The sequence below is a fragment of the Streptomyces sp. MB09-02B genome, assembly GCF_033794485.1.
Taxonomy (GTDB): Bacteria; Actinomycetota; Actinomycetes; order Streptomycetales; family Streptomycetaceae; genus Streptomyces.
In genome coordinates this window covers 1-57,671 of sequence record NZ_JARGEE010000003.1, presented here as the reverse complement: position 1 = coordinate 57,671, position 57,671 = coordinate 1, and the positions used below count along the sequence as shown (strand labels likewise).

At 70.4% G+C, this 57,671-nt stretch carries 48 protein-coding genes and 1 pseudogene; 21 read left to right on the top strand and 28 right to left on the bottom strand.

Annotated elements, in window-relative coordinates:
* Window positions 1–177: 177 nt before the first annotated feature.
* From P1P70_RS01190 to P1P70_RS01170, 5 genes are all read left to right on the top strand, one after another.
* Complete coding sequence (locus P1P70_RS01190) at window positions 178–1,869, top strand: AMP-binding protein (protein WP_319233779.1); 1,692 nt, start codon at window positions 178–180, stop codon at window positions 1,867–1,869.
* 38 nt (window positions 1,870–1,907) lie between these two features.
* Complete coding sequence (locus P1P70_RS01185; protein WP_319233777.1) at window positions 1,908–3,107, top strand: acyl-CoA dehydrogenase family protein; 1,200 nt, start codon at window positions 1,908–1,910, stop codon at window positions 3,105–3,107.
* Entirely contained in the window at window positions 3,104–3,871 is a 768-nt protein-coding gene (locus P1P70_RS01180) for an SDR family NAD(P)-dependent oxidoreductase (protein WP_319233775.1), read from the top strand. The genes P1P70_RS01185 and P1P70_RS01180 overlap by 4 nt, the downstream gene beginning before the upstream one ends.
* Window positions 3,872–4,184: 313 nt before the next feature.
* On the top strand, window positions 4,185–5,729 hold the full coding sequence (locus tag P1P70_RS01175; RefSeq protein ID WP_319233773.1) for a class I adenylate-forming enzyme family protein: 1,545 nt from the start codon (window positions 4,185–4,187) through the stop codon (window positions 5,727–5,729).
* Between the two features lie 33 nt (window positions 5,730–5,762).
* Complete coding sequence (locus tag P1P70_RS01170; protein WP_319233771.1) at window positions 5,763–6,533, top strand: SDR family NAD(P)-dependent oxidoreductase; 771 nt, start codon at window positions 5,763–5,765, stop codon at window positions 6,531–6,533.
* A gap of 160 nt (window positions 6,534–6,693) precedes the next feature.
* Here the strand turns inward: P1P70_RS01170 and P1P70_RS01165 are convergent, their stop codons facing one another.
* On the bottom strand, window positions 6,694–7,617 hold the full coding sequence (locus tag P1P70_RS01165) for an NADP-dependent oxidoreductase (RefSeq protein WP_319233769.1): 924 nt from the start codon (window positions 7,615–7,617) through the stop codon (window positions 6,694–6,696).
* 121 nt (window positions 7,618–7,738) lie between these two features.
* On the opposite strand from P1P70_RS01165, the gene P1P70_RS01160 reads away from it, so the two are divergent.
* The 4 genes from P1P70_RS01160 to P1P70_RS01145 all read left to right on the top strand — a co-directional run bounded on the left by P1P70_RS01160 (window position 7,739) and on the right by P1P70_RS01145 (window position 12,079).
* Window positions 7,739–8,116, top strand: a complete 378-nt coding sequence (locus P1P70_RS01160; protein ID WP_319233767.1) for a MerR family transcriptional regulator — start codon at window positions 7,739–7,741, stop codon at window positions 8,114–8,116.
* 421 nt (window positions 8,117–8,537) lie between these two features.
* The gene (locus P1P70_RS01155; protein WP_319233765.1) at window positions 8,538–9,020 is read left to right on the top strand and encodes a poly-gamma-glutamate biosynthesis protein PgsC/CapC; all 483 of its coding nucleotides are present in this window, start codon (window positions 8,538–8,540) and stop codon (window positions 9,018–9,020) included.
* Between the two features lie 41 nt (window positions 9,021–9,061).
* Window positions 9,062–10,135, top strand: coding sequence for an NlpC/P60 family protein (locus P1P70_RS01150; protein ID WP_319233763.1), 1,074 nt, complete (start codon window positions 9,062–9,064; stop codon window positions 10,133–10,135).
* 39 nt (window positions 10,136–10,174) lie between these two features.
* Window positions 10,175–12,079 carry an ArnT family glycosyltransferase gene (locus P1P70_RS01145; RefSeq protein ID WP_319233761.1) on the top strand — a complete coding sequence of 635 codons (1,905 nt, stop codon included), beginning with the start codon at window positions 10,175–10,177 and terminating at the stop codon, window positions 12,077–12,079.
* A 145-nt stretch (window positions 12,080–12,224) separates the two neighbouring features.
* Here P1P70_RS01145 and pgsB read toward each other — a convergent pair whose 3' ends face one another.
* Both pgsB and P1P70_RS01135 read right to left on the bottom strand, forming a co-directional pair.
* Window positions 12,225–13,526, bottom strand: coding sequence for a poly-gamma-glutamate synthase PgsB (gene pgsB / locus P1P70_RS01140; protein WP_319233759.1), 1,302 nt, complete (start codon window positions 13,524–13,526; stop codon window positions 12,225–12,227).
* A gap of 15 nt (window positions 13,527–13,541) precedes the next feature.
* Window positions 13,542–15,761: a HAMP domain-containing protein gene (locus tag P1P70_RS01135; protein ID WP_319233757.1), complete on the bottom strand. Its 2,220-nt coding sequence runs from the start codon at window positions 15,759–15,761 to the stop codon at window positions 13,542–13,544.
* A gap of 589 nt (window positions 15,762–16,350) precedes the next feature.
* On the opposite strand from P1P70_RS01135, the gene P1P70_RS01130 reads away from it, so the two are divergent.
* On the top strand, window positions 16,351–18,195 hold the full coding sequence (locus P1P70_RS01130) for a thioredoxin family protein (protein ID WP_319233755.1): 1,845 nt from the start codon (window positions 16,351–16,353) through the stop codon (window positions 18,193–18,195).
* 76 nt (window positions 18,196–18,271) lie between these two features.
* Entirely contained in the window at window positions 18,272–18,979 is a 708-nt protein-coding gene (locus tag P1P70_RS01125) for a GntR family transcriptional regulator (protein WP_319233753.1), read from the top strand.
* Between the two features lie 462 nt (window positions 18,980–19,441).
* On the opposite strand, the gene P1P70_RS01120 is transcribed toward P1P70_RS01125, so the two are convergent.
* From P1P70_RS01120 to P1P70_RS01095, 6 genes are all read right to left on the bottom strand, one after another.
* Complete coding sequence (locus tag P1P70_RS01120; RefSeq protein WP_319233751.1) at window positions 19,442–22,744, bottom strand: S8 family serine peptidase; 3,303 nt, start codon at window positions 22,742–22,744, stop codon at window positions 19,442–19,444.
* Between the two features lie 463 nt (window positions 22,745–23,207).
* The gene (locus P1P70_RS01115; protein WP_319233749.1) at window positions 23,208–23,885 is read right to left on the bottom strand and encodes a response regulator transcription factor; all 678 of its coding nucleotides are present in this window, start codon (window positions 23,883–23,885) and stop codon (window positions 23,208–23,210) included.
* Between the two features lie 12 nt (window positions 23,886–23,897).
* Window positions 23,898–25,547, bottom strand: coding sequence for a sensor histidine kinase (locus tag P1P70_RS01110; protein WP_319233748.1), 1,650 nt, complete (start codon window positions 25,545–25,547; stop codon window positions 23,898–23,900).
* Between the two features lie 395 nt (window positions 25,548–25,942).
* Complete coding sequence (gene ptsP / locus P1P70_RS01105) at window positions 25,943–27,613, bottom strand: phosphoenolpyruvate--protein phosphotransferase (RefSeq protein ID WP_319233745.1); 1,671 nt, start codon at window positions 27,611–27,613, stop codon at window positions 25,943–25,945.
* Window positions 27,614–27,697: 84 nt separating this feature from the next.
* The gene (locus P1P70_RS01100) at window positions 27,698–27,907 is read right to left on the bottom strand and encodes a hypothetical protein (protein ID WP_319233744.1); all 210 of its coding nucleotides are present in this window, start codon (window positions 27,905–27,907) and stop codon (window positions 27,698–27,700) included.
* A 129-nt stretch (window positions 27,908–28,036) separates the two neighbouring features.
* Window positions 28,037–28,348 carry a hypothetical protein gene (locus tag P1P70_RS01095; RefSeq protein ID WP_319233742.1) on the bottom strand — a complete coding sequence of 104 codons (312 nt, stop codon included), beginning with the start codon at window positions 28,346–28,348 and terminating at the stop codon, window positions 28,037–28,039.
* 419 nt (window positions 28,349–28,767) lie between these two features.
* Here P1P70_RS01095 and P1P70_RS01090 point away from each other — a divergent pair, with 419 nt between their 5' ends.
* Window positions 28,768–29,715, top strand: coding sequence for a sugar-binding transcriptional regulator (locus P1P70_RS01090; protein WP_319233740.1), 948 nt, complete (start codon window positions 28,768–28,770; stop codon window positions 29,713–29,715).
* Between the two features lie 187 nt (window positions 29,716–29,902).
* On the opposite strand, the gene P1P70_RS01085 is transcribed toward P1P70_RS01090, so the two are convergent.
* The 9 genes from P1P70_RS01085 to P1P70_RS01045 form a co-directional block, all read right to left on the bottom strand.
* Complete coding sequence (locus P1P70_RS01085) at window positions 29,903–31,093, bottom strand: dihydrolipoamide acetyltransferase family protein (protein ID WP_319233738.1); 1,191 nt, start codon at window positions 31,091–31,093, stop codon at window positions 29,903–29,905.
* Window positions 31,093–32,142 carry an alpha-ketoacid dehydrogenase subunit beta gene (locus P1P70_RS01080; RefSeq protein WP_319233736.1) on the bottom strand — a complete coding sequence of 350 codons (1,050 nt, stop codon included), beginning with the start codon at window positions 32,140–32,142 and terminating at the stop codon, window positions 31,093–31,095. Before P1P70_RS01080 ends, P1P70_RS01085 begins: the two co-directional genes overlap by 1 nt.
* A gap of 18 nt (window positions 32,143–32,160) precedes the next feature.
* On the bottom strand, window positions 32,161–33,129 hold the full coding sequence (locus tag P1P70_RS01075) for a thiamine pyrophosphate-dependent dehydrogenase E1 component subunit alpha (protein WP_009337342.1): 969 nt from the start codon (window positions 33,127–33,129) through the stop codon (window positions 32,161–32,163).
* Between the two features lie 13 nt (window positions 33,130–33,142).
* A complete protein-coding gene (locus tag P1P70_RS01070; protein ID WP_319233732.1) occupies window positions 33,143–34,474 on the bottom strand; it encodes an NAD(P)H-dependent oxidoreductase in 1,332 nt (443 codons plus the stop codon).
* A 691-nt stretch (window positions 34,475–35,165) separates the two neighbouring features.
* Window positions 35,166–35,588 (bottom strand): transcriptional regulator GutM, encoded by a 423-nt coding sequence (locus P1P70_RS01065; protein ID WP_319233730.1) that lies wholly within the window; start codon window positions 35,586–35,588, stop codon window positions 35,166–35,168.
* A gap of 11 nt (window positions 35,589–35,599) precedes the next feature.
* Window positions 35,600–35,974 carry a hypothetical protein gene (locus P1P70_RS01060; protein ID WP_319233729.1) on the bottom strand — a complete coding sequence of 125 codons (375 nt, stop codon included), beginning with the start codon at window positions 35,972–35,974 and terminating at the stop codon, window positions 35,600–35,602.
* Between the two features lie 116 nt (window positions 35,975–36,090).
* Window positions 36,091–36,462, bottom strand: coding sequence for a PTS glucitol/sorbitol transporter subunit IIA (locus P1P70_RS01055; RefSeq protein ID WP_319233728.1), 372 nt, complete (start codon window positions 36,460–36,462; stop codon window positions 36,091–36,093).
* Entirely contained in the window at window positions 36,462–37,517 is a 1,056-nt protein-coding gene (locus tag P1P70_RS01050; protein WP_319233727.1) for a PTS glucitol/sorbitol transporter subunit IIB, read from the bottom strand. Before P1P70_RS01050 ends, P1P70_RS01055 begins: the two co-directional genes overlap by 1 nt.
* Entirely contained in the window at window positions 37,514–38,185 is a 672-nt protein-coding gene (locus P1P70_RS01045; RefSeq protein ID WP_319233725.1) for a PTS glucitol/sorbitol transporter subunit IIC, read from the bottom strand. The genes P1P70_RS01050 and P1P70_RS01045 overlap by 4 nt, the downstream gene beginning before the upstream one ends.
* A 466-nt stretch (window positions 38,186–38,651) precedes the next feature.
* Between P1P70_RS01045 and P1P70_RS01040 the strand changes: the two genes are divergently transcribed.
* The gene (locus P1P70_RS01040) at window positions 38,652–38,924 is read left to right on the top strand and encodes an HPr family phosphocarrier protein (RefSeq protein ID WP_319233723.1); all 273 of its coding nucleotides are present in this window, start codon (window positions 38,652–38,654) and stop codon (window positions 38,922–38,924) included.
* A 57-nt stretch (window positions 38,925–38,981) separates the two neighbouring features.
* Window positions 38,982–39,926, top strand: a complete 945-nt coding sequence (locus P1P70_RS01035; protein ID WP_319233722.1) for a sugar-binding transcriptional regulator — start codon at window positions 38,982–38,984, stop codon at window positions 39,924–39,926.
* 434 nt (window positions 39,927–40,360) lie between these two features.
* Here P1P70_RS01035 and P1P70_RS01030 read toward each other — a convergent pair whose 3' ends face one another.
* The gene (locus P1P70_RS01030; RefSeq protein ID WP_319233720.1) at window positions 40,361–40,972 is read right to left on the bottom strand and encodes a TetR/AcrR family transcriptional regulator; all 612 of its coding nucleotides are present in this window, start codon (window positions 40,970–40,972) and stop codon (window positions 40,361–40,363) included.
* A gap of 152 nt (window positions 40,973–41,124) precedes the next feature.
* Here P1P70_RS01030 and P1P70_RS01025 point away from each other — a divergent pair.
* From P1P70_RS01025 to P1P70_RS01010, 3 genes and pseudogenes are all read left to right on the top strand, one after another.
* A pseudogene (locus P1P70_RS01025) lies at window positions 41,125–42,779 on the top strand (amidohydrolase).
* 78 nt (window positions 42,780–42,857) lie between these two features.
* On the top strand, window positions 42,858–44,345 hold the full coding sequence (locus tag P1P70_RS01015) for an APC family permease (protein WP_319233718.1): 1,488 nt from the start codon (window positions 42,858–42,860) through the stop codon (window positions 44,343–44,345).
* Between the two features lie 166 nt (window positions 44,346–44,511).
* On the top strand, window positions 44,512–45,429 hold the full coding sequence (locus P1P70_RS01010; RefSeq protein WP_319233717.1) for a hypothetical protein: 918 nt from the start codon (window positions 44,512–44,514) through the stop codon (window positions 45,427–45,429).
* A gap of 108 nt (window positions 45,430–45,537) precedes the next feature.
* On the opposite strand, the gene P1P70_RS45635 is transcribed toward P1P70_RS01010, so the two are convergent.
* Genes P1P70_RS45635 through P1P70_RS01000 form a run of 3 tightly spaced genes read right to left on the bottom strand, consistent with a single transcriptional unit; the run spans window position 45,538 to window position 46,595 of the window.
* Entirely contained in the window at window positions 45,538–45,759 is a 222-nt protein-coding gene (locus P1P70_RS45635; protein ID WP_413471400.1) for a hypothetical protein, read from the bottom strand.
* A gap of 3 nt (window positions 45,760–45,762) precedes the next feature.
* Window positions 45,763–45,933, bottom strand: coding sequence for a hypothetical protein (locus P1P70_RS01005; RefSeq protein WP_319233715.1), 171 nt, complete (start codon window positions 45,931–45,933; stop codon window positions 45,763–45,765).
* 11 nt (window positions 45,934–45,944) lie between these two features.
* Window positions 45,945–46,595, bottom strand: coding sequence for a TetR/AcrR family transcriptional regulator (locus P1P70_RS01000; protein WP_319233713.1), 651 nt, complete (start codon window positions 46,593–46,595; stop codon window positions 45,945–45,947).
* 59 nt (window positions 46,596–46,654) lie between these two features.
* On the opposite strand from P1P70_RS01000, the gene P1P70_RS00995 reads away from it, so the two are divergent.
* The 3 genes from P1P70_RS00995 to P1P70_RS00985 are packed head-to-tail and all read left to right on the top strand — an operon-like array spanning window position 46,655 to window position 49,514.
* On the top strand, window positions 46,655–47,422 hold the full coding sequence (locus tag P1P70_RS00995) for an FAD-binding oxidoreductase (protein ID WP_319233711.1): 768 nt from the start codon (window positions 46,655–46,657) through the stop codon (window positions 47,420–47,422).
* Between the two features lie 17 nt (window positions 47,423–47,439).
* A complete protein-coding gene (locus P1P70_RS00990; protein WP_319233709.1) occupies window positions 47,440–49,158 on the top strand; it encodes an FAD-linked oxidase C-terminal domain-containing protein in 1,719 nt (572 codons plus the stop codon).
* A gap of 5 nt (window positions 49,159–49,163) precedes the next feature.
* Window positions 49,164–49,514: a cytochrome P450 gene (locus P1P70_RS00985; protein ID WP_319233707.1), complete on the top strand. Its 351-nt coding sequence runs from the start codon at window positions 49,164–49,166 to the stop codon at window positions 49,512–49,514.
* Between the two features lie 93 nt (window positions 49,515–49,607).
* On the opposite strand, the gene P1P70_RS00980 is transcribed toward P1P70_RS00985, so the two are convergent.
* Window positions 49,608–50,600, bottom strand: a complete 993-nt coding sequence (locus tag P1P70_RS00980) for an aldo/keto reductase (RefSeq protein WP_319233705.1) — start codon at window positions 50,598–50,600, stop codon at window positions 49,608–49,610.
* Window positions 50,601–50,719: 119 nt separating this feature from the next.
* Between P1P70_RS00980 and P1P70_RS00975 the strand changes: the two genes are divergently transcribed.
* A complete protein-coding gene (locus tag P1P70_RS00975; RefSeq protein WP_319233703.1) occupies window positions 50,720–51,352 on the top strand; it encodes a TetR family transcriptional regulator in 633 nt (210 codons plus the stop codon).
* A 172-nt stretch (window positions 51,353–51,524) separates the two neighbouring features.
* Here P1P70_RS00975 and P1P70_RS00970 read toward each other — a convergent pair whose 3' ends face one another.
* The 5 genes from P1P70_RS00970 to P1P70_RS00950 form a co-directional block, all read right to left on the bottom strand.
* Window positions 51,525–52,994, bottom strand: coding sequence for a CoA transferase (locus tag P1P70_RS00970; protein WP_319233701.1), 1,470 nt, complete (start codon window positions 52,992–52,994; stop codon window positions 51,525–51,527).
* Window positions 52,991–54,442, bottom strand: coding sequence for an aldehyde dehydrogenase family protein (locus tag P1P70_RS00965; protein WP_319233699.1), 1,452 nt, complete (start codon window positions 54,440–54,442; stop codon window positions 52,991–52,993). The genes P1P70_RS00970 and P1P70_RS00965 overlap by 4 nt, the downstream gene beginning before the upstream one ends.
* A gap of 33 nt (window positions 54,443–54,475) precedes the next feature.
* Window positions 54,476–56,011 (bottom strand): aldehyde dehydrogenase, encoded by a 1,536-nt coding sequence (locus P1P70_RS00960; RefSeq protein WP_319233697.1) that lies wholly within the window; start codon window positions 56,009–56,011, stop codon window positions 54,476–54,478.
* 25 nt (window positions 56,012–56,036) lie between these two features.
* On the bottom strand, window positions 56,037–57,281 hold the full coding sequence (locus tag P1P70_RS00955) for an NAD(P)/FAD-dependent oxidoreductase (protein ID WP_319233695.1): 1,245 nt from the start codon (window positions 57,279–57,281) through the stop codon (window positions 56,037–56,039).
* Window positions 57,282–57,299: 18 nt separating this feature from the next.
* Window positions 57,300–57,671, bottom strand: a 372-nt coding sequence (locus P1P70_RS00950; RefSeq protein WP_319233693.1) for a 2Fe-2S iron-sulfur cluster-binding protein, incomplete at its 5' end; no start/stop codon positions are given.

Genomic DNA, 57,671 nt, shown 5'->3' with positions numbered 1-57,671 from the left:
CTGAGATGCGCGGCATCCTAGGGTCACCGCAGGTCCCCTTGAATTGGTCGAACTACGAATTCACCGCATCGGAACTGTGCGGACCGGGGGTAGTCGGCCATCCGCGTGACCCGGAGCATGTGTCGCCGTAACACCTCCGCAATGAGTCGGCCGACCGTGCCGGGAAAGGGTCTGATCATGAACAGCATCAGTCAATCTGTCGGTGAACAAGGGGTTGACGTTCGCGCCACTGCCTCGGAACGGGTACGAGAACTACTGGCCCGGTTCGGCTCTCCGGAGGCATGTGCTGCGGAGTTGCTGTGCGACCGGCACCCTGCCGACGCCGTTGCTTTCACCGTCGTCGAGGCGGATCTGTCGGCCCGCGATCTCACCTTTGGCGAACTGCGGCGTGACTCGGCGCGATGCGCCGCCGCTCTGAGCGGAATCGGTGTCGATCCTGGCGACGCCGTGGCCGTTCTGATGGGCAAGTCGGCCGACCTGATCGTGGCGCTTCTGGGTATCTGGCGTCGCGGAGCGGTGCACGTCCCGCTGTTCACCGCTTTCGCACCGCCGGCCATCGCCCTGCGCCTGAAGGCGAGCGCGGCGAAGGCCGTCGTCGTCGACGCCGATCAGCGGCACAAGCTCGCCCCCGGCGAAGACATGCCCGCCGACGCCCCGTGGCAGGTCGTGGTCGCGGGCGGTGAACCGGCCGAAGGCGAGTTTTCCTTCGAACGCCTGCTCGGCGCGTATCAGGGGGACGAGCCGGAGGGCAAGGCGATCGCCGTAGGCGGGGACGGGGCGCTGGTCCGGCTGTTCACCTCCGGCACCACCGGGGCACCGAAGGGCGTTTCCGTCCCGGTCAAGGCGCTGGCCTCGTTCCAGGCATACCTGGAGTTCGGCCTGGATGTCCGGCCCGACGACGTGTTCTGGAATGCCGCCGACCCGGGCTGGGCCTACGGCCTCTACTACGCCATCCTCGGCCCGCTGGCCGCGGGCCACCGGAGCCTGCTGCTGCACTCCGGCTTCTCGCCGGCGCTGACCTGGCAGGTCATGCGCGACTTCGGCGTCACGAACTTCGCCGCGGCCCCCACCATCTACCGCAGCCTGCGCAGTGCCCCGGAGCCCGTGCCGGACGGTCTGCGACTGCGCACCGCATGCTCCGCCGGTGAACCCCTGACGCCCGAGGTCATCACGTGGGCCGAGCAAACAGTCGGCGTCCCCGTGCGCGACCACTACGGTCAGACCGAGCACGGCATGGTCATCGTCAACGGCTGGGCCGACGCCGTACGATCCCCGGTCCGGCCGGGATCGATGGGCAGGCCTCTGCCCGGCTGGTCGGCCGAGGTCCTGCACGACGAACGGGACGAACCCGCCCCGGCGGGGACGGCAGGCCGCGTCGCGATCAAGGTGGCCGACAGCCCGCTGATGTGGTTCTCCGGATACGCCGACGCCCCGGAGAAGACGGCCGAACGCTTCACCGCCGACGGCCAGTGGTACCTCACCGGCGACGCCGGAATTCGGGACGAGGACGGCTACCTGTTCTTCTCCTCTCGCGATGACGACGTCATCATCATGGCCGGATACCGCATCGGCCCCTTCGACGTCGAGAGCGTTCTGCTGCTGCACGAGCTGGTGACCGAAGTCGCGGTCGTCGGAGTGCCTGATGCGCTGCGCGGGGAGGTGCTCGAAGCGTTCGTGGTGCTGCGTGCCGGCGCGGTCGGCGACGACGCACTCGTCAAGGAACTGCAAAAGCTGGTCAAGTCACGGTTCGCCGCCCACGCCTACCCGCGCACCGTCCACTTCACCGACCGCCTGCCGAAGACCCCCAGCGGGAAGATCCAGCGCTTCCTGCTGCGGAAGCAGCGCCGCGACGAACTGGACGGGCGCTGACACCTCCTGTCCCGTTCGAGATATCCGGAGCCCCTTTCATGCCTGTCTCACGCCTGCTGCCGACCGAAGAGGCGGCTGACCTCCTCGACCTGACACGCGAGATCGCCGAGCGCCACCTGGCGCCGCGCGCCGCCGAATACGAAGCGGCGGAACGCTTCCCCCGCGAGGTGTTCCAAACACTCGGCCGTTCCGGGCTCCTCGCCCTGCCGTACCCCCTCGAGTACGGCGGCGGTGGACAGCCGTACGAGGTGTACCTGCAGGTCGTCGAGGAGATCGCGGCCCGATGGGCCAGTGTCGCCGTCGGGATGAGCGTGCGCACGCTGGCGTGCTTCCCGCTGGCCACCCACGGCACCGAAGCGCAACGCGAGCGCCTGCTGCCGCAGTTGCTGGCCGGCGACCTGCTCGGGGCCTACTGTCTGTCCGAGGCGCACGCGGGCTCGGATCCGGCCGCCATGACCAGCCGGGCCCGGCACGACGGTGACGCGTACGTGCTGCACGGGGCCAAGGCATGGACGACGCACGGCGGGCACGCGGACTTCTACACGGTCATGGCACGCACCTCTGACGACCGCGCCCGAGGCATCTCCTGCTTCCTCGTGCCGGCTGACGTATCAGGTCTCCAGGCCGATCCGCCGGAACGCAAGATGGGCCTGACCGGGTCGGCCACCGCCACCATGCGCCTCGATGGCGTCCGGGTGCCGGACGACCGGCTCATCGGTGAGGAGGGCCAGGGACTTGCCATCGCGCTCGAGGGCCTGGACGCCGGCCGACTTGGTATCGCCGCGGTGGCCGTAGGGCTGGCCCAGGGCTCGCTGGACGACGCTCTCGCCTACGCGCAGCAGCGGGAGACCTTCGGCCGCAAGATCATCGATCACCAGGCGGTCGCCTTCCTGCTCGCCGACATGGAGGCTGCGGTCGCCTCCGCCCGGGCGACTGTGCTGGCCGCGGCACGCCGCAAGGACGCCGGGCTTCCCCATGGTCGGCAGGCCAGTATCGCCAAACTCGTCGCCACCGACGCCGCGATGCGGGTCACCACCGAGGCGGTCCAGATCTTCGGGGGTGCCGGCTACACCCGTGACTTCCCCGTGGAGCGTTACATGCGGGAAGCCAAGGTCATGCAGATCTTCGAAGGAACCAACCAGATCCAGCGCATGGTCATCAGCCGCGACCTCGCCCGAGGTAATCGCGGCCCCGCCAGCCACGTCGTGCCCGTCGCGCCCACGGAGGTCCACCCATGAACCCCAACGCATCCGTCGCCCTGGTCACCGGCGGCGCCAGCGGCCTCGGCCGCGCCGTCGCCAGGGAACTGCTCACCGCAGGCGCCCACGTGGTCATCGCCGACCTCCCCACGTCCCCAGGGTCGGACGTCGCCACCGAACTGTCCGCTCTGGGCAAGGTGTTGTACGCCCCTTGTGATGTGACGGACCCCGGGTCCGTACAGGCCGCCGTGGACACCGCCGCCCGGCTTGGACCGCTGCGGATCGCTGTGAACTGCGCCGGCGTGGCCACCCCTGGCAAGCTGCTCTCCCGCCGCGGGCCCCTGCCCCTGGAGGAGTTCGAGCGCGTCGTCCGGGTCAACCTCGTAGGCACCTTCAACGTCTTTCGGCTCGCCGCCGAGCGCATCGCCGAGACCGAGCCGGTGGCTGGGGAGCGAGGTGTGCTGATCGCCACGGCGTCGATCGCGGCCTACGACGGACAGGTTGGCCAAGCCGCCTATGCCGCCTCGAAGGGCGGGGTGGTCGGGCTCACGCTCCCGGCCGCACGGGAACTGGCACAGCACCGGATCAGGGTCGTCTCCATCGCACCAGGGCTCTTCGACACTCCGCTCATGGCCGGATTGCCGCTGGAGGCTCGGGAATCCCTGGGTCGACAGGTGCCGCACCCGGCGCGGCTCGGCGACCCGGCCGAGTTCGCGGCGCTGGTTCATCACGTCGTGGCGAACCCGATGCTCAACGGCGAGGTCATCCGGCTCGACGGCGCCGTACGTATGGCCCCGCGCTGACGAGCCGCCTCTCGGCCACCGCCTGTCACTGCCACGATTCAGCTGCTCGACAGACGTGGCAGCGTGATCTCGCATCGCGTGCCGCCGTCATGCTCGCCAGGTCGATGCCGACTGTCGCCCGCGCACAGTGGCTGCACCGAATCCTCGCTGTCGCCCTGCTGAACGCTTCGACTGCTCGACCCCGATCGCTCTGTCTCTCGCGGCGGCTTCGGTCGTCACCCTCATCACCGTCACCACTGCCCGGAAAGACACGCGGGGTCTTGCCGGCAGCCCCCGATCGTCCCATCAGCCCCTGGCAGCCCAAGGAATCTCAATGAACACCGCTACCTTCTCGCGCACTTGGGACTCGGCCGTGGGCCGTCACACCGACTCTCTCTTCCTGGTTTTCCGTGCGGAGTCGGGAGAGGTGTGCGAATGGACCTACGGAGAGTTCGACGCCGTTGTGACCCGTACAGTCGGCGCCTTGCGGGCCGCCGGAGCCGGTCCCGGCTCGCCGGTACACGTCGCGCTGCGCAACTGCCCGGCCTTCGTGGCACTTTGGCTGGCGGCGTCCCGGCTGGGTGCCTGGCTGGTGCCGGTCGATCCGGCCTCCTCCCCGCGCGACATCGCCCGACAGGCACACCGGGTGCGGCCGGCCGTCGGGGTGTGCGCGTCCACCCGCGAAGCTGCGTACCGCGAGGGCGTGGGCGACATGGTCCCGACAGTTCTCGTGCTCGCGGAGGATGCCGGTGACTTGAACGGCGTCGGAACCCCCCTGTCCATGTTGTGCGCGGACGTCGTGGAGACGGGCGAGCAGGCACCGCGGCCGGAAGACCGGCTCGCGGTCATGTTCACCTCCGGTACGACCTCGGAGCCCAAGGGTGTGGTCCTCACACAGGCCAACTACGCCCACGTCGCGACCGTGATGGCCGAGGCGGCCCGGCTACGACCGCACCACCGATGGCACGTCACCCTGCCCCTGTTCCACGCCAACGCCCAGTACTACTGCTTCGCACCCGCCATCGCCGTCGGCGCGAGCGTCGCGCTGAGCGCCGCCTTCAGCGCCTCCGGCTGGGTGCCGCACGCCCGCGAGCTGGGGGTCACCCATGCAAGTCTGTTCGCCGCTCCGATCCGGATGATCCTGGCCCGTACCGCCGGCGAGGAGCCACCGCTTGAACTGGAACACGTGTGGTTCGCGCAGAGCCTGGGCGCCGAGCACTACGAACGGTTCGCGCGACTGGTCGGCACCCGCCCCCGGCAGCTGTACGGCATGACCGAGACGGTCGCCATCGTCAGCGCCGACTCCAGCGCACACCCCGTCCACGACGTGATCGGCACCCCCGTCGCCGGCCGCCGCATCCGCGTGACGGACCCGGCGAGCGGGAACCCTGCGGCACCGGGAACCGCCGGGGAACTCCAGGTGCTCGGCACCCGCGGACGCGACTTGTTCGCCAGCTACCTCGACGACGAGGAGACCACCACAGCGGCCTTCGCCACCGGACCGGAGGGCACCTGGTTCGCCACCGGTGACCTCGTCTCCCGTGACGTCGACGGTGTGCTGCGATTCACCGGCCGTGTCGACGATGTCATCAAGGTGTCGGGCGAGAACGTGAGCCTCACCGAGGTCGAGGCTGCCGTGGCACAAGCACCCGGAGTTCTGGAGGCAGCTGTGGTCGGTGTGCCGGACCCTGTGCGCGACACCATCCCCGTCGCCTACATCGTGGCCCGCGACCCGAACGAGCCACCTCATGCGGAAGACCTCGACCAGTGGGCCGCCCACAATCTTGCACCCTCGGCCCGACCGCGCGCCTGGCACCTCGTCGACGAGCTCCCGCGCACCAGTGTCGGCAAGGTCCGCCGCTTCCGCGTCGGCAGCTGACACCCACCCCTCGAATCCGTACGGAGCATCACTGTGACCGCACCTCTTGCATCGCCGAATCCACGTCGCCGTGTCGCCCTGGTCACCGGGGCCGCGCAGGGCATCGGTGAAGCCATCGCCCAACGGCTCATCGCCGACGGCGACATTGTCGTTCTGTTGGACATCGCGCCAACGGTCAACGACACGGCGGCCCGCGTCGGGGCCGCCGACGCGGTACGCGTCGACATACGCGACATCCCCGCACTACAAGCATCCGTGCACGACGTCGCCACGCGCTTCGGCCGACTCGACATCCTCGTCAACTGCGCGGGTACCTGTGGCCGGGAATCCTTCGAGGACCTCAGCCTTGCCACATGGCAGCGCGACATCGACACCAACCTCACCGCGATGGCATTCGCCTGCCAGGCAGCGGTCTTCCCCCACATGAAGGAACAGGGAAGCGGCCGCCTGATCAACATCGCTTCCGTCTCCGGCAAGGTCGGCGGCATCGGCCCGGTCGATCCGGCCGGCAGCGGCGGCAGATCCGGCGCGGCCTACGCCTCGGCCAAGGCCGGAGCCATCAACCTGACCCGCTGGATCGCCCGACAGGTCGGCGCCTGGGGCATCACCGCGAACGCGGTGGCTCCCGGCCCGATCGCATCCCCCATGGCAGCCGGTGCGGAGTACGACGTTTCCCACACACCCATACCCCGCAGGGGAGAACCCTCGGAAGTGGCAGGAGCCGTCGCCTACTTGATCGGTCCGGACTCCTCGTACACGACCGGCACCTGTTTCCACGTCGATGGCGGGTACGTGCTGGCGTAGGTGCGACGGCGGGCGCCTCGCCCTCCTGGTTGGCGTGTGCCCCAGCCACCGGCCGCGCGTATTGGCAGATGTGCCCACTCGGACCACAACTACAGTGGAGAACTGCGCGTGAAGCCCCCACGACTCATGCACCAACTCTCTTGTCGCGCTGCTCCCCTGGTCAGCCGATATCGAGCACGACCTTGCCGCGGACCCGTCCGGTCCGGCTGAGGCGGAAGGCGTCGGCGGCTTCCGCCAGGGGCAGCACGCGGTCGATGTGGAGGGTGAGCTTGCCGGCGTCTGCGAGGCTCGCAAGGGCGGCGAGGTCCGAGGGATCCGGCTGGGTCCATACCTGGTGTCCGCCGCGCCGCGTCACGTCGGGGTCGACGATCGAGGCCACCCGGGAGGGGTCCTTCAGCAGTTCCTGGGAGACAGCCACGGCATCACCACCCACGCAGTCCACGGCAGCGTCCACACCTTCGGGAGCCAGCTTCCGCACGCGCTCGGCCAGGCCGTCGCCGTAGACGACCGGTTCGGCACCCAGGGAGCGCAGGAACTCGTGGTTGCGTTCACTGGCTGTGCCGATGACCCTGGCTCCCCCGGCCACGGCAATCTGCACGGCCACGGAACCGACACCGCCGGCCGCGGCGTGCACCAGGACCGTCTCCTTCGATCGGACGCCCACCCTGGACAGTGACTGCAGCGCGGTGAGCCCAACGAGCGGGAGGCCGGCCGCCTGCTGCCAACTCAGCGACGGGGGCTTGCGCGCGAGGGTGTGCACGGGTGCGGCGACGAGCTCCGCGTAGGTGCCGTTGCGCACCCGCTCCGTCCGGACGTAGCCGAAGACCTCGTCACCGACGGTGAACTCCGTGACGCCCGGGCCGACGGCCTCGATCACACCCGCGACATCGAAGCCCGGCACCAGCGGAAGGCTGACCTCCAGGATCGAGTTGAGGTGGCCGGCGACGACGTGCCGGTCGACCGGGTTGACCCCCGCGGCCTTCACCCGTATCAGCACCGATCCATTGCCGAGCTCGGGCTCGTCGATCTCCAACAGTTCCAGGGCCTCGGGGCCGCCGTGGCGACGGGCGACAACCGCTCGCATACGTCTCTCACCATTCCTCTTGATCCATGACACCCGGGGCTCGGGCACGACAGATACGCTAGAACCTCACATTGATGTCAGGGGCAAGGCCCGTGGCGAAGGTCACAAGCGGGAGGGCGGCATGCGGATCGGAGAGCTGGCGGCGCGTTCCGGGGTCAGCGTCCGCTCCTTGCGTTACTACGAGGAGCAGGGACTGCTCAGCAGCACTCGCAGCGCCGGCGGGCAGCGGCACTACACGGACACCGACGCGGAGCGGGTCGAGTTCGTCCAGCGGTTGTTCGCCGCCGGGCTGTCCAGCCGCACGATCGCGGCGCTGCTGCCGTGCGTCGATGCCCCCAGTGAGAGCAACTCCGATGCCGCGCTGGAGCGAATGGCGCAGGAGCACGACCGATTGACCCGCCACGTGGATGACCTCGTACGCACCCGGGACGCGCTCGAGGCGCTGATGACCAGTGCCCGCGCCCATCGCGAGATGCTGCGTGCGACAGCAGCCAACTGATCTCCGGAGCCGAGTACGGCGTAAGGCTCACAGGCCCGCGCCGGGAGTGAGCAGCCGCGCCGAGCCCAGGGCACAACGAACCTCGGCGATGTGATCGCGCCTGCCCACGAACGTGGTGAACGAACGCCCATGGCAGGTCCGCGAACGAACGCCTACGGCAGCTCCCCGTGCGCGAACCCAGTGCGGTCATGTCACCCAGCCTCCCACCAGTTCCGTACAGGTCGAGTCCGCCGGCTCAACGGCCGCTGTTACGAAGAGAGTTCACGATTCTCCAGCGGGAGCTGATGCCGACAAGGTACAAGGTTGATATGACCAGTCTTCCACTCTCACCCGATCACCATCAGGCGGCGACCTCACCGAGAACGCGGATGGCGACCCGCACCACTCGGACGCTGCAACGGAGTCGGCAAGGAACCCGTCAGTGACCCCCGCCTCCCTCGACGCACAGACAGCCGCGCTCGGCATCGCGCTCGGGCTGGTCTTCTCGCTCGTCTGCTACCTGACCACCAACCTCTCGCCCGGTGGGATGATCACCCCGGGTTGGATCGCCCTCACGCTCATCACCGACGTACAGCTGACCGGGCTGATGGCCGTCGTCGCGGCGCTCACCTTCTTCACCACGAAGCTGATGCAGCGCAACGTGATCCTCTACGGCAAGAGACTCTTCGCAGCCGTGGTGCTGTGTGCGGTGCTGATGCAGACGACCGTGACGCTCGCCCTGAGCCACGAGTTTCCGCTGCTGGACACGTCACAGACGCTGGGCTTCATCGTCCCGGGCCTGGTCTCCTACCAGCTGGTCCGCCAGCCGCTCGCGGCCACGCTCGTCTCGACCACCGCGGTGACGCTGGCCACGTACGTGGTGCTGGTCGCGGGACTCCTGCTCGGCGCCCTGCCCACCGGCTGACCCGCCGCCCGTTCAACCTTCCTTCACCAGGAGACCCGGCCGTGCACCACGAGCCCGACAGCAAGAAGGACCGACCGGTTCGCCGCACCGTGCTCGGGACGGTCGCCGGGGTGGCCGCCGGGTACGCCCTGGGCCACCTCGGGTCCGACAGCGGCGGCGACGGGAGAGTCGGCGACCGCGGTACAGGCGCCGGCCCCCACACTCGGCCCACGGACGGCTTCGTCTTCGAGCGACTGTCCGACCCCGACCGCACCGTGGCCCGCGCCGCCGACGGCGGCACGCTCGCCACCTTCACCGACGACGCTCGTACCGCCGTACTCGCCGGGCCCACCCGCACGTTCAGTGAGCCGCGGACCACCGCTGCCACGGTGACCACACGCGCCTGGGTGCGGGTGATGCCGTACGAGTGGCAACGGGGCGCGGAGCGGCGCGACTGGTTCGCGCGCTGGTTCTCCAGGGCACTGGGCGACACCAGCCCGGACGTCTTCGCCGTGGCCTTCCAGTACAGCAGCGCCGGAGCGCCCGACAAGTACGACTCCGCCGGCGTGCGTTATCGAGGCACCGCGCACTTCGGCCCGCGCAATCAAGAGGTCGACAACCCCTTGGCCTTCGCTTATCACGACGTACAGTCCGACTTCTACGACTATCTGGGCATCCCCTGGGCCTTCCCGGACGGCACGCGGATGCGACCGGAAAAAGCCCGCTACGGCCATGTCGACTGCTCCGGCTTCCAACGTCTTTTGTGGGGCTACCGGATGGGCATCCCCCTGCTCCACACCAATACCGACTCCGGTGGCACCGGGCTGCCGCGCCGCGCCTTCGCCATCGCCGCCCACGGTCCCGGGCGCCTGCTGATCCCCCACACCGGCGAACGGCTCACCGACCTGAGCACGCTGCAACCGGGCGATCTCGTCTTTTTCGCCATCATCAGGGAACGGCCGAAGCTGATCGACCACGTCGGGATGTACATGGGCCTCGACGATCGCGGCCACCACCGGTTCTACTCCAGCCGCTCCGCCGCCAACGGCCCGACCATGGGCGATCTGGCGGGCCGCGCGCTGCTGGACGGCACCGGCTTCTACGCCCGCGGTCTACGTGCCGCACGCCGTCTGTGAGCCGTCGGCCACCCGACCGCTGATCCGAGAAGGGCCACCATGACCGCCACCTCAGCCGCCCAGTCCACCGGCGCCGGCCGCCACCGCTGCCCTGTGGACGGCCCGTTCCACCGGTCGGATGCCGCACCGCGCTGGGAGCGCCCGGCGCTGGCCGCGGTGCTCGTCGTCGCCTCGGTGCTGTACGCCTGGGGCATCGACCACGCCGCGATCCACCCGTACTACAGCGCGGCCGCGCGATCGATGGCCACCAGTTGGCGACCCCTGTTCTTCGGCGGGCTCGACCCCAGCGGTTCGATCAGCCTGGACAAACTCCCCGGCGCCCTCTGGCCTGAGGCAGCCGCCGTCTGGTTGTTCGGCCCCCACACATGGGCCTTGGCGCTTCCGCAGGTCGTCGAGGGGGTGCTCACCGTCTGGTTGCTCCACCGCGTCGTACGGTCCTGGGCCGGTCCCTTCGCCGCCCTGATCGCCGCGCTGGTGCTCACGCTCACCCCGGTGACCGTGGTCCTCACCAGGGCCACCATCCCGGACACCACCCTCACCCTGCTGCTGGTCGCGGCCGCCGGAGCGCTGGAGAAGGCGGTGCGCACCGGGCGGCTGCTCCCCCTGATCACCTGCGGTGTCTGGGTCGGGCTCGCCTTCCAGGCGAAGATGCTGCAGGCGTGGCTGATACTCCCGGTCCTCGCCACCGTCCACCAACTCGCCGCACCGGGACCGCCGTTACGGAGGGCTCGCCGGTGTCTGCTGAGCGGTGCGGTATCGCTGGTCGTCTCCTGCTCATGGATGCTGTTCGTCCGGGCGACGCCCGCCACGAGCCGCCCCTACCTCGACGGAACTTCCGACAACAGTCCGTTCAGCCTGGTCTTCGGCTACAACGGCCTGAGCCGCTTCGGCAGCGATCCCAGCGCGCTCGGTGCGGCCCCGGCCACCACGGCCAGCCGCACCACGGGAAACACCGGCTGGGGACTATTGATCAACCACACGGTCGGTCCACAGGTCGCCTGGTTCCTGCCGCTGGCCCTGCTCGCCCTCGTACTGGGCGTCGCCTGGCGCGGCCGACGGCCGCGAACCGACCTGCCACGCGCGGGATTTCTGCTCTGGGGCGGCTGGCTCGCCGTGCACGTCGTGGTGTTCAGCGTGTCCAACGGCAACCACGCCTACTACACCTCCGTCATCGCCCCGGCGCTGGCCGCGCTGGCCGGCGGCGGGCTCGCGGCTTTCCGGTGCGCGTACGAGGCGGGTGACCGGCGGCGGGTGGTCCTGCCCTCGGCGATCGTGGGGACGGTGGTGTGGGCGCTGGTGCTCGACGGGCCCACCCGGTTCCTTCCCTGGCTGCTGCCGGTCGCCGTGATGCTCGCGGTGTGCGGCGCGCTCGGTCTGTGTGCCCGGGGGCCGCGCACCCCCCGCCGGGTGGTCAACTGGGCCCTTGCCTCCGGGATCATTGCCACCCTGGTCGTACCGGCCGGCTGGGCCGTGTCCTGCCTCGACCCGCTCTACGCGGGTGCCTCGACGGCACCGGTGTGCGGTCCGGTCGGCACCTTCTACCACGAGGCCGTCCACCACCGCGCCTCTCTGCGCAGGGTCGGGCTCGGCCGGCCCAGTGCCCGCGACACCGCCCTGCTCCGGTATCTGACCGCGCACCGCCACGGGGAGAAGTACCTGTTCGCCGCCCAGGCCGCCTACACCGCGGCACCCCTGCTGCGCGCCGAGTCCCAGCCCGTGCTCGTCATGGGCGGATTCACCGGCAACACCCCCTTCCCCACGATCCAGCGGCTCGACGCCCTCTTCGCCACCCACCAGGTGCGCTACGCGCTGCTCACCTCCCGGCGCCCCGCCTCCCCCGCCACCCTCTGGGTGAGGGCGTACTGCAGGCCTGTTCCCCCCGAGGCGTACGGCCGTCGCGCCCAGGGCAGCCTCACCCTCTACGACTGCCGCCCAGAGGGCTGACGCAGCCGCGCCAGTGGCGGAAGACAGAGCGGCCGCCCACCTGTTCGGCACCCGGTCCACCCCGGTCCCGCGATGAACAGCCGTGCAAGGGCGACCAGGGCGGTGAGGACCCGCACGAAGCGGGTGCGGCGCTCGAACTCTCGGTTCATCCGCTCCAGGGCGGCAGGCCACCGAGCCGGCTCGGTGGCCTGCCAGGCACGGACCGGCGGCTGTCGGTCAATGCGGCGAGCACCTCGTCGAAGTCGTCGCGGTCGTGGTCGTAGGAGTCGTCATGTGGCAGTGCGGCCAGACGGTCCAGGAACAGCTCGCCCTGGCCGTGGATGTTGCCGATCGCCACCAGCGAGGAGGCCCGGCCGAGCCCTGCGAGGATCGCCGTGGTCAGCTCCTCGGGGTCCCGGCGGTCGCCACCGAGATCCACCACTCGCCCGGTGAAACCGGCGGGGATGGCGTCGCGTGCGCTCTTGGTCGGGTGACCGATCAGAAAGACGACCTCGGCGGCGAGGTCGGAGACGATGGCGCCCATCTGGCCGTTGCGCTCGACCCGGTCCGGGCGGCAGTTGACCACCACCTGAAGCGGCCGCCCGATCGCGCCGAGCCGCTCCAGGTGCCTGACGTTCATCAGCGTCGACTCGGGGTCGTTCGCGGCGAAGACGTTGGCGAACCGCAGCCGCTTGCCCTCGGGCGTGACGTAGCGCTCCACCGACAGCACGCCCGGGTCGGGCGGCGCGTCCCACATGCCCTGCAAGGCGATCTTCCGCTCCACGCCAAGCAGTTCGGCGACGGCGAGCGCGATCGCCACGTTCTCCTTGAAGGTGAACCAGCTGAAGCCCCGCATATCGCCGTCGGCCACCGACTCCGGGTCGACCACGACCAGACGGCAGTTCCGTCTGTCCGCCTCCTCCTGGAGGATGTGCAACCGGTCCTTCTCCGCTGTCACACACACCCCGCCCACCGGCATCGAGCGGGAGAGCGAGCGCGCGACATCCTCCAACGTCGGCCCCATCTCCTCCAGATGGTCCTCGCGGACGTTGCACAGCACGCCGATGGCGGAACGGATCAGTCTCTCCTGGTTGATCTCCTGCAGCGCGGGCATCACCGCCATGCACTCGATCACCAGCGCGTCCGGCTGGTAGGCCGCCGCGCGCCGCACGATGCCGATCTGCTCGACGATGTTGGCCAGGCCGAACTTGCGGTGGACCGGCTCCTCGGTGGCGTCCGGATGGATGAACCGTGCCGCGCTGCCGGTGGTCTTGGCAACGGTGACGAGGCCGCCGCCGCGCAGCGCGCCGGCGCAGAGCCGGGTGATCGAACTCTTGCCCCGGATGCCGTTCACCAGTACCCGCGTCGGTATCTGCGCCAGCGAGGCGAAGTGCCGCCTCTGCTCCAGGACTCCGGCGACCAGCAGCGCGGCACAGCACACCAGGAGTACTACATAGAGGAAGAACACGACGCTTCCATCCTTCTAACGCTGGGGGACGTTCTCGGGCCGAGAACGAGAGGAGGAGGGGGTGTCGGCGAGGCTGGACCCGCCACCTCGGTCGCCTTCCACAAGTGCCTGACGGATCAGCTCCAGGCTGCGGGTGAGCGAGCCGACCTCGTCGTGATTGACCGGGTACAGCACCGTGCGCCGGTCCCCTTCGGCGAGCCGCTCGCCGAGCAGGGCGACCGTGCGCAGCGGCCGGATCACCACGGCGTGCAGCCAGCCCAGGCAGACCACGCCCGCCGCGATCCCGAGGATCCCGGCGAGCGCGGTGCGGTGCTCCGCCTGCGCCGCGGGGAGTCGGCGTGCCGCCGCACCGTCCGCCGTCACCACGTGCCAGGGGAGGCCGACCGTGGGGCCGTTCTGCGGCAGCGGCGCCGCTGCGTCGACCGACAGGCCGGCGAACGAGGCGTGCACCGCCGAGGTCGCGGTGCCCGGTGTGCCGCGGCCGGAGCGGATGAGCCGGGTCAGGCCGGGTTCTGGCAGCGCCGGGAAAGCGCGGTGGCCGACGGTCGCCGCCAGCACCTTGTCATCGGCGTCCGTCAGCCAGACGCGACCCAGTTGGGGCCTGGACAGTAGGGAGTTGAGCGACTTCACATCGAACTCGCCCAACAGGACCGATCCGGCGGCCGGTTCACCGCCATTGGTACCCGGAACCTGGGCGTAGACGGTGATCACCGGGATCCGGCCCGAGGTGTCGACGGTATCGATCCCGCTGCCGCCGGGCACGTGGATGCTGCTGCGCAGCGGCCGCGCGCCCACCCGCAGCGTGATGTCGCCGGAGCCGTCGAGCATGTACATCGAGCGGAACTGCTTGTGGTCGGCAAGAGCGCGCCGTAGGACCTCGGTCTGGGCGGCCGGGCTCCTGCCGGACAGGCCCCCGGCCAGCTCGCCGAGGGCGGTGTGCGACTGGTCGAGCACCTGCCAGACCCGGTTCGCCGCGATCTCGGTGCGCGCCTGCTGGTCCGCGACGACCGAAGCCGGAACCGAGGTGGCGGTGTCCACTCGGTTCAACAGGAAGATCATCGGAATCGCCCAGCCGGCCACCAGGACCACGGCGACCAGGGCCAGCGCCCTGCAGCCTGGTCCGCGGCGCGCAGCGGGACCGGGCGGGCCGCTCTCACCGGTCAACTGTTGCCGCAGCGACTCCATGGCACGACCGATCCGGGCCGGCTCCCCGAATCCGGATACGGGAACCGGCCGGGCCGGCTCATCCCACGCGTCCGCCCCTCGTCCGACAGCGCCCCGGGCCATACGGCGGGCGGACACGACAAGTCCCAGCAGCGGCCGTTGCACGCAGAACCACAGCACCAGCCACAGCACCAGCGCGATCCCGGCGAGCGCACCCGCCGCCGTCAGCCCGAACCCCGAGTAGTCGACGGAGGCGGTCGTCGCGGGCACCGCCCGAGAGGTCAGCACGAGCAACCCGAGGTCGTCGGTGTGGCCCGGCCCGGTCGCCGAGGCGACCCGGGCCCAACCGGCGACGGTGCGCCGACCGCCCTCGGTCGCGCCGAGCATGCTTCCGGAGGCGTCACTTCGGTGCCCCTGAGCCTTCGCCGCGTGGGCTGCCGCCACCGGCAGCCCGCTGTCGGCAGCGGCCGACGCCGTGCCCTTCGCGGTGGTGACGAGCACGCCACCGGCGGCGTCGAGCAGGTCGGCGGTGCGCCCGTCACCGTAAGCCGTGAGGCGGGGCAGGTGTTCGGAGAGGACGAGCAACCAAGGCCGCCGGCTCGGGTCCGGGCTCGTGTTCTGGTCCTGGTCGGTGTCCGCGCTCTGCGCGGGCGACGGGACCTTCGCGAAGTACAGCAGGCAGCACCCGTTGCCCGAGGTCATCAGGCGCGGCCGGATCGCGCCTTGCCCGGACGCCATCGCGACGACGTCCGCCCCCGTCAGCGACACCGGCAGGCCGTCGGCTGCCAGTGGTCTGCCGGTGAGCGGGTCGAACAGCGCGCTGCCGAGCACCGCCTTCCTGCCGGAGGTCAGCACCTTGAGCGTGGCGGCGGGTGTCGATGGGGTCGTTGGCGTGTACGCCGCGGCGGCTCGACCTAGCGAGGTCGCCTCGGTGTCGATCGCGAGGCGCTCCGACTGCGCGGTGTCCGCGGCGATCTGCCGCTCCGCTTCCAGCTCGGTCCCCTGCCCTTGCCCGGCATCGACGCGGCCCAGGGCGACCACGACCAGGGCGGCGATCACCAGCAGTGACACGCTGAGCGAGGCGAGAGGCGGCCGCACCCCTCCCAGCAGCGGCATATCGGCGCGGCGGCGTGCCCGATGTCGGCGCGGCGCCCGTAAGGCGGTGTACAGGGCAGCGGATCCTTTCTCGACCGGCACCGAACGCCCAGACGTTCCCCAGGCGCAGGCTGATCGCACGGGCCTACCGGGTCACTGGCGGCCGGCTCGGTGGCGTGGACACTCGCTCTCCTCACGGCGGCGGCGGGACGCTGGTAGCGACGCGGCACCGCCGATTCGGTGTCGCCTCCGACACCGCCGCGAGGACGAGGGCACTCTCGACACTTGGCGTCAGCACACCACTCCGAAATTACACTGTCAATATCAGATGCAATTTTTAATCACACCAATTGAGCGATACGAGGTCGGCCGGGACCGACGTACAGCGCTGCCGCCGTTTCGGCCGTGACACCCCCGCATGTCCGACTCCCCGACGCTGGAACCCGGTTCACAACCAGGGGCACTGGTAGTATCAGCAGATGGAAATGGTACTGACACCAAGTCGACGGGTGCGGTGCAGTGAAGTCGACCCTGTCCGGCCGTCGAGGCGATCCGAGGCGGGAAAATGAACCGACCCGGTCATGACCTCGGCGAGGAGCAAGCGTCCGATGCCGATGCGGCGCCGGTCGATGCGGCACCGCCGTTCGACCGGTCACCGGCGGGCGGCGCGCCCCACGTCGATGTGGTCACCGCCGACCAGCTGACCGACCTGCTCGCGCAGCGGTCCGACGTCCTGGTGTGGTTCACCACCGGTTGGTGCGTGCCGTGCTGGGAGATAGCGCCGCACCTGGACGAGTTCGCGGTCGCCATCCGGGACCGGCTTCCGCTCGTCGCCGTCGACGGGGAAGCCGAGATCGGGCTGCTCCGCCGCTATCAGGTCGCCGCGTTTCCCAGCCTTCTCCTCTTCCATCGCGGCGTGCGAGTGTGGCAGCGGGCCGGTGCCCGTGAGTTCTCCGCGGCCGAATTCGCGGGCACGTTCGTGCCGTTGCTGGACGCACTGCACGGCCCGGACATGGCGAGCGATGCGGCGTCCGATGTCGGACCGGCGCCGTCGCCCCCTCGGCCGGCGCGCACGGTGCTCCTGCCCGACCTCCCGGCGGGATCGGTCGAGTGCCGGGTGAGCAGGCCCGGCGCCGCGGCTCCGTCGCCGGTCGGGCCGGGGCCGATCGACCTGCCGGAGGGCGGGGAGCTCACCGTGCATCTCACCGCCGACCACCGCGACAACCCGCCGCTGGACCTGACCGTCCTCGACGGGTTCGCGCCGGACACGGTCGACCGGCTGATCATCAGCAAGATGCCCGTCTCGCTCCAGAACCTGGAAGGGTTTCCCGCACTGCGCCGGCTCCAGACGCTCGTCCTTCAGGCGGGCAGCGCTCTCGACATCGGCCCGGCGGATCTGGCCGCTTTCCCCTGTCTGGTCCAACTGGACACGTTTTCCGAAGGTGCCGACGTCCACCTGACCGACGTCGTCGTGAACGGCGGCTGGGGCCTGCCGGTGCTGCGTCGCATCGCCGCGGTCACCGACCTGGACGCGCCGCAGCCGATCGCCGTGGGTGGCACCGAACCGGTGACCGACGTCGAATTCGCCGAGCGCACCCGGACCGGGCTGGTACTCGTCGAGTTCACCGTCGCCGGGGCACCCACGTGCGAGGCGATCAAGCCGGTGCTGGGCAAGCTGGCCGAGGACCTTCCCGGCCCGCCCGTGCTGGCGGTGGACGTGCGGCGAAGCCACGCGGTGACCGAGAACCACGAGATCGCGGTCGTACCGACAGTGCTGTTGCTGCGCGACGGACACGAGATCTGGCGGTCGGCCTTCGGCGACGCCACCGACGCCGAAGCGACGCTGACCAAGGCGTTGCAGGCCGCTCACCGGCCCGCCCACCGGACCAGGCAACCGGCGCCCCCGCGGCCGGCGCGCACCTTACGCCCGGCCGGTGCCGCCCTCCCCTATCAACTCGCCCTCCAGCCGCCCGGGTTCGGCGCATCCGCCGTCACCGACATCGACCACGGCGGCGAGGTCGCCGTTCCCGCCGGGTGGAGCGTCTTCGTCCAGATCTACCGCAGTGCCGACGACGAGCCGTTCGACTGGGCCGCCCTCGAGAGCTTCGGTCCGGACGACATCGACGCCCTCACCTATGTCGACGAGAACTCCGACGGGGTGGCCGCGCACCAGGCTGCCACGGCGGCGACCCGGTTGACCGGGCTGCGCCGGCTGGAGATCCACAGCCGCGCACTGGCGGAGTCCCCGAGCGAGGCGATGACGACATTGCGCCGGTTGACCTGGCTGAGGGTCCTGAGACTTTCGACGTTCGACATCGACGAGCTGTCCGATGCTTCGCTCGGCGCGCTGAGCGAGGCCCTGCCGGACACCGTCATCAACGATCACTGGAGTGGACTTTCCGATGCCTAGAAACGACGCGCCCCGACGCGGCACGAGGCAGCAGTCGCGCCGTGTGGACCCCGCGGCGGGTACCACCGGGGAGCCTGTGCAGACCGGTTCGCTGCGGGCGCGGGCCATCAGCGAGATCCGGTCACGCATCCAGACGGGTGCGCTGGCTCCGGACCACACCTTCTCCGAGGTGACCATCTGCGAGGAACTCGGTATGAGCCGGGCGCCGGTCCGTGAGGCCCTCATCGCGCTCTCCTCCGGTGGATGGCTCGAGCCGCTGCCGCGGGCCGGCTGGCAGGTACGCGCCCTGACGCTCAACGAGGCGCGGAACCTCATGGCCGTCCGCGCGGCCCTCGCACCCGCCGCCGCTGCCGCCGCCGCGCGCAGGGCGCCTCATGAGGACGAGGCCGTAGCCGCACTACAGGGCTACTGTGACATCCAGGCGAGCGACGGACCCGTCGACGAGGCAATTGTCGCCATGTACCGTTGCCTCAGGCGGATCGCGCGCCTGTCGGGCAACCTCGAGTTCGACCGCTGTCTGGAGGACGTGCTGTCCAGGCTCGTTCGCTACTACCTCCTGGCACCGGTCCAGGAGGCGCTGCGGAGCGAGTCGATCCCGATCCATCCGGTCGTGGCGGCGGTCCTCGCCGGGGACACCGACGCCGCTCACGATCAGATGCTCGGTTTCGTCACCCGGGACCAGCGGCGACTCACCGAGGCGATCATCGACAGCGACCTCGTCCAGTCCGTGAAGTTGACACTGCCGTCGGGACACACACCCACCCGGAGAAGAGACAGTGCCTGAGGAGCCGGACCCATCCGAAGGTCCGAACGTGGTCCCCATCGATTCCTACCGTCGGGCCAGGACCCCCGGCGCGAAGACGGCGAGGCGGGGCCCGATGACAGTTCCCGGCCGCTGGGGCTGGGACCGGTACGGCCCGAACTCCGCGTGCCGCAACGACATCGACTGCCCACCCGACAAGATCTGTGAGCACGGCCGCTGCGTATGAGCCCTGTCCCGCTGCCGCTGCTCAGCGGCACGTGCGTCGGCGTCGTTCACCGCACATCTCGTGGCGCGCGCCGGGGTCCTTTCCGGCCGCTCTGACGGGCCTGATGCCGATCTGGGACGCTGGGGCGCAGGCGGCGGCCGTCCCGTCCGTGCGGAGCCTTACGCACTGCCCGTGGGCACGCGCCGACGCCGCCGGTCCACCGAGGGGGCGGTGAACCGGCGGCGTCGTCTTACCGTGGTGGTCAGTGTCTGGTCAGCTCAACCGACGGTGCGGTAGGCGTCGATCAGCGTCTGGGTGACGCTGTTGCCCTTGGTGTCGACGGCCGTGGCACGGAACGACACCGGGCCAGGGGTCTTCGGCTGGGTCAGTGTCACGGACCGCTCGGCGCCGGCCGCACCGTGGACCGCTGTGCTCTTCCAGATGTGCCCGCCGTCGTAGGAGACCTTGACGGCCAGGGACTTGAGCGCGCCCGGGGCCGCCGCAGCGCCCTGGACCACCAGCGGGACCGTGATACGGGTCCCAGCCTTGGCGGTGCTGTCCAGGCCGAGTTTCGGGGTGAACCGGACGACGGACAGCGGCATGGTGGCGTAGGCGTCGGGCGAGGGGCGCAGAGTGAAGTCCCAGACCGCGGAGACGCGGGTGCCCACGCGGTACACGTCGGCCTTGCGGGTCGCGTCCATGCTGAGCCGATAGCGGGCGGTGCGGTTGCTCAGTCCACTGCGGCCTTCGAGCGTGTCGCACAAGTCCTGCTTCTCGTCGAGGAGGACGGTGTCGCCCATGGTGAACCGGGTACGGTACGCGGCTTCGGAAGATCCGAGGTAGCCCGTGTGGCCGGAGCCGTCGCTGAACAGGGGCACGCAGATCCCGTAGTTGGACTTCACGTACTCTCCGCCGTAGCCCTCGGGCAGGGACGGGCCGAACACGGCGGTGTCGAAGTTCTTCTCCCGGTAGGAGCGGCCGGGCTGGTAACGGCGGTACTCACCCTCCCAGGACCCCAACAGGGAATCGGCCTTGGTACCGACGGCCGTAGCCAGTTTCCAGCGCAGGCCCCCTTCCGCCGACAGGTAGGTGACCGCTGAGCCGTACGGCGCCTTCCGCGCGACTCCGGCGAGTTCGGGAACGTTGATGACCTCCTCCCAGCCGGGTACGGTCCAGGCGGCGCTGGGCGTGACCCGGGCGCCCGCCGGGACGGGCCCCGTGGCGGTGACGACCTTCGCCAGGCCACGTGCGGAGACGGTTCGGTTCAGGCCGGTGAACATCGATCCCCTGTGGGTGACGACGAGGCCGTACAGCGGATCGTTGGCTCCGCGCTGCCAGATCCCTCCGTACTGGACGACGAAGTCCTTCGAAGGGGCGGACGGCCCGGCCTGGGCCACCCGGACGGCGTCGTAGTCGTCCGCGATCAGACCGTTGTAGTACCCGGTCCCGGGGGTTCCGGCCGCGAAGAGCAACTGCGAGCTGCGCAGACGTGCCCGTGCGTCGGGCGCGGTGACGCGGATGGGCTTGGCGGTGCGGGCGTCGAGGGTCAGCGCGCGGTCCTTGCCCATCACCAGCCGGGGCGTCACCAGCCAGGACAGCTCGGAGCGGCTCCCGTTGTCTTCCTCCATCATGGTGTCCACCGTGTAACGCCCCTTGGGCAGCCGGACGGTGACGACGCCGTCGCCGTCCTTGTCGCCGTAGTCGTAGGGCAGGTACAGCCGGGGCCGGTCCAGGCCGGCGACGGCCAGAGCGGTGTTCTTGGCAGGCTTTCCGTCGCGACCGACGACCTTCAGGGTCAGCGTGTACGACGGCACCTCGCGCACGACCCCGACGGGGATGCGCGTCGTCTGCCCACCGCCCTTGGCGGTCACCGAGGCGGACCAGAGCCCGTCGGCCAGTCCGCCGACGCGTGTGTCGGCCGTGACGGTGGCGTCCGCTGTGCCGCCGACCGGGATGGTCAGCCGCGCCGGCGAGACGCTGAACAAGGCCGCGGACGTGGTGCGACCGCTCGGGCCGACCGGATCAGCCACCGAAAGGTCGAGAGTGACCGGCCGGTCGCTGAGGTTGCTGTAGGTGAGGGTGCGACGGACCGGCTGGTCGTCACCGTGCGGCCACTGCTGGACACCGAGATCGAGGGAGGCGGGCTCGGCGCTCACCTGCTGCCGGATGGCCCGGGTGAGATCGACACGGCCGGCCCCTGCCGCATAGGCGCTCTGCCCGGCGAGCGGCTTGGCGGAGGCCATCACGGCGGCCTTGAGGCGGGGACCGGTCCAGTCCGGATGCTGCTGGGCGACGATGGCGACGGCACCGGCCGCCGCCGGGGTGGCCATCGAGGTGCCGGAATAGACGACATAGCCGGGGATCGGCCCCTCGCCCCCCGGGCTGTGGGCGGCCCTGGCCGCGACGATTTCCACGCCGGGTGCGGACAGGTCGGGCTTCATGGCGTTGTCGGCGGTCGGCCCTCGGCTGGAGAAGTCGGCGAGGCGGTCGTCGCGGTCCACGGCGGCCACGGTGAGCGCCGACTCCGCGGAGCCCGGAGAGCCGACCGTGGCGTCGTCGGGCCCCTCGTTGCCCGCGGCGATCGTGAACAGGGTGCCGGAGGACTTCGACAGGCCGTTCACCGCCTGCTCGACCGGGTCCACGCCGATGGTGTCCGTGCCGCCCAGGCTCATGCTGACGATCTTGGCATTCTGCTCCACGGCCCACTGCATGCCGGCGATGATCCCCGAGTCCGAGGCGGTGGCGCCGTCGAAGACCTTGCCGACGAGCAGCCGTGCGCCGGGCGCGACGCCCATGTACTTGCCATCGCTCCTGGCACCGGACCCGGCGATGATGGAGGCCACATGCGTGCCGTGCCCGTCGGTGTCGTCCGTGGTGCCGCTGCCGCTGAAGTCCTTGGCCTTGAGGACGGCCCCCTTCAGGTCGGGGTGCGTGGCGTCGATGCCGGTGTCGAGGACCGCCACGTCGACGCCCTTGCCGTCATAGCCAGCCTTCCACGCCACCGGCGCGCCGATCTGGACCGGGCCGCCCCCGGGATCGGGGTCGCCCGCCTTCCTGGTCACCGTGAGGACGCGGTCCGCGGGGAGTTTCCTGCGGCCGTCCAGCCAGACCCGGTCGATGCCGGGAGCGGTCTGCAGGGCACCGGCCCGACCGGCTGGACGGTCGGTCAGCGCGGCCAGGACCCGCCCGATCCGCGCCTTGGGCGCGGTGATCGACTCCCCGCGCACCGCGGGCAGCCGGCGTTGGACATCGGCGTCGGCGGAGCGCAGTGCCTGCCGGGCGTCGCCCTGCGCGGCGCCCTTCCGGTACGTCACGATCAGCGGCAGGGTTCGCCTGTGCGCGTCGTCGTAGTCGGCGGCGGCGAGCCCCGTCACGTCGAACAGCCTCCGGTCCAGACGGCCTTCGGCCAGCAGGCCGACGACATCCACGGGAGTCACATACGTGTGACCGGCGAAGCGCCGCACGGACACCGGTATCCCGGCACGTCCCGGGCCGGGCCTGACCTCCGTGACCCTGCCCCTGGCGTCCAGTGCCGCCGTGTCCCCGGTGATCAGCGTGATCCGCTCGACGGTACGGCCCACCGCGCCCCGCACAGACGGCGGAGCCCCCGCACTGCCGTCAGCTCCTGGCCCCGGCACAGCTGTCGCGGGCAGCGCCCCGCCGACCATGCCCAGCAGGGCTGCGGAGGCGACACCCGCACAAACCGCCCTGCGTATCGTTCCTCTTCTGCTTCCGCCTTCCCACGCCACCCCATCGATTCCCTTCCGGACAGGCCTGTGCACCACAGGACATGCGGGGATGTCACGGTCCGCCCGCTGGCGACCGCCGGGTCCGACTCTTGCCTGGGAAGACAGCCCCGCACCTCACCCGAACGGCCACGCCTTCTCGTCCGATCGGTAGATGACACAGACGGTCCAGGAGGGGAAGCTGGTGAGGGCGTGTCAGCGAAAACGTACGAGTGGTCGGCGAAGGCGGCTCCGGTGTGCGCTCCGGTGCGCTGCGCTGCGGTGCGCTCCGGTCGACGAGATCCGCGCCGGGGCGGGCTCACTCCGTCGGCAGCAGGCCGGCTTCATGCGCGAGGATCGCGGCCTGGACACGGTTGGCACAGTCCAGCTTGGTCAGGATGTGCCGCACATGCGTCTTCACGGTCCCCTCGCCCAAGTAGAGCCTTCTGCCGATCCCGGCGTTGGACAGCCCGAGGCCGACCAGGATGAGCACCTCCTGCTCGCGGGCGGTCAGCACCTGTAACAGCCGTCGTGCCGCGGCGTGCCGTCGCCCATGGGTGAGCACGTACTGTTCGATCAGGTCCCGGGTGACGCGGGGGGAGAGGATGGCATCGCCGCGCGCGGCGATGCGTACCGCCTGGATGAGTTCCTGAGGGCCGGTGTCCTTCAGCACGAAGCCCGTGGCGCCGGCCTGAAGCGCGCGGGTGATGTACTCGTCCTCACCGAACGTGGTGAGCATGACGACCTGTACCGACGAGGCGAGGGTGGCCAGCCTCTCGGCGGCGGCGAGGCCGTCCACGCGGGGCATCCGGATGTCCATCAGCACCACGTCGATGCGATGGCTGACGGCGAGGTCGACCGCCTCGGCTCCGTCGGCGGCCTCCGCGACCACCTCGATGCCTTCGGCGCGGGTCAGGACCAGGCGCAGGCCAGCCCGCATCAAGGCTTCGTCGTCGGCCAGCAGGACTCGGATCGGCACGGTCGGATCATCGCTCATAGACGTCGCACCCTAGGGATATTCAGTGACATCGTCGTCGATGTCGTATTCACTCATGACGGTCAGACGGTCCTCGCGAAAGCAGAACCGGACGATCCGGACCTGTACTTGCCAGTCCTGCACGTAGACACAGGAGTCGCGGGAAGGGGTGGGTGACTCCACGAGCCGGGCGGCGAGCCGCGCGATCGGGTCGTCCTGGCCGGCGATGTCGGTCACTTCCTCCCGGGTCATGCCGAGCTTCACCGTCTCGGACAGGGGGGCAGTCACCGTCTTCCGGTACTCCGCGAAGGACCAGGGCATCACAGAGAGCGCTACGGAGATCAGCGCCGCGACGCCGACCAGGCAGGCGGCGAGCACCGCGCTCGTGCCCTGGCGCGCCCAAAAGCCGAAAGGCGTATGCGGCCTGGCGGTTCGAGCCGTCGTGGCCGGTGCGACCCGATCGTCGAGGGCTGCCTGGTTCCGCTGGTCCCCCCGGGTGCCGGGAACGGCCCCTGTGGGCTCGCGCAGGGGCAGTTCGGCGCTCATCCGGAAACCACCGTCCTCGGTGGGCCCGGCGGAGAAATCCCCACCGAGCAGGGCCACCCGCTCCTGCACGCCGACCAGTCCCATTCCGGTACCGGGCGCGAGCGGGGTCCTGCCGGACGGCGGTGGGTGACCGCTTCCGTTGCGGAGCTCGACGCGGACGGTGTCCCGGTCGCGCTCGACCACGACCGTGACGTCCGAACCGGGCGCATGCCGGTGCACGTTGGTCAGGCCCTCGCGGACGACGCGGTGCACGGCCCGTCGCACAGGAGCAGCGACGTCGGACAGGTCGGCTCCCTGCCACGTCAGGCCGATGTCGACGCCCGCCGATCGGGATTCCTCGATCAGCCGCTCGATATCCGAGCGAACACCGGTCTCCTCGGCCGGCTGCAGCGTCGCGGCCTCGCGGCCCGGGGTCCGCAGGATGCCGAGGATCAGGCGCAGTTCCCGCATCGCCGTCTGGGCCGTACCGCGGATCAGAGCAGCCTCGCCGCCGCCCTTGCCACCGTCGATACGCGCCTCTTCGGCCGATGCCAGTTCCAGAGCTCCCGCGTACTGAGAGATCAGGCTGAGCCGGTGGCCGAGCTGGTCGTGCATCTCCTGGGCTATGCGGGACTGTTCCTGGAGACGGGCCGTCGCCTGAGCCAACCGGTAGTTCTCCTCCAGGAACAGCGCGCGCTCCCGAAGCCCACGGATCACGCGGTCCGCCGTTCCGAGCAGGGCTCGCACCCCGGCCGGCAACCCCAGGCAGACCAGGGCCGTGAGCAGGTGAAGCGCGGTCACCACGGAGGTCGGCATGGGGCTGGCGAGTACGGCTACGACGTAGCCGACCAGGGCGGCCACGCCCAGGACGGCGAACCGCCGCACCGCCGACCTGTGCTGCCCGCAGACCCTGAAGGCCGCCACCGCGACAGCGCTGCCCGCCACGGGCCACCAGCCGAGCAACGCGGTCGCGGCGATCACCGCGGCGGTCGGCGACCACAGTCGGAGCAGTGTGGTGAGGACCGTACCGCCCACGTACACCCAGGCCAGAGTCGCTTCCGAACGGGAGCCCGTCGGCGTCCATTCAGGACTGATCCACTGTGTGGCCGCGGCCCATGTGACCAGCGCGACCAAGCCGAGCAGCCCTGTCTCCCGCACGCCCCGTTCCATCGGTCGCGCGCCCGGAGACGCCAGAGCCTGAGTCTCCCGCACGATGCGGGATACGCTCGCCGGCCGCCCATCGTTCACCACCGGGCCAGGAAACCCCTGGGTTCCGCAGGATCGCGGATGCCGGTCTGTGATCCTCGGGCGGGTGACACGCTCCGGGGACGGGAAGAGCAGGTACTCCCGGTTGGCGGGCGGCCGGGGTGCTTCGAGAGCCACGGTCCGAGCATTCCCGTATGCAGCGGGGAGTGCGGAGACCTCGTCAACCAGCGAGCGTGCGAGAACCCATTCCTTCCCGTCCCACTCAGTCAGGGACGGTCGGGCGCGAACGCGGTCGGCCTCCCCGCAGTCCGTCCACGTGGCTCACACGAAAACAGTCGTCGCCGCCCTCACTCGCCCGACAGCACCGCCTGCGCGGCGGTGCGCGCCTCCTCGGCCGTGTCCGTCGCACGGGCGGCAGCCGCGGCCCGCTCGCACTGCGCCAGCGTGTACTTCGCCAACGTCCCCCGCACATACGGGATCGAGGCCGCGCCCATGGACAGGGAGGTGACCCCCAGACCGGTCAGCACACACGCGAGCAGCGGATCCGAAGCCGCCTCGCCACAGACACCGCAGCTCTTGCCCTCGGCCTTCGCCGCCTCGGCGGACAGCGCGACCAGGTCGAGCAGCGCGGGCTGCCAGGGGTCCTGCAGCCGGGAGACCGCGCCCACCTGCCGGTCGGCCGCGAACGTGTACTGCGCGAGGTCGTTGGTCCCCAGCGAGAGGAACTCGACCTCCCGCAGGATCGACCGCGCCCGCAAGGCGGCGGACGGAATCTCCACCATGGCACCGAACTTCGCCCGCAGCCCCGCCTCACGACACGCGTCGGCGAACGCCCTGGCATCCGTGCGGTCGGCGACCATCGGCGCCATGACCTCAAGATGGACCGGCAGGCCTTCCGAGGCTTTCGCCAGCGCCTGCAGCTGCGTCCGCAACACCTCGGGGTGGTCGAGAAGCGTTCTCAGACCGCGCACACCGAGAGCGGGATTCGGCTCGTTCGCCGGAGTCAGGAAGTCCAGCGGCTTGTCGGCGCCCGCATCGAGGACCCGCACCACCACACGCCCCTCGCCGAAGGCCTCCAGCACCTGGTGGTAAGCCTCGACCTGCATCTCCTCGGACGGCGCCTGACTGCTGTCGTCCAGGAACAGGAACTCCGTGCGGAACAGCCCTACACCCTCTGCTCCGGCCTCCACCGCGGCCGACACGTCGGCCGGACCACCGATGTTGGCGAGCAACGGCACCCTGTGCCCGTCGGAGGTGGCACCTGGGCCGGTGGAAGTGGCCAGTGACTCCCTCCGCGCGGCGGCCTCGGCCGCCATCCGCTCCTTCTTCTCCTCGCTCGGATTCACGAAGATCTCTCCGGTGCTGCCGTCCACGGCGATCACCGTGCCCTCGGCGAGCTCACCCGCTCCCGGCAGCGCCACGACGGCCGGAACCCCGAGGGCACGCGCGAGGATTGCGCTGTGACTCGTCGGTCCGCCCTCCTCGGTCACGAAGCCGAGCACCAAAGAGGGGTCGAGCAGCGCGGTGTCCGCCGGTGCGAGATCCCGGGCGACGAGGACGTACGGCTCGTCGCTGTCCGGCACGCCGGGCATGGGAACCCCCAGCAGCCGGGCGACGATACGATTCCGCACGTCGTCGAGGTCGGCCACCCGCCCGGCGAGGTACTCACCCGCACCGGACAGCAGAGCGCGATACGCGGCGAACGCGTCGCAGACCGCGCGCTCCGCACTGCTGCCGACCGTGATCCGGCGCTCCACATCGGCCATCAGCTCGGGGTCCAGGGCCATCAATGCCTGCGCTTCCAGGACCGCTTGGGCCTCACCGCCGGCCAGGTCGCCGCGCGCGAGCAAATCGGCGGCCACCGCCTCCACGGCCTTGTGAGCGCGCCCACGCTCACGTTCCGCGTCTTCCGCCCGTATCTGCTTCGCGGGCGGCTCCAGCACCGCCGTTCCCATGTGCCGAACCTCGCCGATCGCCACACCGTGGCTCACGCCGACGCCTCGCAGCGGTGTTTCCATGTCACGCTCTCCGATCAGTGCGGCAGGTCCCGCTGCCGCGGTGGTGTGCGACTCACACGCGGTCGTGTCTGGACGCGACCGTTGTCATTGCCGACCGAAAGGCTCGTCGTCGGCTTTCGCTTCGTCGTCCTCATGGGCGTTGGAGAAGGAATCGGCCGTGGCTTCCAGCGCCACGACCGCGCAGATCGGGGACTGGCCCGCGGTCGACAGCTGCGGGGTCCACCGGACCACGGAATGTCCTCGGGTCATGAAGGCGTCTTTGCTGACCCGCAGTTCGAAGCCTGCACCGGTCAACCACACGCCCTCGATGCCGAGATGGCCACACGCCAGAGCCGTACTCGTCGGCCACAGACAGAAGTCAGCCCGGAGAGAGATCAGCTCCCAAGGGGTCCGTGAGGCCGGAGGCGTTGCGGACCGGCCGGGTCAGGTTCGGGCGATCAGCTTGATCTCGTGCAGCACCTGGGCGACTTTGTTGATCGTCTTGACCGGCAGGCCGACGACGAAGCGCACCGGATGATCCTGGGCGTCCGACCGGAGCTTGGCAGGCAGCCGGTTGAGGCGACCTCGGAAATCCCGGGTGTACTGCCCTATGACCAGTTCCCTGGGCATCATGGTGGTTTTCTTGCAGTTGTCACAGATGATCGTGAGCAGGCAGCCGTGGACGTAGGTCAGCAGATGCAGTTGTTCTCCGCCACAAGTGCATTCCAGATACGTGGCTTCCGTGCTCTCGATCATTGTCGGCTCCTTGGCTTCCTCAAAAGCTCACCGCGCCCGTCGGGCAAGTAGTGCAGCAGTCGATCGGGTTGGGGCGGGCGACGGTTAGCGGCATGAGCAGCCGGGCTTCTGCCGTCAGCTGGCAGGCGTACCTGGCGCGTGAGGTGAGTGACGCATTCAGCCCCAACGATACGCTCACGGACGCCAGACCTCACCCACACGTCACATCTGTGAGTACTCATTTCACGTACGTGAAAATAGTCCCATGCCGGTCCACCCTTGTCCAGATCCGCGTCCACGCCCGCGTCCATGTGGGAGGGGAACTGCACGTGAGTCCACAGCGGGGCGGGAAGCACGAGTAAGTCCTGGGCGGAACCACCCCCTGGTCGACTGTGCAACAATCTGGACAGATGTGACGATGGCGAGGCGAGGGGGTGGACATGCCGGCATCCCGTGAGCGCGACATGTTGGCCAAGGCAGCACGGCTCTACTACCTGGACAACTTGTCGCAGCAGCAGGTGGCCAGTGCTTTGGGTGTCAGTCGCTCGAACGTCTCACGCATCCTCACGGCCGCCCGGGAACAGGGGATCGTGGAGATCCGCATCAACGATCCGGCCGGACGCGATCTGGATCTGGAAGAGCGGCTGCAGAGCGCGTTCGGAGTGTCCTCCTGCCGCGTGGCCTCCGTGCACACGGACGAGTCGGCGCTGGCCAAGGTAGGGGATCTGGCGGCCGCCTGGATGCTGGACACGGTCAAGCCCGGCAGCAGCATCTCGCTCTCCTGGGGCAACACGCTCCAGGCCATGGTGCATGCCGTCCCCTCCGGACAGGAGCTCTCGGTGGAGATCCTCCCCCTGGTGGGCGGACTCTCCTCCGTGGCCTCGGAGATCACCGGCGAGGAACTGGTCCGGCAGCTGGCCGACCGCCTGGGCACCACCTATCAGCGACTCCATGCGCCCGCCCTGCTGGAGGCCAAGGCATCGCGGGACACGCTGATGACCGAGCCGGCCATCGTGAATGTGCTGCACGCCGGTCGCGAGTCCGCTGTGGCCTTCCTCGGTATCGGTGCCATGGGGGTGGGTTCCTCCGCGGCGATCATCGAGTCGCTCCACCTGAGCGACCGCGATCGGGCGGCCTTCGAAGCGGCGAAGCCGGTGGGCGATGTGTGCGCCCGGTTCTTCGACGAGGACGGCAACCCGGTGCACGGAGCGGTCGAGGACAGGGTGCTGGCCATCTCGCTCGAAGACCTCCGTCGGATACCCACGGTGGTGGGGCTGGCCGCGGGCGTGGAGAAGGTCCGGGGAGTGCTCGGTGCGCTGCGCGGACGCTATGTGGACGCCCTCATCTGTGACGCCCCGCTGGCAGAGGCGTTGCTTGCCTCGGCCTGAGCGAAGCCGGCATCCGCATCCCGCCCGTGGCGTGCCCCCGCATGCGAACCGGGACGGCACGCTGCCGCCACGTCCACCGGCAGTCAGGGCACGGACAGTGTGGACGGGCGGCAGCGCGTTCATGGGGCCACCGGGTGGCCGGGGCGTCTGCTGACTGATCGTCGGGGCTCCTGGATGAGCGGCGGGATCACCGCCGTCCGAACCAGTTCGGGTCGTCCAGGCGCCGCTGGACCGCGTTCAGCAGACGCGCGGCGTCCGCGCAGTCACCGACGCGGTGATCGACGGTGAGACCGACCCGGCAGCGGGTGCGCACCCCGACTCCGTCACCGACGGGGACGACGTGCGGGGCCACCGCACCGACCGAGAGCGCGGTCGCCTGGGGCGGGTTGAGCAGTTCCTGGAAGGCGTCGACACCCAGGGCGCCCAGGTCGTGCACGGTGGTGGTGGCGGCGGTCAGGTACTCCACCGGCACCTTGCCGCTGCGGGCATGGTCGGCCACGCGCCCGAGTCGCGCGTCGAGCTCCTCGACCGTGAACCGGTCCGGGTCGACCAGGACCGGGGCGACCGGGCCGTGCTCGGTGTCCACCATCAACCCGACCGCCACGTCGGACCATCCCTCGCTGCCCTCCCCGGTCCACCGGGCGTTGAGCGGGCTGTCCCGCAGGGCATCCGCGTACGCCCGTACGATCAGGCTGAGCCAGCCGCACCGGCCGCGACGCTCCGCCACCGCCTCGAGGTCCAGGTCACGGAAGACGACTGCCTGGGGAATGGCGGCGCTCGCGCTGGTCTGGCGGGCGACAGCCCTGCGGGACCTGTGCCGCGAGGCTGGTGCACCTATGCCTGCCGGTGCGCCGTTGGTGGCTGACGGGCTGGGGGGCACGTGGGCTGCGGGCGCCACGAGAGGGGAGGTCCCGGCCTCGACGTCGACCACTCTGATGATCCCGCCCGGTCCCGTGCCGTTGAGGGTCGTGAGGTCCACGCCGAGTTCCACCGCCCGGCTCCGGGCGAGCGGCACGGCCGACACGACGGTCGACAGGGACAGCGGCGGAGCCGGCGTGGTGGCGAGCGCCGCCGGAGCGGGCGAAGGCACCTCCGCCTCGGCCGGTCCGTCGAGGAGGTCGCCCAGCAGGTCGTCCGCGTCGCTGGTGAGGTAGGCGATCGGCTCGCCGACAGCCACCACATCGTCGGGCTGAGCCACGAGTCGGGCCAGGATTCCGTCGACGGGAGATTCGACCTCCATGTCGACCTTGTCGGTCGCGACCTCGCACACCACGTCGCCGGCGCGGATCTCGTCGCCCTCCGCCTTGTGCCAGGTCAGGAACGTGCCCTCCTCCATCGTCATGGACATCTTGGGCATGACCAGGGGTATCTCAGCCATCACCACGACCTGACCAGGCGGGTGGCCTCGGCCACGATGTCCGGGATCTGGGGCACGGCCGCGCGCTCCAGCTGGGGAGCGTAGGGGATCGGCACGTCGAGGCCGCTGAGGCGGCGTATCGGAGCCCGGAGGCGGCCGAACGCGTCCGAGTCGGCGATCAGTGCGGCGATCTCCGCCATGTAGCCACAGGTCCGGGGGGCTTCCTGGACCAGCAGGGCGCGCCCGGTGGCCGCCACCTCCGAGATGATCGTCGCCTCGTCCAGGGGGACGAGGGTGCGTGGGTCGACGACGGTTGCGGTGATGCCTTCCTCGGCGAGCAGCTGCCGGGCGGCTTCCTCGGCTCGGGAGACCATGATGCCGGTGGCCACGATGGTGAGGTCCTGGCCCTGTCTGCGGACCGCCGCCCGGCCCAGGGGGATCCGGCCGGCGCCTGCGGGCACCGGGCCGCTCTGCTTGTACAGCAGCTTGTGCTCCAGGACGATGACCGGGTTGGGGTCGTCGATGGCGGCCAGCAGCAGGCCCTTGGCGTCCGCCGGGGTCGCGGGCATGACGACCTTCAGTCCGGGGACGTGGGCGAACCAGGCCTCCAGGCTTTGGGAGTGCTGCGCGGCGGCGCCGGTGCCGGAGCCGGTGGGGGCGCGCAGCACCATGGGGACGCGGGCCGCGCCACCGAGCATGAAGTGGATCTTCGCGGCCTGGTTGGCGATCTGGTCCATGGCCTGGGCCGTGAAGTCGGAGAACTGGATCTCCACGATGGGCCGCATGTCAGCCAGCGCGGCGCCCACCGCCGCGCCCACGATGCCGAGTTCGCTGATCGGGGTGTCGCGCACGCGCTCCTCGCCGAAGCGGTGCACCAGGTCGCCGGTGACGCCGAAGGCGCCTCCGTAGATGCCGATGTCCTCGCCGAGGACGAAGACGCGGGGGTCGGTCTGCATGGCCTCGGCGAGGGCCTCGCGGACCGCCTCGGCGTAGGTGAGGGTGCGCTCGGACGGGTCGGCCGACTGCCGCGCTGTCGTCGCGGCAGCCGGGATCGGGAGTGCGGTGGTCATGTGCAGGTCTCCGATGAGTCAGACGGCGTAGACGGCGGAGGTGAGTTCCGCGGCGCTGGCGTCGGGGGCGGCGTTCGCCGTGCGTACGGCCTCGCGCACGGCGTCGCGAGCGTCGGCCTGGCACTGCTGTGCCTCGGCCTCGGTGAGGGTGCCGCCGTCGAGCAGGGTGGCGGTGTAGCGGGCGATCGGGTCACGGTCACGCCACTGGTCGATCTCCTCGCGCGTGCGGTAGAGGTTCTTGTCGCTCTTGGAGTGGCCCTTCCAGCGGTAGGTGAGTGCCTCCACGAAGGTCGGGCCACCGCCCGCGCGGGCCCGCTCGACGGCGGTGCGGACGACCTCCTGCACCGCGGCCACGTCGTTGCCGTCGACGGTCACGCCGGGGATGCCGTAGCCGGCGGCGCGCTCGGCCAGGCGCTCCACGCGGAACGCCCGCTGGACGGACATGGACATCCCGTAGTTGTTGTTCTCGCAGATGAACACCACGGGCAGGTCCCAGATGGCGGCGAGGTTGACTCCTTCGTGCCAGGCGCCCTCGTTGACCGCGCCGTCGCCGAAGAAGCTCAGCGCCACCCGGTCCTCGCCGCGCAGCCGGCTCGCCAGCGCGGCACCGGCGGCGATGGGCACGCCTCCGGCGACGATGCCGTTCGCGCCCAGGTTGCCCGTCGCCACGTCGGCGATGTGCATCGATCCGCCCCGGCCGCGGCAGTAGCCGGTCTCCTTGGCGAGCAACTCGGCCATCATGCGGTCGAGTCGGGCGCCGCGGGCGATGCAGTGTCCGTGGCCGCGGTGGGTGGAGGTGATGTAGTCACCGTCGCGCAGTTCGGCGCAGGCACCGACCGGCACGGCCTCCTGACCGATCGACAGGTGCATGGTGCCGTGCATCATGCCGCGGGCGAAGAGGTCGTCGACGGCCTCCTCGAACCGCCGGATGGTCCACATCGTGGTGAGAGCGGAACGGGCCGCCTCGGCGTCCTTGATCAGGTCCATGCTCACGTTCTCCTCACGCAGCCAGAGAGTCGGTCGGCGCCCCAACCGGCAGGTCGATCCGCTCCCCCGCCAGCAGCCGGTCCTGCAGACGCCGCAGCGTCGCGATCATGGTGCTCTGGTCGATCCGCACGTCCTGCCGGGTGAGCACGGTCCCGGCCGGGACGTCCCGCACCACCTCGGCGCCGGCGGCGAGGCCAAGGGGCACCAGAGCCTCGGCCGCCGTCACGTCCGCGCTCTCGGCGAGGCCGTACACCGTGGAGCCGCCGATGCCGTCGACCCGTTCGCCCGCCCTCAGGTCCCGCTTGGCGACCGCGACCACCTCGGCGTTCCACACCGTCGGCGCGAGGCTCGGGACGCGGTCCAGCACCGCCTCGGCGACGGAGAGCGGGGCCTCGACACTGGCCAGGTGGTAGGGCCGGTAGAACGAGTAGTAGGGCCCCTCACCCATTCCGAGGTACTCCATCTCGGCGGTGACGACCGGGTCGTCGCTGTGACCGATGACGAACACACCGGGCGCGACGGGGCCGGTGCAGTAGTCCACCACGCCGGCGGCGGGAAGCACGCCTCCGTCCGTCTCCGGGCGGAACGTCTTGGCCAGGTCGGCTACCGTCGAGTGGGGACCTGTCATGCCGCGCCGGCTGAGCCGGAGGTCCGTCGCGTTGGCCAGCGCCACCATCTCGATCATCGTCTTGGAGCCGTCGACGAAACTGGCCAGCATCTTCGGGTTCATGCCCTTGGCCGTGGCCTGATCAGCCAGCGCCTCGGGGGTGGCCGTCGGGTCGAGAGGGTTGTTCTTGCCCTTGCCGGCACAGACCACGCTGAAGCCGATGTCGCGCACGTAGTCCACCAGCCGCTTGCACTCCACCGGTTCGTCACCGCGGCAGACCGTGTACACGCGGCCCATGCGCTGCGCGACCGTCGACAGCAGCAGACCGATCGTCACATCGCACTCCACGTTGAGCAGTGCGATGTCCTTGCCCGCCAGCAGGCCGAAGAAGGCGACCGAGGCGCCGACGTCCGGCACACCGCTGGCGTCGACGATGATGTCGATCGGCAGCGAGACGAGGTCGAGTGCGTCGGTGACGACGACAGGCCTGCCTTCCCGCACCGCCGCGGCCCGCTCGCCGGCCGTACCGCCGCTGAGTGCCTGGCCCCGGTCCGAGCGCTTGAACGCCTCGTGGCCGCGTTCCGGGTCGATGTCGGCGATCGCGGAGATCTCCATGCCCGGGATGTGCGCCACCTGCGCGACGAAGCCGAGTCCCATCTGCCCAGCGCCCACGAGGCCCACCCGGACCGGTCGGCCGAGCTCCTGCTCCCGCTCCCGCAACTGATCCCTGTAGCTCATGCTCCGGTCCCTTCCTGCCGCCCAGCCGGGTGTCCGACCCATGAGGCGCATTTGCACATTCGTGCATTCGATATGCACGTTGGTGATTTATTTGGTAGCACGTGTGCGGCTCCCAGGGCAAGGCCTGAACCCGCACGGGACCGCGGGCGGGTGGCGGTGACCGCCGATCAGTGATTGACGTGAACATGTCAGCTCACTGCAACCCTCTGATCACACGTCAACTCGCCGAAGCGCCAACGGAGCGGAAAGTCGGCGGAGTGACGGGGTCCGGCGGGTCGAGACGAATGTGTCGCCAGGGAGAAGCCGGCCAGTCGCTGGGTCAACCGATGGCGCTCAGTGGGCCATTCACCCAAGCATCACGAACAGGAGGCCGATCGGCCCGCCGTCCGGGCAGTGCCCCGCTGCGGCAACCCGTCGCTCGCGCGTTGACGCGGTTCCATACCAGGGCCACAGCTGAACGCCGACGGGAAAGGAAGGCGACCCGCCCTGTCATGTGCGGTACCGACCGGGCACACCGGCGACCAGGGCCGACGGGGCCCCCGTCTCGGGAAGTGTCAGAGTTCCGCGGCCGTACACCGCTCCAGGCAGCACCCATGTATCTGCGGCGTTCACCTGGATCACCGCATGACCGAGCTCGCGAGGGTCGCATGTCGCCCGCTCCCCCACGGCGACCAGCTCGATCGGACGTTGCTCACCGTGTCGACCACATCCGCAGAGCGGGGCCGTGATCGACCGAGGCGCCGGATCGCATCCGGCGGTAGCGGTCGCGAGCGTCCTCGACCGCACGCGCCACGGCAGTCGATCCGGCCCGGGAGGACGCCGTGCTCAGCTGCCCGGTGAGCTGCGGGCGTTCGCGGAAGCGGGCCAGAACAGAAGCCCCCTGCATCACGAGGGCCCGTTCGACGACACTGTCACTCCGCCGTACGAGCAACAGCACCACGGCACCGCGGAGCCGCCCGGTGGCCCGGCCGGAGACGAGGGTGACACCCGCCCGGTGCTCCTGGGCGACGAGCTTGTTCACTGTGCGCATGTAGTAACGGTGCTGAGCCACGCTCGCCAGAAGCGAGAGCACGAAGCCGCCGAGCAGCAGCAGGGCCAGGGGCAGGTATTCCATGAGTCCTCTTCTCAGGGGCCTTCGGTTCCGGCCCCTCGTTCAGGAGGGGAGGGGACTGCCGGCCGCTTCTGTCCGTCACCCTCGGGGAGAAAGGGCGAGCGGACCGGCAGTCCCGGTATGCGGGGCAGGCCGAGGGAGGAGCGGTGGCGGACCTTCCTGGCCGCCACCGCATTGCGTATCCGATCGGGATTCCGGCCGCGCAGCCGGACCGTTCCGCAGCTCAGACACATCAACGCCGCCACCTCGGTGGTGACTTCGGTGGTGCCGAGACGGTAGGCGAAGCGAGGCGAGCCGAGCAGTGGCAGCGCCATGGATCCCTCGACGAGCGTCCCGCCGCAGTCGCGACAGGCATCCTCGGCCGGTCCGCTGTCATCAGGGGTGTTCATGGCGTACTACTCCTTCCCGTCTCCGTCGTCGCTTGTCGGCCACCCCTCGTACGACCTGTACGGGTCGCACGAGGCGCCGTGGCCGCGTCGCGTCCGCACCTCGGCCCAGCCGCACGTCACGCGCGGACGAGCCTCAGCTCGGTTCCCGGTGCGGGAACCTCGAGTGGCCCGTCGGCGTGCAGCGCTCCGGGCAGCAGCCCGGCAGCCGGATCGGGGTCCACGTAGACGACCACGTGACCCAGGGTCGTCAGGTTCTCCTGGGCGCGCTCCCCCACCGCGGTCAGGGTCAGCCGGGTCTCGCCGAGCCACAGCTCGTCACCCGGTCGAATCTCCTGGGCGGGGGGTTCGGCCGGCTCGTGCACCACGCTGAGGCTCTCCAGGTCGCCCGGTAGCGGTTCACCGAAGAGGATGAGGACGCCGCCGTTGATGAGGTCCGCGGCCTCGTCGCCGACGCGGAGGATGGTGCTCTGGTAGTAGAGGTCGTTCATCAGTACATCCCGAAGCTGACGAGCCAGGCAAGGGCCACGGCGAGGGGGGAGGTGATCAGACGGCTGAGCAGTACCGCCGGCGTACCGACCGCCACCGTCTCGGGTTTCGCCTCGCCGAGGGCGAGACCGACGGGGATGAAGTCGCAGCCGACCTGGCCGTTGATGGCGAACAGGGTGGGCAGAGCGTACTCGACGGGGATGGTTCCCGCCGCGATCTGTGTGCCCATCAGCACACCGATGATCTGCGCGATCGCCGCTCCGGGCCCCAGGATCGGGGACAGGAAGGGCAGCGCCACCACGGCGCCGAGGGCGATGAGACCGAGCGGATTCGAGGCGAGCGGCTTGAGGCCCTCACCCATCGCCTCGGCGACGCCGGTGTAGAGAACGAACCCCAGCAGCAGGCTGACGTACGCCATGAAGGGCAGGATGGTGCTGATCGTCAGGGTGATGGCCTGCCGGCCCGAGGCCAGCAGGGTGTTCACCGCGTAGCCGATCCCGGAACTGAACTTGATGAAGCCGTCGGAGATCCGGGAGAAGAGCCCGCCGCCTCCCGACGGCTGTGCCACGGCCACGGTGACCGGGTCCGTCGTCTCGTCACGGCTACCCTCGGCCGACGGCGTGTCCGGCGCCGCCGCCTCAGCACCGTCCTCCGTCTCCGTCCCCTCCTCGACGACGATGTCGTCCACTCCCACGTCGGAGACGAAGATGTCCTCGGTGATGTACTGCGCGAGCGGGCCGCCGGGCGCGCCGGGATACACGTCGATCGTGGGTATCCGCTTGCGCGGATAGACACCTATCCGCGCGGTGCCACCGCAGTTGATCACCGCACAGAGGACCTCTTCGTCGGGAACGGTGGTGCGGAACCCGTCGACGGCCTCCGCCCCGGTCAGGTCCGCGATCCGCTGTGCGACGGGGTGGACGCCCCCGCCCGTGACCGACAGCACTTTGTTTCGTGTCGCGGTGCAACGCAGCGTGAGTCCGTCGCCCCAGCCGCCCGAGCCCTTGCGGACGAACACCGAGGGGTAGGTGCGCGGGCTCTGCTCGGTGGTCGTCATCGTGTGCCTCCGGACACCGTGAGCACGCTGCTGGCGGTGCCCGTGGTGAATTCCTCGTCGAACTTGCGGAAGATCTCCGTGCGGCCGGTCCTCTTGATCAGGAAGAGGGTGATCCGCTCGGTGACGACACCCCTGATGAAGATCACCACGACGCCCGTGGCGAGGTAGTAGAGCGCCAGGGGCACGGTGGACAGCCCCAGCTTCTGCACGCCGCTGGCGATACCCAGCCAGACGAACAGCTCGCCGGCGTTGGCGTAGGGGAAGAACGAGGTCACCGGGTGGACGAAGGAGACCGCCGAGTCGTAGAAGGCCGGCTTGTACTTCTCGGGCAGGAACCTGCCGAACGAGTAGCACATCGGGTTGGTGAGCATCAGCACGGCGAGCACCGGCATGACGGTGTAGCGGGTGATCCACCAGCGCGAAGACCACTCGACGGCCCGAGTCACGCGCTTCTCGCCGACGAACGACACCAGCGCGTACATCGCGGTGAGCAGGACGATCAGCGTGGGGAGAATCCCGGTCACCAGACCGGTGAACTGCTTGCCGGCCTCGTTGAACAGGCCGATGAAGTGGGAGCCGACCCAGACTGCGCCACGAATGACAGGATTGTCACTCTCCTCGCCCTGGGGTGTCGACGCCGCCAGGGCTGCCGCGGCAACGGTAACCATCTCGGCCCTCCTCTCTGTTTCTGAGCGGGGATACGGAGGTCTCTGTCTCCGAGTGGGGATGCGGAGGCCGGTCGGAGCCCATGGCCCGTACGGCGGAGACGAGTAGGCGGCTCTGGTGGGGTGGGGAGCCGACGTGATCGGAATGCGAGGGGAGGAACGGGGATACCCAGCAGACGGGTTTGCACGTCTGCTCAGAGTTCCTCACCTCTGTTCGGTAGAGGTGTAGCACCGAGCGGCGGGGCACGACAAGATGTCGGCCCTAATTACGCTACGTAACAGCGGAGATAACTCGGCCCGCCAACCCGGCCCGGACCCACCCTCCAAGGGATGCCGCAGCCACCGCGGTCGGCCGTTTGCACATTGATGCAATCGTTCTTCACATCTGTCCATCGGCTGTGTAACGTGCGGCTTCACCCAGCCCCGGCCACGGCGAGCGTACTTGGCCGGAGAAATGAAGGAGAGCGCTGTGCCTGAGACCCGTGTCACGATCGCGTCCGAGGTAGGACTGCACGCCCGACCCGCGGCAACCTTCGTCCAGGCGGCCGCGAAGCAGGCGTGCCAGGTGTCCGTAGGCAGGGAGGAAACGGCGCTGGTGAACGCGAAGAGCATGCTCGCCGTGCTGTCCCTCGCTCTCCAACACGGCGAGGAGGTCGTCCTGCGCACCGAAGGCGCCGACGCGGAGGCCGCAATTGCCGGCCTCGCCGACCTCCTCGCCCGGGACCTCGACGCGGTGTCATGACGCGCGTTCCCCGCGGCCACCGCACCGCGCCGCTCGACGCACCGCCGAGGAAGCACCATGCCGACCGCACGTGATCAGCACCAGCTGGTGAAGGTAGCCCGCATGTACTACGAGGAAGGTCGCTCCCAGCAGGAGATCGCCCACGCCCTCAGCGTCAGCCGGCCCAACGTGTCCCGGATGCTCGCCGCAGCCAGGGAACGGGGAATCGTCGAGATCAGCATTCACGATCCGGCAGGGCGCGACCTGACCCTGGAGAGCGAGCTGCGCGCACGGTTCGGGCTGCGCGACTGCCGGGTGGCCGATGCCCTGGGAAGTGACCGCACGCTCGCCCACGTCGGGGACCTCGGAGCACGCTGGCTGCTGGAGACCATGCGGCCCGAGCAGCGCGTCGGGGTGTCCTGGGGGCGCACGCTGCAGGCGGTTGTGCAGCACGTCCCCGACGACGGCGGGCTCAGTGTCGAGGTGCTGCCCCTCGTCGGCGGCCTGTCCTCCGTGGACAGCGAGATCACCGGCGAGGAACTGGTACGGGACCTGGCCGCACGCCTCGGCGGCCGATTCCGCCACCTGCACGCTCCGGCCCTGCTCACCACGCCGGCGAGCAGACAGATCCTGCTCGCCGAGCCCTCAGTCCAGGACGCGCTCAAGGCAGCCGAACAGGTCGGCATCGCGCTGGTCGGCATCGGCAGTCACGGCATCGGCTCCTCCGCGGCGATCATCGACGCCCTGGCACTCGACCCGCGGGAAAGGGAAGAGTTCGACAGCCGCCAACCAGCCGGAGACCTTTGCGCGCGCTTCTTCGACATCGACGGACGACCGATTCCCGGTCCGGTCGAAGAGCGGGTGCTGGCCGTGTCCCTGGAGCAACTGTCGAGAATCCCGCTCGTGGCGGGGGTGGCGGCGGGGGCGGAGAAGGCCCGCGGCGTGCTCGGCGCCCTGCGCAGCGGTGCGGTCGATGTGCTGATCTCCGACAGTTCCCTCGCCCGCGCCCTGCTCCTCGCGTAAGGCCCCTCCGACATGCTCGGGACGAGGTTCAGGTCCTGGTGACCGAGGGGCGCCAGTAGGGGAGCCAGTCGTGCGCCGGGTGCTTCCGGCCCCGCGCTCGTACATCCGGGGCGTGGTTTCTTGGCCGAAGCAGCGGCTGTCCGCCACGTGATGCCTGCACGCATCGGCAAGGACCGGGATGTCTCTCACTCGCTGACGCGGATGATTCGGTGGCCGCGCCGCCGCGGGCCGCCGGGCGCCGGTCGCGTCCGAGACCCCCAGTCGGCCATATGCGGGAAGCAGCTCCCGTTGGGCAGCAGTTGATGGATGCCGCCACGAGCGATCGTCCCACCAACGCGGCTGCGGGGCACCAGGTGCCGAGGGCGCAGTATGCGGGCCGACGGGGTCGTGGTGTCGCGTCGACCGGCCGGGTCCGGCGACGTGCGCGAGCGCTGTCAGCGATCCAGCAGGTCGCGAAATCCGATAAGCAGGGCGCGCAGCCCGAGGTCGAAGGCCAGGGTGGCGCGGCTGCGGTCGGCGGGGGTCTGGTCGAGTACGGCGCTGAGGTGCGGAGTCGCCTCGCGGGCGACGTCGGAGACCATCACGGGCGGCGCCACCAGGTCGAGGGCGGAACCGAGAACGAAGCTCTCCAGTGCGGTGATCAGCGGCATCACCTCGTGCGTGGCGAAACCCGCGTCCAGGAGCAGCTTCGCGACCTTCTCGTACATCACGTGCATGAACGGTTCGGCCAGCGGGGCGGTGGCCAGCAGGGGAACCGCCCCCGGGTGGGCGGCGAAGGCGGCCAGATAGGAGCGGGCCCAGCCCTCCAGGGTCTCCTCCCAGGGCTGCGACCAGTCCTGGTCGTCTCCGGTCGCCAGGGCGAGTTCCTCGCGCATCAGCGAGATGATCTCGTCGCGGCCGGTGACGTGGTGGTAGAGCGCGGAGGGGGCGACCCCCAGGGCCTTGGCCAGGGCCGGGATGGAGAAGGCACCCTTCTCGTCGGCCAGGCGCAGTGCCGCGGCACCGATGCGCCGGCGGTCCAGCAGGGGTGTGCGCGGCCGTCCCACGGTGGCTCCTCGTCCTCATGTGCCGTAACCCAGAAGTTACCGAATGACATTCAGTAAAACTCTTCCCCGTCGTCTGGGCGGCGCCTACATTACCGGAAACCGAATGCCTTTCAGTTAGGCGGTCGGCTGAAGGAAAGGCACCGCCACACGTCATGCACGCCGACATCGTCTTCACCGGAGGGACCGTCCGGACCGGGGCCTCGGACGACCCCGTCCACGACGCCCTCGCCGTCACCGGCGGCCGGATCACCGCCCTCGGTGCACAGGCTCTGGCCGCCCGGGGGCCGCGTACCACCGTCGTCGACCTGGTCGGCGGGGCCCTGCTGCCGGCGTTCGGCGACGGCCATGCGCACCCGGTGATGGGAGGTCTGGGTCTGGCCGGTGTGCCGGTCCGGGACCGTGGAAGCGTCGAGGAGATCGTCGAGACCGTACGGGGCTGGGCCGCCGAACACCCGGAGGCGGAGTGGATCACCGGTGACGGCTTCGATCCGTGGCTCGCCCCCGGCGGCCGGTTCGACGCCCGGTGGCTGGACGACGCCGTACCCGACCGCCCCGTCGTCCTGCGCACCATGGACCATCACACCGCCTGGGTGAACAGCGAGGCCCTGCGCCGGGCCGGTTACACCGCCGGCACCCCCGATCCGATGGGCGGGGAGATCCTGCGCCGCGACGGATCCGAGGAGCCGCTGGGCACCCTGCGCGAGTTCGGCGCCCTGGGCCCGGTGCTCGCCCTCATTCCCATGGCGTCCCACGAGGCACAGGTGGCGGCGCTGCGCGAAGCCGCGGCCCGGTTCGCCGAGGCCGGCGTGACCTGGGTGCAGGACGCCTGGGTCGAACCGCACCAGGCCGACGTCTGGGTCACCGCCGCGACCACCGGGCCGGGGCTTCCCCTGCGAGCCGACCTCGCCTTCGTCCTGGAACCCGACGGCTGGCGCGAGCGCATCCGCCGGTTCACGGCGGACCGGGACAAGGTGAAGAGCTCCGCTCCCGGGCTGCTGACCGCGCGGAGCGTGAAGTTCTTCGCCGACGGCGTCATCGAGTCCGGCACCGCGGCCCTCCTAGAGCCCTACACCGACTGCCCGCACTCGCACGGCATGGCCAATTGGTCCCCCCGCGAACTCGCCGAGGCCGTCACCGCCGTCGACGCACTCGGCTTCCGCGCGCACCTGCACGCCATCGGCGACGGCGGAGTGCGGATGGCTCTGGACGCGATCGAGGCCGCCGCCCACGCCAACGGCGCCCGCGACCGCCGTCCGGTCGTCGCCCACGCCCAGCTGATCCACCCCGATGACCTGGCCCGGTTCGCGGCCCTCGGCGTGGTCGCCAACCTCCAGCCGCTCTGGGCCCAGCCCGACCCTCTGATGACCGAGCTGACCCTGCCGAGGATCGGCCCGGAACGCGGCGCGCGGCAGTACCAGATCGCCGCTCTGCTCGACTCGGCGCCCGGATCTCGTTCGGCAGCGACTGGCCGGTCACCGCCCATGAACCACTGCGGGGCATCGCCACCGCGGTCACCCGTCAGACGCCCGAGGGAAAACCCGAGGGCGGCTGGCTCCCCGAGGAGCGGATAGACATCGACGCCGCTCTCGCCGCCTACTCCGCGGGATGCGCCCACCAGGCGTTCGAGGAGAAGGAATGGGGCGCGCTGCGTCCTGGAATGCGCGCCGACCTGGTGCATCTCGCCGCCGATCCGGCCGGGACCGCCCCCGGTGACCTCGCGCACCTCCCCGTCCTGGGCACCTGGCTCGCCGGCCGGCGTACCCACGACGCCCCCACTCCCCCCGGCACGCGTGCCGGGAGACGATAGACCTAGGTAGCGTCACGACCGGTCTGCGTCTCCTGGACGTTCCGCCCCCTCCTCGACACACACCACGCGGAGCCCTCCATGACCGAGCCCCTTGTCCCCACCGCTCCCCACCAGTCCCCGCCGGCCGCGGGGACGGACCAGAGTTCTCACCTCCAGCGCGGCAGCCTCGGCGTCGCCGACATCGTATTCTTCGTCGTCGCCGCGGCCGCCCCGCTCACGGTGATGGCCGGCGTGGCCCCCCTCGCCATCCTCTTCGGCGGCATCGGCGCCCCGGTCGCCTACCTGGCCGTCGGCGTGGTGCTGGTCCTCTTCGCGGTCGGCTTCACGGCGATGACGCCGTACATCCGCAACGCCGGTGCCTTCTACTCGTACATCGCCCGAGGTCTCGGACGTCCGGCGGGGCTGGGGGCGGCGTTCCTCGCGGTGTTCTCGTACAACTCGCTCCAGATCGGCATGTTCGGCGCCTTCGGCTTCTTCGCCTCCACCACCGCGAACGACCTCCTCGGCGTCGACCTGCCGTGGCCGGTGTACGCGTTCGCCGGCATCGCCGTCGTCTGGTTCCTGGGCTTCCGCTCCATCAACCTCGGCGCCAAGGTTCTGGCCGCGCTGCTGATCGCGGAGACCGCCATCCTGGTGCTGCTCGCCGGCGCGGTCCTGGTCAAGGGCGGCGCGAGCGGGCTGACCTTCGACTCCTTCGCTCCCTCGAACGTCTTCGTCTCCGGGATGAGCGGACCGCTCGGTCTGGCCGTCGCCGCGTTCATCGGCTTCGAGGCCACGGCCATCTACCGCGAGGAGGCCCGTCACCCCGACCGCACCGTGCCCCGCGCCACCTACCTCGCGATCGGCTTCCTCGGTCTCTTCTACGCCTTCATCTCCTGGATCATCGTGCAGGCGTTCGGCAGCGACCAGGCCGTCGCCGCCGCCGCGAAGAACCCGGCGGAGATGTTCTTCACCGCCATGACCCAGTACGTCGGCGGCTGGGCGACCGACGTCCAGCGCGTCCTGATCGTCACCAGCGTGCTCGCCGCCCTGCTCGCCTTCCACAACGCCATCACCCGGTACATCTACGCCCTGTCCGTCGAGAATGTCGCCCCTGCGGCCCTGGGCCGGGTGCACCCGCGGCACGGATCGCCGTGGGTGGCCGGCGTCGCCCAGAGCGTCCTGGCGGTCGTGGTCGTCGCCGCCTTCGCCGTGATCGGCGTCGACCCCTACACCAAGTTCTTCCTGTGGGTGAACACTCCCGGTGTGGTCGGCATCCTCGTCCTGCAGGCACTGGCGGCCTTCGCGGTGGTCGCCTTCTTCCGCCGCAACTCCGCCGAGCACGGCGAGGGACGCCTGCGCACCCTGATCGCGCCGGCCGCGGCCGGTGTCCTCCTCACCGCGGTCACCGTGCTGGTCTGCAAGCGCCTGGACCTGTTCACCGGCGCCGGCGCGACGGTCAACTGGGCGCTGGTCGCGCTCACCCCGGCCGTGTTCCTGGCCGGCATGGCCCTCGCGGCACGCATCCGCAGCGCCCGGCCCGACGTCTACGCCAAGCTGGCCACCACCGACGTCGACGCCACCTGACGTGCGCACAGCGGCGGTCCCGGGTTCCGGCTTCCGGCTTCCGGCTTCCGGCTTCCGGCTTCCGGCTTCCGGCTGGGAAACGGGACCGCCCCGCACGTACGTCGCACCTCACACCTCACACCCACACCCACACCCACAAGACGCTTCCCGAGGAGGGTGAACGGTCATGATCCGCGGCCTGGGCAGAAAGCCGGCACCGCGCCTCGCCGCTGAACTCGACGACGCCGAACTGGGCCGCGCATGCCGACAACTCACCGGCAGAGGCACCGCGCGGACGCTCGCCGCCCCGATCGTCGAGCGACTGCTCGACGCGACCGGTCGCGACTGGGACCGCAGGGCCCATCGACTGGCCGCCGTGACGCGCCCGGGCATCCAGCGCTCCTGGGTCGAGCTGCGTCCCGACCGCGCCGACGCGCACACCCTGTTCGCCTGGGGAATCGCGGCGCGCGGCACCCACACACCCTTGCACCACGACGAGTCGGAGCATGCCTTGCGGGCCTGCGCGGAGGCAGCCCGCCTGGATCCCTACGACCCCAACCCGTGGGTCGTGCACCTCGGGCTGCTCCGCCAGTGGCGCAGGCCGCGCGCGGAGGTCTTCCCCGTCTGGCGAGAGATCGTCGCGAGAGACCCCTGGCACCGCGAAGCCCATCTGCAGATGTACGGCTACCTCTCACCCCGGGAATGCGGCTCCCTCGCCCAGTCCATGGACTTCGTCGACCAGGTCAGGGCCACGGCACCGGCCACGGCGCCGACAGCCGGCCTCCCGCTGCTGCCGTTGATCGACCGTTACCACGCCGCCCTGTCCAAAGGCGGTGTCCAGGCGCTCACGGCCGACCGCGTGTGGAGCGGGTACGAAGCCACCGGGATCCTGGAACCGGCCCAGGCCGCCTGGCCCGAGCCGGGCCACCTGCCCTATGCGGCGGCCATCGCGGACCTCAACCTTCTGGCCTACGCCCTCTGTGCCGCCGGAGAACCGGCCCGCGCCACCCCGGTCTTCCGCGCCATCGCCGGCATCGTCACCCCCTTCCCCTGGGGACACGACGGCCGCGACCCCCTCCTGGCCTTCACCACCGCCCGGCGATGAGCCGACGCAGACCCATGACCATGCGACAGCCGCCCCTCCGCCCGCCGGGCAGATGTACATGCCATATCAGCGATCGCGGGGAGCGCCTACAGATCGCTGCGCGGCACTCTACGAGGCGGACCCGGCGGTGTCCTCCGTCGACGGCTCCAGGCGCGTGTAGGCGTGTACACGGGTTTCCAACCCCTGCGGGTTCGGCGCGTAGACGGCGACCATGCGTGCGTATTCCGGCGCCCAGTAGCGGCCGACGCTTCCGGCCGGTACCCGGACGACGTCGCCTGTGACGGCCTCGACGGTCTCTCCGTCGCACGCGACGAACAGGTGTCCCTCCAGGACCTAGTTGAACTCGTCGTGCGGATGCTCGTCCGTCCATGACTCGCCCCGCAGTTCCCACTCCATGAGAGCGACCCCGGGTCGTCGGCCCTCGCCCGGTGGCACGAAGGCGTGGCCTTTCGGCCGCCCTTCCCGGCGGACGAGTGGACCGGCCGGGTATTTCTGCGGTGCCATCGTTCGCCCCTTCAGTCCTTCGCGACTTCCAGCAGGGCGAGGGTCGCCCTGTTCGCCTTCTCGGCCAGCGGCGCGAGCGACCGTTTCCGGCCGTCCCACATGGCCCAGCGGCTCGCGCCTTCGAGAACTGTCATCACGAGCTTGACCTGCTGGACAGACGACCCGAAGCCCATGTCCTCGGCCGCGGCACGGTAGAGCGCCTCGTACAGGTCGACCCAGGCGTCGACTTCCTGCCGGAGCGTCGGCGCGAGGAAGTGGACGACCTGGTCGGTCGCCACCAGCAGGTCCCACAGGTTGCTCTCGGGCAGTTCGATCTGTCGCGTCAGGTGCACCCGCACCATCCGGCGCCAGCCCTCCCCGGGGTCCTGGACGCCCCGCACCTCTTCGAGCAGGGCGATGCCGAACTTGTAGAAGTGCCAGCGGAGGGACTCCGCCACGATCTCCTCGCGGCCCTCCGGGAAGTGGTTGTACAGGCTCGGCGCCTTGATCGACATCTCCTTGGCGATCATGCGCATGGTGACCGAGTTGAAGCCGTTCTCGGTGGCCAGCCGGAGGAACGCCTCCAGGATCGCCCGCCGAGAGGCGCTCTGGCGACTCCAGTCGAGTTCGCTGAGGTGCTTGTCGAACTCCTCGACGGCGTGGGGCCACCGCTCCTCGGTCACCGAATCTCCTTCACCTGCGTGCGACGCGGGAAACTACCGTACGTTAGTTAGTCTGAGGTATGCCCGTTCACACCCACCTCGCCGCCGCTCTACGCGCCGCAGGAGTCGAGTTCGACGACTCGCAGCTGACGCGAGCTCTGTACTCGTCGGACGCGAGCCTCTACCGCGTCGTTCCGTCCGCAGTCGTGAAAGCGCGCGGCGAGGCCGACGTGATCGCGGCCCATGAGGTGGCGCGTGAGCTGCGCATACCGCTGACCATGCGCGGCGCGGGCACCAGCATCGCAGGCAACGCGGTCGGAAGCGGCATCGTCGTCGACACCCGCGGGTTCAACCAGGTGCTCGACATCGACCCGGTCGCGCGTACGGCGCGCGTCGAACCGGGCGTGGTGCACGCGGACCTGCAGCGTGCGGCGGCGCCCCATGGCCTGCGGTTCGGACCGGACCCCTCCTCGCACAGCCGCTGCACGGTCGGCGGAATGATCGGCAACAACGCCTGCGGGTCGCGGGCACTGGGCTACGGGCGGACGGTGGACAACGTCGAGTCGCTGCGCGTGCTGTACGGAAACGGCGAACTCGCCCTGGAGAGGGCGGGCGGCCGGGTGGTGACACCGCGACGCGGCTGGCGCGCGTCGGCGACGCCAACCTCGCCCATCTGCGCACCGAGTTCGGCCGCTTCGGCCGCCAGGTCAGCGGCTACGGCCTGGAGCACCTGCTGCCCGAGCGGCGCCGCGTCGAACGGTTCCTGGTCGGCAGCGAGGGATCACTGGCCACGGTCCTGGAGGCGACCGTCCGCCTCGTCGACGACCGGGTCGAGCGCAGGCTGCTAGTGCTCGGGTACCCGACGATGGCCGACGCGGCCGATGCCGTACCGGCGTTGCTCGCCGCGGCGACCGGCTGTCTCGTCGCGTGCGAGGGCATGGACTCGCGCATCGTGGACCTGGTGCGCGCGAAGGGCTCCGCGGTGCCCGACCTGCCGCGGGGAAACGGCTGGCTGTTCGCGGAGGTGGCGGGCGAGGACGTGACGGATGCGCTCCGGCGACTGGTCGCCGCCGGCGCCGCGCTGGACACCCGTCTCGTCGACGATCCCCGTGAGGCAGTCGCGCTGTGGCGCATCCGCGAGGACGGCGCCGGGCTCGCGGGCCGGTCGCTGCCGACGCCGGCGTACGGCGGATGGGAGGACGCCGCCGTGCCGCCGGAGCACCTCGGCGCGTGGCTGCGCGACTTCGAGGAACTCCTGCGAGGACACGGCCTCCAGGGCATCCCGTACGGGCACTTCGGCGACGGCTGCGTCCACTGCCGCATCGACTTCCCGTTCCGGCCCGGCGACCCGGCCTCGGCCGGAGTCTTCCGCGACTTCATGACCGCCTGTGCGACACGGCTGCGCGACTACCGCGGCACCCTGTCGGGTGAGCACGGTGACGGCCGGGTCCGCGGTGAGCTGTTGCCACTGATGTACGACGAGACGTCCCTCGCCCTGTTCCGGGAGGTGAAGGCCGTCTGCGACCCCGATGACATCCTCAACCCCGGCATCATCGCCGACCCGGTCGCGATCACCGACGATCTGCGGCCGGTACGGCCCCAGGCGCCGGTGCGCTCCGGTCTGCGGCTGGTGCACGACGCCGGGGACCTCGGTGCCGCCGTGCACCGCTGCACCGGTGTGGGCAAGTGTGTGGCCCCGAAAACCACGGGGGTGATGTGCCCGTCCTATCTCGCCACGGGCGACGAACGGGACTCGACCCGCGGCCGTGCCCGGGTGCTCCAGGAGGCGCTCGACGGTGGGCTCCTGCAGGGCGGTCTGCAGGACCCGGCCGTGGCCGACGCCCTCGACCTGTGCCTCGCATGCAAAGGCTGTTCGAGCGACTGCCCCAGCGGCGTCGACATGGCCACCTACAAGAGCGAGGTGCTGCACCAGCGGCACGATGTCGCCGGGCTGCGCCGACCGTGGACCGCGTTCGACAACACCGTCCTGTCGAAGGACGCGCCGGAACACACCCGGATGCGACGGCTGACGAACCGCTGGCTGACACCGAAGATGATCGGCACCTGGGCGCGGTTGACGCACGACTTCACCGTCGAGGCGCTCGACAGGCTCGCCCCGGGCGAGGTGGTGGACGCCCACTTCGACCTGGGCGTGATGCCGACCCATCTGACGATGTGCCGCATCCTCGACATGCCCGTGGGTGATGTGGAGGGGATGTTCTGGGCGCTGTGGGACGCGATGCTCATCAACGCGACCGCACCCGGTGAGGACATCCACGCCAGGTCGCTGGCCGGCATGAACTTCATGTTCGCCGAGACCGAGCGGTACGTGCGGGAGAAGCAGAGCTCCGAGGAGCCCGGAACCGGGCTGGTCGACGAACTCCTCGCGGCCCAGGCACGCGGCGAGCTCACCTGGCGCGAGGTGCTGGAAACCACCGTGCTGCTGTACATGTCGGGCGGCCCGAACCCCGCCTACCTCATCGGTGCCGGATTCAAGCTGTTCGCCGTGCGGCCTGACCTGATGCGCGAGTTCGGGAGAAGCCGGAGATCCGGGACGCCTTCATCAACGAGCTGCCGCGCCTGAATTCGGTGGAGCTCATCATCACCCGCTTCCCGAACGAGGACATCGAGATCCAGGGCGTGCCCATCCCCGCCGGTTCCTGCGTCAAGTACCCGATCGGCGCCGCGAACCGGGATCCGGCGGTCTTCGAGAACCCCGACGAGTTCGACTACCACCGACCGCCGGACGCGAGCCGGAACCTGACGTTCGGCCTCGGTACCCACGCGTGTGCCGGGCAGCTGCTGGCACGGGCCGAGACCGCCACGATCCTCGGCCTCGTCGCCGAGCGGTACTCCTCCGTCGAACTCGCCGGTGAGCCCTCCGAGGTCCGCACCGATCGTCTGGTCGCGTTCGACAAACTCCCCGTCCGGCTCTCCTGAGCTCTCCTGAGCCGGATCGCGGCCCCGCCGCCCGAGGAGCGTTCGAGACACCGATGGCGCTCCCTCGGGCGACCGGTCACCGAGGCCCGGGAGTCAGTCGGTCGACATCGTGGCCAGCATGGCGGCCGGGTACCGGCTTCCGGCGGAACCCCGGGGCAGGATCTGCCTGATCTGCTCAAGATCGGCGCCGGTGAGTTCGACGTCGGCCGCGGCGATGTTCTCCGCCAGACGGTCGGCGTTGCGGGTGCCGGGGATCGGGACCACGTCGTCGCCCTGGGCGAGCAGCCAGGCCAGCGCGAGCTGGGCGGCGGTGATGCCCTTGGCGGCGGCGAGCTTCCTCAACTGCTCGGTGGCGTCGAGGTTGTACGTGTAGTTGTCGCCCTGCCAGCGCTCGTCCCAGCTGCGCATGTCGTCCGCCGGGTACTCGGCGGCGGGCTTGACCACGCCGGTCAGGAAGCCGCGGCCGAGCGGGGAGTACGGGACGAACCCGATGCCCAGCTCCCGCAGGACCGGCAGGATCTTCTCCTCCACCTCCCGCTCGAAGAGCGAGTACTCGGACTGCAGGGCCGTGACCGGAGTGACGGCATGGGCGCGGCGGATGTACTGGGGGCCGACGTTGCTCAGACCGAAGTACTTCACCTTGCCCTCGGCGATCAGTTCGCCGACCACGCCCGCGACCTCCTCGGCCGGCACGTCGGGGTCGGCGGCGTGCTGGTAGAAGAGGTCGATGCGGTCGGTCCGCAGGTAGCGCAGGCTGTTCTCGGCGACCTTGCGGATGTTCTCCGGCCGGCTGTCGAACCCGGCGCCGATCTGCTGCGCGGTCATGTCGAACCCGAACTTGGTGGCCAGGACCACCTCGTCGCGGAAGCCCTTCACGGCCTTGCCGAGCAGGATCTCGTTGCTGCCGGTGCCGAGGCCGTACAGCTCGGCGGTGTCGAAGAAGTCCACCCCGAGTTCATGGGCTCGGCGGAGGGTGGCGGTGCTCTCCTCGTCGTTCGAGGAGCCGTAGGCGAGGGTCATTCCCATGGTGCCGAGGCCGAGCGCGGAGACGCGCAGACCCTGGGATCCCAGATCGCGGTGGTGCATGAGTTCTCTCCAGACATGAGTGCGAGACCGTCCAGTACCAAACCGAACCGTTCGGTTTGACTCTAACGTCGACTCTCGGCAATTCCAAACCAAACGGTTCGGTCGCCTATCCGGGCCCTATGCCTCGCCCGACGACCGACCCGACCGCCGCGCCCTCCGCCTCGGAAGGCGCCGACTCCACCCGCGAGCGGATCGTCGCCGCCGCCACGGAGGAGTTCGCCCGCCACGGAATCGCCGGTGCCCGGGTGGACCGCATCGCCAAGCAGGCCAGGACCAGCAAGGAGCGCGTCTACGCCCACTTCCGCGGCAAGGAGGCGCTCTACGCACACGTGTCCCTGCTGGAACTGGCCCGGGTCGCGCAGGCCACCCCCATGGACCCGGCCGATCTGCCGGGCTACGCGGGCCACCTCTACGACCACTTCACGATCAACCGCCCCGACCACCACCGGCTGATCACCTGGGGGCGCCTCGAACTCACCGGGACCACCGCGTCACCCGGCGCCGACACGATTCGGGAGACCGTCGCCTGCAAGATCGACCAGTTGCGCGAGGCACAGCGGGCGGGTCAGCTCGATCCCGTCTGGGACCCCGTCGATGTCCTCGCCCTGGTCAACCAGATCGCCACCACATGGGCGGCCCAGACCGAGATCGGCGCGATAGCGACGGAGCGGGCCGCGGACCCGTCCCTCGCCGCTCGCCGCGCCGCCGTGGTCGCCGCCGTCGAACGGCTCTTCCCGCGTGTGACGCGGTGAGCCGGCGGGCCCGTGTCGGTCCCCGCGACGGCGTGCGCGCGGCGACGGCCGTATGCAGGTGCCACGCTCCGCGAGGAGACCGCGGCGGACCCGAGGCGCCCTGAGGGCGGCGGCGCCTGGGCCCGCCGTGGCGCTCTCGCGCTCGTCCCGCCGTCGGAGGAACGAACCAGGATCAACCCGTGGTGGACCACCTCGGCACGGAGGATCCCGCCGCTTCGAACGGCCGCTCCCAGAACAACGGGGCCTCCTCGACCGTGACGGGAAACCGCAGCCGCCTGACCGGGCTGCCGTCACCGCTCACATGGACGCGGTCCTCGTACGGCCCGTCGAGCGGCAGCCGGATCTCCGGTTCCTCGGCGACCTGGCCCGCACCCATCAGCATCGCCGCGGTCCGGGCGAGGGAGAGCCGGGAGACCGAGCCTTCGCCCGTTGTCACTCGCCGCGTCAGTCCCCGGATCGCCGCTGCGGCGATCTGGTATCCGGTGGCGAAGTCGAGTGCCTCGACCGGCAGGTGACGGGGCCGGTCGGCGTCGACCAGCCGGCCGAGCGCGTTGATCGGTGTCCTGTGCTCCGGGTCGGCGAGAGCCCAGGCCGTCGTCGCGTCGGCGAGGCCGCTGCTGTACTGCACGAGGGTGTCGAAGCCTCTGCGGTCCTTCCACGGACCTGTCCAGCCGTAGGCGTTGAGTGCCACTTCCACCAGGCCCGGCCGTACGGCGGCCCGGACCTCGGGGGCGACCAGGCTGTCCAGACCGCCGGGGCGGTATCCGTGGACGAGCACGTCCGCCTCGACCAACAGTTCGAGGAACCGATCCCGTCCGTCGGCGGTCCGCAGGTCGAGGAGCGCCCATCGCTTGCCGAGCATGATGTCGCTGCCCCGGCCGAAGACGCCGCTGCTCTCGTCCGAGCCGGGACGGTCGAGGCGCAGTACTTCGGCGCCGCAGGCCGCCAGGAACCGGGTGGCCATGGGGCCGGAGATGACCCGGGTCAGGTCGAGCACGCGGATGCCGGCCAGTGGACGTCCTGGCGTCGGCTTCCAGGTGTCGGCACCCGCGTCACCGGGCTCGACGCGCACGACGGGTTCCGTGGCCACGGCGCGGCCCTGGGCGTGTCCGCGCCATTCCTCGACCGTGCGGCTGACGGCGACAGCGGCGCCCGCGTCGACCAGCGACCGTTCGATGTCCTCCGCCTGGTGCCTGCGGATCTCCGCCTCGAACGCGGCCGTGTCCTCCGCCGTGCCGAGTGCTCGCGCGATACGGTCCCGCAGGGTCGGGAACGTCGCCTGCACGCGAAGCCACCGGTCGTCGGCCGTCTGGAACTCGCACATCCAGGTGTGCGGAACGCCCTGCCGTGCCGACGGGTCGAGGGGCTGGGAAGGGCCGACCGGCAGATCGAACCAACCACTGGCGAGAACCCGGTCCACCCGGACTTCAGGTCGCCCGCCGCCGGTGGTGGCGACGAGATCGCTGAGGGCCAGCCCGGCGGCCCCGAACGAAGCCGCCGCCAGATCGGTGACCGCGAAGGCGGACCGCAGGGCTCCCTGTCCTTCGAACCGCACGCGGTCCAGGGCTTCCTTCTCTCCTCCGAGGGAGTCCCAGATCTCGGAGAGGAAATGCCGTGCGGCGGGGTGATCGGAAGCGTTCATGGTGTCGTCCTTGCCGTGGCCGCCGGTGCCGGGAGCTGGAGTGCCTTCGGCTGGAGGAACTCCTCAAGACCGTGGACACCGAGTTCGCGGCCGTTGCCGGACTGCTTGTACCCGCCGAAGGGCGCCAGCAGGTTCAGCCGTGCGCCGTTGATGTGGACCATGCCGGTGTCCAAACGGCGGGCGAACGCGACGGCACGTTCCTCGCTCGCCGAGAACACCGCTCCGGACAGGCCGTACGGCGAGTTGTTGGCGATCCGCAGAGCCTCCTCCTCGTCCGCGTACGGCATGAGGACGACGACCGGGCCGAAGATCTCCTCCTGGGCGATGGTCATGTCCTCGGTGACGTCGGCGAAGACGGTGGGGCGCACGTAGTAGCCGGCGGCCAGGCCGGCCGGCGGCTCGGCTCCGCCCGTCACCAGCCGGGCGCCCTGGTCGATGCCCTCGGTGATGTAGGCGCGCACGCGGTCGCGCTGGACCTCCGAGGCGACCGGGCCGACCTGGGTCCGCTCGTCGGTGGGGTCGCCCACCACGGTGTTCTCGGCCGCCTCCCGGGCCAGCTCGACGGCGCGCTCGTAGGAATCCCGGTGCACCAGCATCCGGGTCCATGCCGTGCAGGTCTGGCCCGAGTTGCTCAGAACGTTGGCCACGCCCTCGCGGACCGCGAAGTCCAGGTCGGCGTCCGGGAGGACGATGTTGGCGGACTTGCCGCCGAGTTCCAGTGCGACCTTCTTGACGGTGGCCGCGGCGAGTTCGCCGATGCGCTTTCCGGCGCGGGTCGATCCGGTGAAGGAGACCATGTCGATGTCCGGATGGGCGACGAGTGCCTCTCCGACGACCGGGCCGGTGCCGGGCACGAGGTTGAACACACCCGCGGGCAGTCCGACGGCGTCGACGATCTCGGCGAGGACGTAGGCGTTGAGCGGGGTCACCTCGGACGGCTTGAGCACGACCGTGCACCCCGCCGCCAACGCGGCCGCCACCTTGGCGACGACCTGGTGGAGCGGATAGTTCCACGGGGTGATGGCGGCCACGACGCCGATCGGTTCCCTGACGACGAGCGAGGTGCCGACGCGCTCCTCGAACGCGTACGTCTCCAGCAGCCGGGCGTACGACTCGGCGACCGCGATCGGCAGTCCGGCCTGGACGTTCGACGAGAGCTTCCGGGGTGCGCCCATCTCCGCGGTGATGGTGGCGGCGATGGTGGCGGCACGCTCGACCAGTGCGCGGTGGAGGCGGTCGAGGAAGTCCTTGCGTTCGCCCGCGGCCTTGCGGGACCACGCCGGCAGGGCGGCGCGCGCGGCGGCCACGGCCGCGTCGACGTCGGCGGGCGTGGCGTTCGGGACGGTGGCGATGACCTGCTCGGTGGCCGGGTTGACCACCTCGGTCACCTCGTCGCCGGACGGGCTGCGCCAGGCACCGTCGATGTAGATGTGCTGGTGTGCGAGCACGGTGATCAAGCTCTCCTTCTCCGGTACCACGGCTCAGTGGCGGCCGAACAGCTGCGGGTTGCCCTCGTCGATCCAGACGGACTTGGTCTCGGTGTAGTCGTCGAGTGCGTCCGGGCCGAGTTCACGGCCGATGCCGGACTGCTTGAACCCGCCGAACGGCACGCCGTAGTGGACGACGCGATAGGCGTTGACCCAGACGGTGCCCGCGCGCAGTCGCCTGACCATGCGGTGGGCGCGCCCCACGTCACGGGTCCAGACGGCGGCCGCGAGGCCGAAGTCGACGTCGTTGGCGAGCCGGGCCGCGTCGTCCTCGCCGCTGAACCGCACGACACCGGCCACGGGCCCGAAGATCTCCTCCTGGGCGAGCCGCGAGGAGTTGTCGACGCCCGCGAAGACGGTGGGCCGGACGAACAGGCCGCCGGCCAGCTCCGTGCTGGAGGTGTCCCGTACGCCGCCCGCGGCCAGCCGGGCGCCCTCGGACTGCCCGATGTCGATGTAGTCGAGGACCTTGTCGAACTGGTTGCGACAGGCGAGCGGACCCACGTCGGTCCCCGGGTCGAGCGGGTCGCCGAGGACGAGCTTGTCCGCGGCCGCCGACAGGGCGTCGACGAACTCGTCGTACACGGCGTCCTCGACCAGGACCCGGGATCCGGCCATGCAGGTCTGCCCGGTCGCCGCGAAGATGCCGCCCATGACGCCGTGCACGGCGTTGTCGAGGTCGGCGTCGGCGAAGACGATGTTCGGTGATTTCCCGCCCAGTTCCAGGGTGACCCGGCCGATCCGCGGTGCGGCGGCGCTGAGCATGGCCTTGCCCGCCCCGGTGGAACCGGTGAACGCGATCTTGTCGACGCCGGGGTGGCCCGCCAGCGCGGCTCCGGTCGGCTGTCCGAAGCCGGTGACGACGTTGACGACGCCCTGGGGGAAGCCGGCCCGCTCGCAGAGTTCGGCCAGCCGCAGGGTCGAGGTGGGGGTCACCTCGGACGGCTTGATGACGAGAGTGCAGCCGGCCGCGAGCGCGGGGAACAGCTTCCACGACAGCAGCGTCAGCGGCGAGTTCCACGGGGTGATCGCCGCGACGACGCCGACCGGCTCGTGCACGGTGTAGGCGGTGAAGCCGGGGTGGGCCGGCAGGGTCGAGCCGTGGTGGCTCTCCGCGAGGCCGGCCACATAGCGGGCGTGGGCCGCCATGGCCCTGGCTCCGGGCAGCATCTCGCTGATGAGCTTGCCGTTCTCGTGGACCTGGGCGACGGCCAGTTCCTCGGCGTGCTCCTCGATGAGGTCGGCGAGCTTGCGCAGCAGGCCGGCGCGGAGCGAGGCGGGCGTGCGGGACCAGCCGTCCTCGTCGAAGGCCCGGCGGGCCGCGCGTACGGCCCGGTCGACGTCCTCGGCGGTGGCGGCGGGGACACGGCCCCAGGGGCGGCTGTCGTACGGGTCGAGGCAGGTGAAGGTGTCGCCGCCGGACGCGGGCACCCACTCGCCGTCGATGAGCATCGTGTAGTCGCGGTCCATCGCGGCCGGAAAGCGTTCCGGTCGCGAGGAGGCCGTGGTGGCCGCCGTGTTGTCCGTCATGTCTGGGTTTCCCGTCTGGGGTGGTTCAGAGCAGTTGCTTGAGGGGGACCGACAGGTCCTGGAGTGCCTCGGGAGCGACCCGGGCGCGGGCCGCGACCAGTTTTCTGGCCGCGGTGAAGTCCCGGGGGCTGCCCACCACGTCCGCGGCGCGAACCCGACCGTCCTTGAAGTAGAAGGCGGCGAAGGAGCGCCCGGTCTCGGTGGTGCCCCGGATGACGACGTCGTCGTAGCCGGTGGACAGGCCCGAGGTCTGGAGCTTGACGTCGTACTGGTCGGACCAGAACCACGGCACGGCGGTGTACGGCTGTGGGTTCCCGGTCACGGTGGCGGCGGCGGTCCGTGCCTGTTCGGAGGCGTTGGGTACGGATTCGAGGCGACGGCGTCCACCGTGCTCGCCGCAGGGGTGCCTGGTGCAGTCGCCGATGGCGAGGACGGCGGGGTCCTCGGTGCGGCAGTACTCGTCGACGACGATGCCGTTGTCGACGGCGAGGCCCGCCTGTTCAGCGAGTTCGGTGTTCGGGACCAGTCCGATGCCGACGAGGACCACGTCGGCGTCGATCCGCCCGCCGCTCTTGAGCTCCACGGAGGTCACGGAGCCGTCGGGGGCGAAGGTGAAGCCGGTCACCGCGGTGTCGACGCGGATGACCACGCCTTCCTCGGTGTGCACCCGCTGGTAGAACGCGGAGACCTGCGGAGCGGTCACCCGGGCCAGGACGCGGGGCAGCGTTTCGAGGACCGTCACGTCCAGGCCGAGCCGGCGGGCGACCGCGGCCACTTCGAGGCCGACGTATCCGCCGCCGACGACGACCAGCCGGGCACCCGGCACGAAGTGCCGACGCAGGGCGGTCACGTCGGCAAGGGTCCTGAGGTAGTGGACGTTGGGCGCGTCGTCGAGGCCGGGGGCGGCCAGTCTGCGGGCCCGGCCGCCGGTGGCGAGCACGAGGTGCGCGTACGGCAGCCGCTCGCCGCCGGCCAGGATCACCTGCCGGCCGGCCCGGTCGATCGCCGTCACGCGGGTGCCGGTGCGCAGGTCGATGCCCTGCTGCTCGTACATGGCGGGCGGCCGGATGTGCAGGTCCTCGGCCGTGGCCTGGCCGGACAGGTACGCCTTGGACAGCGGCGGACGGGCGTAGGGGTGGCCGGGTTCCTCGCCGACGAGGGTCACGGGCCCGTGGTGTCCGGCCATGCGCAGGGCGGCGACGAAGTCCGCGCCGGCCTGACCGCCGCCGACCACGACGATGCGTCCGGTCGCAGTGGGTTCGATGTGCATGGTGTGCTCCGACCGGTCCTACTTCTGGGTCTTCGGAATGTGCACGACGATGCCGTCCAGCGAGGCGTCCAGGGTGATCTGGCAGCACAGCCGACTGGCCTCGGTGGGTTCCTCGGACGTCGCCTCCAGCATGTCCTGCTCGTCCTCCGACGGCGCGGGCAGCGTTCCGAGCCACTGCTCGTCCACGAAGACGTGGCAGGTGGCGCAGGACAGCTCGCCGCCGCACTCGGCGACGATGCCGGGCACCAGGTTGGCGGTGGCGGCCTGCATGACGGTGGCTCCGTCGGCGGCGTCGGTCTCCTGCTTGGTGCCGTCCGGACGGACGAATACGACACGGGGCATGGCGGTCTCCTGACGGGGGTGCGTGGGTACGGGGTGCGGGTGGTGGGA

What these genes read in the sequence shown, in the direction of transcription:
- P1P70_RS01085 (WP_319233738.1), bottom strand. Translation starts at nt 31,093, where the DNA reads ATGGCTGAGATACCCCTGGTCATGCCCAAGATGTCCATGACGATGGAG.
- P1P70_RS01070 (WP_319233732.1), bottom strand. Translation starts at nt 34,474, where the DNA reads ATGAGCTACAGGGATCAGTTGCGGGAGCGGGAGCAGGAGCTCGGCCGA.
- P1P70_RS00990 (WP_319233709.1), top strand. Translation starts at nt 47,440, where the DNA reads ATGGCCGACGCGGCCGATGCCGTACCGGCGTTGCTCGCCGCGGCGACC.
- P1P70_RS00995 (WP_319233711.1), top strand. Translation starts at nt 46,655, where the DNA reads ATGCCCGTTCACACCCACCTCGCCGCCGCTCTACGCGCCGCAGGAGTC.
- P1P70_RS00980 (WP_319233705.1), bottom strand. Translation starts at nt 50,600, where the DNA reads ATGCACCACCGCGATCTGGGATCCCAGGGTCTGCGCGTCTCCGCGCTC.
- P1P70_RS01055 (WP_319233728.1), bottom strand. Translation starts at nt 36,462, where the DNA reads ATGAACGACCTCTACTACCAGAGCACCATCCTCCGCGTCGGCGACGAG.
- P1P70_RS01035 (WP_319233722.1), top strand. Translation starts at nt 38,982, where the DNA reads ATGCCGACCGCACGTGATCAGCACCAGCTGGTGAAGGTAGCCCGCATG.
- P1P70_RS00955 (WP_319233695.1), bottom strand. Translation starts at nt 57,281, where the DNA reads ATGCACATCGAACCCACTGCGACCGGACGCATCGTCGTGGTCGGCGGC.
- P1P70_RS01050 (WP_319233727.1), bottom strand. Translation starts at nt 37,517, where the DNA reads ATGACGACCACCGAGCAGAGCCCGCGCACCTACCCCTCGGTGTTCGTC.
- P1P70_RS01145 (WP_319233761.1), top strand. Translation starts at nt 10,175, where the DNA reads ATGACCGCCACCTCAGCCGCCCAGTCCACCGGCGCCGGCCGCCACCGC.
- P1P70_RS01080 (WP_319233736.1), bottom strand. Translation starts at nt 32,142, where the DNA reads ATGACCACCGCACTCCCGATCCCGGCTGCCGCGACGACAGCGCGGCAG.
- P1P70_RS01185 (WP_319233777.1), top strand. Translation starts at nt 1,908, where the DNA reads ATGCCTGTCTCACGCCTGCTGCCGACCGAAGAGGCGGCTGACCTCCTC.
- P1P70_RS00960 (WP_319233697.1), bottom strand. Translation starts at nt 56,011, where the DNA reads ATGACGGACAACACGGCGGCCACCACGGCCTCCTCGCGACCGGAACGC.
- P1P70_RS01010 (WP_319233717.1), top strand. Translation starts at nt 44,512, where the DNA reads ATGATCCGCGGCCTGGGCAGAAAGCCGGCACCGCGCCTCGCCGCTGAA.
- P1P70_RS01180 (WP_319233775.1), top strand. Translation starts at nt 3,104, where the DNA reads ATGAACCCCAACGCATCCGTCGCCCTGGTCACCGGCGGCGCCAGCGGC.
- P1P70_RS01060 (WP_319233729.1), bottom strand. Translation starts at nt 35,974, where the DNA reads ATGAACACCCCTGATGACAGCGGACCGGCCGAGGATGCCTGTCGCGAC.
- ptsP (WP_319233745.1), bottom strand. Translation starts at nt 27,613, where the DNA reads ATGGAAACACCGCTGCGAGGCGTCGGCGTGAGCCACGGTGTGGCGATC.
- P1P70_RS01095 (WP_319233742.1), bottom strand. Translation starts at nt 28,348, where the DNA reads ATGATCGAGAGCACGGAAGCCACGTATCTGGAATGCACTTGTGGCGGA.
- P1P70_RS01175 (WP_319233773.1), top strand. Translation starts at nt 4,185, where the DNA reads ATGAACACCGCTACCTTCTCGCGCACTTGGGACTCGGCCGTGGGCCGT.
- P1P70_RS01130 (WP_319233755.1), top strand. Translation starts at nt 16,351, where the DNA reads ATGAACCGACCCGGTCATGACCTCGGCGAGGAGCAAGCGTCCGATGCC.
- P1P70_RS00970 (WP_319233701.1), bottom strand. Translation starts at nt 52,994, where the DNA reads ATGAACGCTTCCGATCACCCCGCCGCACGGCATTTCCTCTCCGAGATC.
- P1P70_RS01065 (WP_319233730.1), bottom strand. Translation starts at nt 35,588, where the DNA reads ATGGAATACCTGCCCCTGGCCCTGCTGCTGCTCGGCGGCTTCGTGCTC.
- P1P70_RS01160 (WP_319233767.1), top strand. Translation starts at nt 7,739, where the DNA reads ATGCGGATCGGAGAGCTGGCGGCGCGTTCCGGGGTCAGCGTCCGCTCC.
- P1P70_RS01075 (WP_009337342.1), bottom strand. Translation starts at nt 33,129, where the DNA reads ATGGACCTGATCAAGGACGCCGAGGCGGCCCGTTCCGCTCTCACCACG.
- P1P70_RS01190 (WP_319233779.1), top strand. Translation starts at nt 178, where the DNA reads ATGAACAGCATCAGTCAATCTGTCGGTGAACAAGGGGTTGACGTTCGC.
- P1P70_RS01090 (WP_319233740.1), top strand. Translation starts at nt 28,768, where the DNA reads ATGCCGGCATCCCGTGAGCGCGACATGTTGGCCAAGGCAGCACGGCTC.
- P1P70_RS01005 (WP_319233715.1), bottom strand. Translation starts at nt 45,933, where the DNA reads ATGGCACCGCAGAAATACCCGGCCGGTCCACTCGTCCGCCGGGAAGGG.
- P1P70_RS01115 (WP_319233749.1), bottom strand. Translation starts at nt 23,885, where the DNA reads ATGAGCGATGATCCGACCGTGCCGATCCGAGTCCTGCTGGCCGACGAC.
- P1P70_RS01165 (WP_319233769.1), bottom strand. Translation starts at nt 7,617, where the DNA reads ATGCGAGCGGTTGTCGCCCGTCGCCACGGCGGCCCCGAGGCCCTGGAA.
- P1P70_RS01015 (WP_319233718.1), top strand. Translation starts at nt 42,858, where the DNA reads ATGACCGAGCCCCTTGTCCCCACCGCTCCCCACCAGTCCCCGCCGGCC.
- P1P70_RS01045 (WP_319233725.1), bottom strand. Translation starts at nt 38,185, where the DNA reads ATGGTTACCGTTGCCGCGGCAGCCCTGGCGGCGTCGACACCCCAGGGC.
- P1P70_RS00975 (WP_319233703.1), top strand. Translation starts at nt 50,720, where the DNA reads ATGCCTCGCCCGACGACCGACCCGACCGCCGCGCCCTCCGCCTCGGAA.